50 protein-coding genes and 1 pseudogene (2 of these 51 running past the window's edge) are annotated in these 57,671 nt (G+C 59.7%); 23 read left to right on the forward strand and 28 right to left on the reverse strand.

The features are described from left to right. Window positions 1–85, forward strand: partial view of a GH3 auxin-responsive promoter family protein gene (locus NMA52_RS05425; protein ID WP_254826633.1) — the final stretch only. Its footprint begins 1,394 nt before the window's first position; the window shows 85 of its 1,479 coding nt (coding positions 1,395–1,479); its start codon lies beyond the left edge, outside the window; it ends in the stop codon at window positions 83–85. 44 nt (window positions 86–129) lie between these two features. Beyond that, a complete protein-coding gene (locus NMA52_RS05430) occupies window positions 130–2,376 on the forward strand; it encodes a glycoside hydrolase family 3 N-terminal domain-containing protein (RefSeq protein ID WP_254826634.1) in 2,247 nt (748 codons plus the stop codon). 9 nt (window positions 2,377–2,385) lie between these two features. Here NMA52_RS05430 and NMA52_RS05435 read toward each other — a convergent pair whose 3' ends face one another. Further along, window positions 2,386–3,951: an amidohydrolase family protein gene (locus tag NMA52_RS05435; protein ID WP_254826635.1), complete on the reverse strand. Its 1,566-nt coding sequence runs from the start codon at window positions 3,949–3,951 to the stop codon at window positions 2,386–2,388. A 69-nt stretch (window positions 3,952–4,020) separates the two neighbouring features. Here NMA52_RS05435 and NMA52_RS05440 point away from each other — a divergent pair, with 69 nt between their 5' ends. From NMA52_RS05440 to truB, 3 genes are read left to right on the forward strand one after another with little or no spacing between them, the layout of a single operon-like run. Then, window positions 4,021–4,356 (forward strand): DUF3098 domain-containing protein, encoded by a 336-nt coding sequence (locus tag NMA52_RS05440; protein WP_254826636.1) that lies wholly within the window; start codon window positions 4,021–4,023, stop codon window positions 4,354–4,356. A gap of 3 nt (window positions 4,357–4,359) precedes the next feature. Then, complete coding sequence (locus NMA52_RS05445; protein ID WP_254826637.1) at window positions 4,360–5,154, forward strand: undecaprenyl-diphosphate phosphatase; 795 nt, start codon at window positions 4,360–4,362, stop codon at window positions 5,152–5,154. A gap of 3 nt (window positions 5,155–5,157) precedes the next feature. Further along, complete coding sequence (gene truB / locus NMA52_RS05450) at window positions 5,158–5,868, forward strand: tRNA pseudouridine(55) synthase TruB (RefSeq protein ID WP_254826638.1); 711 nt, start codon at window positions 5,158–5,160, stop codon at window positions 5,866–5,868. An 11-nt stretch (window positions 5,869–5,879) separates the two neighbouring features. On the opposite strand, the gene glpK is transcribed toward truB, so the two are convergent. From glpK to NMA52_RS05465, 3 genes are all read right to left on the reverse strand, one after another. After that, a complete protein-coding gene (glpK, locus tag NMA52_RS05455) occupies window positions 5,880–7,367 on the reverse strand; it encodes a glycerol kinase GlpK (RefSeq protein ID WP_254826639.1) in 1,488 nt (495 codons plus the stop codon). Between the two features lie 54 nt (window positions 7,368–7,421). Next, a complete protein-coding gene (locus tag NMA52_RS05460; RefSeq protein WP_254826640.1) occupies window positions 7,422–8,636 on the reverse strand; it encodes a glycosyltransferase family 4 protein in 1,215 nt (404 codons plus the stop codon). Window positions 8,637–8,738: 102 nt separating this feature from the next. Beyond that, window positions 8,739–10,589 (reverse strand): M1 family metallopeptidase, encoded by a 1,851-nt coding sequence (locus NMA52_RS05465; RefSeq protein WP_254826641.1) that lies wholly within the window; start codon window positions 10,587–10,589, stop codon window positions 8,739–8,741. Between the two features lie 976 nt (window positions 10,590–11,565). On the opposite strand from NMA52_RS05465, the gene NMA52_RS05470 reads away from it, so the two are divergent. Genes NMA52_RS05470 through NMA52_RS05480 form a run of 3 tightly spaced genes read left to right on the forward strand, consistent with a single transcriptional unit; the run spans window position 11,566 to window position 15,106 of the window. After that, a complete protein-coding gene (locus tag NMA52_RS05470) occupies window positions 11,566–12,135 on the forward strand; it encodes a DUF6580 family putative transport protein (protein WP_254826642.1) in 570 nt (189 codons plus the stop codon). Window positions 12,136–12,173: 38 nt separating this feature from the next. Next, window positions 12,174–12,914, forward strand: coding sequence for a DUF481 domain-containing protein (locus tag NMA52_RS05475; RefSeq protein ID WP_254826643.1), 741 nt, complete (start codon window positions 12,174–12,176; stop codon window positions 12,912–12,914). 20 nt (window positions 12,915–12,934) lie between these two features. Next, window positions 12,935–15,106 carry a prolyl oligopeptidase family protein gene (locus NMA52_RS05480; protein ID WP_254826644.1) on the forward strand — a complete coding sequence of 724 codons (2,172 nt, stop codon included), beginning with the start codon at window positions 12,935–12,937 and terminating at the stop codon, window positions 15,104–15,106. A gap of 21 nt (window positions 15,107–15,127) precedes the next feature. Here NMA52_RS05480 and arsS read toward each other — a convergent pair whose 3' ends face one another. The 8 genes and pseudogenes from arsS to NMA52_RS05515 form a co-directional block, all read right to left on the reverse strand. Beyond that, a complete protein-coding gene (gene arsS, locus NMA52_RS05485) occupies window positions 15,128–16,198 on the reverse strand; it encodes an arsenosugar biosynthesis radical SAM (seleno)protein ArsS (RefSeq protein WP_254826645.1) in 1,071 nt (356 codons plus the stop codon). A gap of 32 nt (window positions 16,199–16,230) precedes the next feature. Then, the gene (locus NMA52_RS19090) at window positions 16,231–16,566 is read right to left on the reverse strand and encodes an arsenosugar biosynthesis-associated peroxidase-like protein (RefSeq protein WP_371930944.1); all 336 of its coding nucleotides are present in this window, start codon (window positions 16,564–16,566) and stop codon (window positions 16,231–16,233) included. A 288-nt stretch (window positions 16,567–16,854) separates the two neighbouring features. After that, a pseudogene (locus NMA52_RS19095) lies at window positions 16,855–17,472 on the reverse strand (metallophosphoesterase); the annotation flags it as partial. Between the two features lie 81 nt (window positions 17,473–17,553). Further along, on the reverse strand, window positions 17,554–18,987 hold the full coding sequence (locus NMA52_RS05495) for a sodium:solute symporter (RefSeq protein WP_256534169.1): 1,434 nt from the start codon (window positions 18,985–18,987) through the stop codon (window positions 17,554–17,556). Further along, window positions 18,987–20,414: a SusD/RagB family nutrient-binding outer membrane lipoprotein gene (locus tag NMA52_RS05500; protein ID WP_254826648.1), complete on the reverse strand. Its 1,428-nt coding sequence runs from the start codon at window positions 20,412–20,414 to the stop codon at window positions 18,987–18,989. Before NMA52_RS05500 ends, NMA52_RS05495 begins: the two co-directional genes overlap by 1 nt. A 24-nt stretch (window positions 20,415–20,438) precedes the next feature. Continuing rightward, a complete protein-coding gene (locus tag NMA52_RS05505) occupies window positions 20,439–23,669 on the reverse strand; it encodes a SusC/RagA family TonB-linked outer membrane protein (protein WP_254826649.1) in 3,231 nt (1,076 codons plus the stop codon). A gap of 41 nt (window positions 23,670–23,710) precedes the next feature. Next, entirely contained in the window at window positions 23,711–24,376 is a 666-nt protein-coding gene (locus NMA52_RS05510) for a DUF2064 domain-containing protein (RefSeq protein WP_254826650.1), read from the reverse strand. A gap of 74 nt (window positions 24,377–24,450) precedes the next feature. Continuing rightward, window positions 24,451–25,938 carry a xylulokinase gene (locus NMA52_RS05515; RefSeq protein WP_254826651.1) on the reverse strand — a complete coding sequence of 496 codons (1,488 nt, stop codon included), beginning with the start codon at window positions 25,936–25,938 and terminating at the stop codon, window positions 24,451–24,453. A 108-nt stretch (window positions 25,939–26,046) separates the two neighbouring features. Here NMA52_RS05515 and NMA52_RS05520 point away from each other — a divergent pair, with 108 nt between their 5' ends. Further along, a complete protein-coding gene (locus NMA52_RS05520) occupies window positions 26,047–26,958 on the forward strand; it encodes an NmrA family NAD(P)-binding protein (RefSeq protein WP_254826652.1) in 912 nt (303 codons plus the stop codon). Between the two features lie 13 nt (window positions 26,959–26,971). Here the strand turns inward: NMA52_RS05520 and NMA52_RS05525 are convergent, their stop codons facing one another. Next, entirely contained in the window at window positions 26,972–27,292 is a 321-nt protein-coding gene (locus tag NMA52_RS05525) for a transcriptional regulator (RefSeq protein ID WP_254826653.1), read from the reverse strand. Next, on the reverse strand, window positions 27,289–27,936 hold the full coding sequence (locus NMA52_RS05530; protein WP_254826654.1) for a hypothetical protein: 648 nt from the start codon (window positions 27,934–27,936) through the stop codon (window positions 27,289–27,291). The genes NMA52_RS05525 and NMA52_RS05530 overlap by 4 nt, the downstream gene beginning before the upstream one ends. Before the next feature lie 78 nt (window positions 27,937–28,014). On the opposite strand from NMA52_RS05530, the gene NMA52_RS05535 reads away from it, so the two are divergent. Genes NMA52_RS05535 through NMA52_RS05545 form a run of 3 tightly spaced genes read left to right on the forward strand, consistent with a single transcriptional unit; the run spans window position 28,015 to window position 32,066 of the window. Then, a complete protein-coding gene (locus NMA52_RS05535) occupies window positions 28,015–29,286 on the forward strand; it encodes an AAA family ATPase (protein WP_254826655.1) in 1,272 nt (423 codons plus the stop codon). Further along, on the forward strand, window positions 29,273–30,502 hold the full coding sequence (locus NMA52_RS05540; RefSeq protein WP_254826656.1) for a VWA-like domain-containing protein: 1,230 nt from the start codon (window positions 29,273–29,275) through the stop codon (window positions 30,500–30,502). The genes NMA52_RS05535 and NMA52_RS05540 overlap by 14 nt, the downstream gene beginning before the upstream one ends. Window positions 30,503–30,530: 28 nt before the next feature. Continuing rightward, a complete protein-coding gene (locus NMA52_RS05545) occupies window positions 30,531–32,066 on the forward strand; it encodes a hypothetical protein (RefSeq protein ID WP_254826657.1) in 1,536 nt (511 codons plus the stop codon). Here the strand turns inward: NMA52_RS05545 and smc are convergent. Both smc and NMA52_RS05555 read right to left on the reverse strand, forming a co-directional pair. Beyond that, window positions 32,063–35,614, reverse strand: a complete 3,552-nt coding sequence (smc, locus tag NMA52_RS05550; RefSeq protein WP_254826658.1) for a chromosome segregation protein SMC — start codon at window positions 35,612–35,614, stop codon at window positions 32,063–32,065. The genes NMA52_RS05545 and smc overlap by 4 nt on opposite strands. A 61-nt stretch (window positions 35,615–35,675) precedes the next feature. Beyond that, window positions 35,676–36,530, reverse strand: a complete 855-nt coding sequence (locus NMA52_RS05555; RefSeq protein WP_254826659.1) for a LysM peptidoglycan-binding domain-containing protein — start codon at window positions 36,528–36,530, stop codon at window positions 35,676–35,678. Window positions 36,531–36,812: 282 nt separating this feature from the next. Here NMA52_RS05555 and NMA52_RS05560 point away from each other — a divergent pair, with 282 nt between their 5' ends. The 4 genes from NMA52_RS05560 (at window position 36,813) to NMA52_RS05575 (ending at window position 42,678) form a co-directional block, all read left to right on the forward strand. Continuing rightward, a complete protein-coding gene (locus NMA52_RS05560) occupies window positions 36,813–39,374 on the forward strand; it encodes an ATP-dependent Clp protease ATP-binding subunit (RefSeq protein WP_254826660.1) in 2,562 nt (853 codons plus the stop codon). A gap of 166 nt (window positions 39,375–39,540) precedes the next feature. After that, on the forward strand, window positions 39,541–40,179 hold the full coding sequence (gene infC, locus NMA52_RS05565) for a translation initiation factor IF-3 (protein ID WP_256534139.1): 639 nt from the start codon (window positions 39,541–39,543) through the stop codon (window positions 40,177–40,179). A gap of 75 nt (window positions 40,180–40,254) precedes the next feature. Continuing rightward, window positions 40,255–40,881 carry a ribosome biogenesis GTP-binding protein YihA/YsxC gene (gene yihA / locus NMA52_RS05570; RefSeq protein ID WP_256534140.1) on the forward strand — a complete coding sequence of 209 codons (627 nt, stop codon included), beginning with the start codon at window positions 40,255–40,257 and terminating at the stop codon, window positions 40,879–40,881. Between the two features lie 39 nt (window positions 40,882–40,920). Beyond that, window positions 40,921–42,678: a 1-acyl-sn-glycerol-3-phosphate acyltransferase gene (locus tag NMA52_RS05575; protein ID WP_254826662.1), complete on the forward strand. Its 1,758-nt coding sequence runs from the start codon at window positions 40,921–40,923 to the stop codon at window positions 42,676–42,678. Window positions 42,679–42,681: 3 nt separating this feature from the next. On the opposite strand, the gene NMA52_RS05580 is transcribed toward NMA52_RS05575, so the two are convergent. Continuing rightward, window positions 42,682–43,338, reverse strand: coding sequence for a deoxynucleoside kinase (locus NMA52_RS05580; RefSeq protein ID WP_254826663.1), 657 nt, complete (start codon window positions 43,336–43,338; stop codon window positions 42,682–42,684). 14 nt (window positions 43,339–43,352) lie between these two features. Here NMA52_RS05580 and folK point away from each other — a divergent pair, with 14 nt between their 5' ends. Further along, window positions 43,353–43,805, forward strand: a complete 453-nt coding sequence (folK, locus tag NMA52_RS05585) for a 2-amino-4-hydroxy-6-hydroxymethyldihydropteridine diphosphokinase (RefSeq protein WP_254826664.1) — start codon at window positions 43,353–43,355, stop codon at window positions 43,803–43,805. Here the strand turns inward: folK and NMA52_RS05590 are convergent. Further along, entirely contained in the window at window positions 43,789–44,550 is a 762-nt protein-coding gene (locus NMA52_RS05590; RefSeq protein WP_254826665.1) for a DUF6503 family protein, read from the reverse strand. The genes folK and NMA52_RS05590 overlap by 17 nt on opposite strands. On the opposite strand from NMA52_RS05590, the gene NMA52_RS05595 reads away from it, so the two are divergent. Together NMA52_RS05595 and NMA52_RS05600 are read left to right on the forward strand one after the other, a co-directional pair. Then, complete coding sequence (locus NMA52_RS05595; protein WP_254826666.1) at window positions 44,549–45,046, forward strand: nuclear transport factor 2 family protein; 498 nt, start codon at window positions 44,549–44,551, stop codon at window positions 45,044–45,046. The two genes, NMA52_RS05590 and NMA52_RS05595, sit on opposite strands and share 2 nt — an antisense overlap. Beyond that, window positions 45,043–45,528: a GNAT family N-acetyltransferase gene (locus tag NMA52_RS05600; RefSeq protein WP_254826667.1), complete on the forward strand. Its 486-nt coding sequence runs from the start codon at window positions 45,043–45,045 to the stop codon at window positions 45,526–45,528. The genes NMA52_RS05595 and NMA52_RS05600 overlap by 4 nt, the downstream gene beginning before the upstream one ends. Here NMA52_RS05600 and NMA52_RS05605 read toward each other — a convergent pair. Continuing rightward, the gene (locus NMA52_RS05605; RefSeq protein WP_254826668.1) at window positions 45,517–47,862 is read right to left on the reverse strand and encodes a PKD domain-containing protein; all 2,346 of its coding nucleotides are present in this window, start codon (window positions 47,860–47,862) and stop codon (window positions 45,517–45,519) included. The two genes, NMA52_RS05600 and NMA52_RS05605, sit on opposite strands and share 12 nt — an antisense overlap. Before the next feature lie 254 nt (window positions 47,863–48,116). Between NMA52_RS05605 and NMA52_RS05610 the strand changes: the two genes are divergently transcribed. Genes NMA52_RS05610 through NMA52_RS05625 form a run of 4 tightly spaced genes read left to right on the forward strand, consistent with a single transcriptional unit; the run spans window position 48,117 to window position 51,448 of the window. Then, window positions 48,117–48,686, forward strand: a complete 570-nt coding sequence (locus NMA52_RS05610) for a Sua5/YciO/YrdC/YwlC family protein (RefSeq protein ID WP_254826669.1) — start codon at window positions 48,117–48,119, stop codon at window positions 48,684–48,686. A gap of 42 nt (window positions 48,687–48,728) precedes the next feature. Next, a complete protein-coding gene (gene prfA, locus NMA52_RS05615) occupies window positions 48,729–49,793 on the forward strand; it encodes a peptide chain release factor 1 (protein WP_254826670.1) in 1,065 nt (354 codons plus the stop codon). Then, the gene (locus NMA52_RS05620; protein ID WP_254826671.1) at window positions 49,790–50,311 is read left to right on the forward strand and encodes a histidine phosphatase family protein; all 522 of its coding nucleotides are present in this window, start codon (window positions 49,790–49,792) and stop codon (window positions 50,309–50,311) included. The genes prfA and NMA52_RS05620 overlap by 4 nt, the downstream gene beginning before the upstream one ends. A gap of 3 nt (window positions 50,312–50,314) precedes the next feature. After that, the gene (locus tag NMA52_RS05625; protein ID WP_254826672.1) at window positions 50,315–51,448 is read left to right on the forward strand and encodes a DUF819 family protein; all 1,134 of its coding nucleotides are present in this window, start codon (window positions 50,315–50,317) and stop codon (window positions 51,446–51,448) included. Here NMA52_RS05625 and NMA52_RS05630 read toward each other — a convergent pair. From NMA52_RS05630 to NMA52_RS05670, 9 genes are all read right to left on the reverse strand, one after another. Further along, window positions 51,377–52,618: an AI-2E family transporter gene (locus tag NMA52_RS05630; protein ID WP_254826673.1), complete on the reverse strand. Its 1,242-nt coding sequence runs from the start codon at window positions 52,616–52,618 to the stop codon at window positions 51,377–51,379. The genes NMA52_RS05625 and NMA52_RS05630 overlap by 72 nt on opposite strands. Window position 52,619: 1 nt before the next feature. Further along, window positions 52,620–53,129, reverse strand: a complete 510-nt coding sequence (locus tag NMA52_RS05635) for a hypothetical protein (protein WP_254826674.1) — start codon at window positions 53,127–53,129, stop codon at window positions 52,620–52,622. A 36-nt stretch (window positions 53,130–53,165) separates the two neighbouring features. Next, window positions 53,166–53,870: a hypothetical protein gene (locus tag NMA52_RS05640; RefSeq protein WP_254826675.1), complete on the reverse strand. Its 705-nt coding sequence runs from the start codon at window positions 53,868–53,870 to the stop codon at window positions 53,166–53,168. A 34-nt stretch (window positions 53,871–53,904) separates the two neighbouring features. Continuing rightward, on the reverse strand, window positions 53,905–54,423 hold the full coding sequence (locus NMA52_RS05645) for a hypothetical protein (RefSeq protein ID WP_254826676.1): 519 nt from the start codon (window positions 54,421–54,423) through the stop codon (window positions 53,905–53,907). A 4-nt stretch (window positions 54,424–54,427) separates the two neighbouring features. Next, window positions 54,428–54,637: a DUF2945 domain-containing protein gene (locus NMA52_RS05650; protein ID WP_254826677.1), complete on the reverse strand. Its 210-nt coding sequence runs from the start codon at window positions 54,635–54,637 to the stop codon at window positions 54,428–54,430. An 86-nt stretch (window positions 54,638–54,723) separates the two neighbouring features. Further along, entirely contained in the window at window positions 54,724–55,188 is a 465-nt protein-coding gene (locus tag NMA52_RS05655) for a hypothetical protein (protein WP_254826678.1), read from the reverse strand. A gap of 95 nt (window positions 55,189–55,283) precedes the next feature. Further along, the gene (locus NMA52_RS05660; protein WP_254826679.1) at window positions 55,284–56,237 is read right to left on the reverse strand and encodes a mechanosensitive ion channel family protein; all 954 of its coding nucleotides are present in this window, start codon (window positions 56,235–56,237) and stop codon (window positions 55,284–55,286) included. Between the two features lie 44 nt (window positions 56,238–56,281). Continuing rightward, on the reverse strand, window positions 56,282–57,247 hold the full coding sequence (locus NMA52_RS05665) for a bifunctional heptose 7-phosphate kinase/heptose 1-phosphate adenyltransferase (protein WP_254826680.1): 966 nt from the start codon (window positions 57,245–57,247) through the stop codon (window positions 56,282–56,284). A gap of 17 nt (window positions 57,248–57,264) precedes the next feature. Beyond that, window positions 57,265–57,671, reverse strand: the 3' portion of a protein-coding gene (locus tag NMA52_RS05670) for a nucleoside-diphosphate kinase (RefSeq protein ID WP_254826681.1). It continues 16 nt past the right edge of the window; only the last 407 of its 423 coding nucleotides appear in the window; its start codon lies beyond the right edge, outside the window; it ends in the stop codon at window positions 57,265–57,267.

Raw genomic sequence — 57,671 nt, forward strand, 5'->3', positions numbered from 1 at the left:
GTACATGAAAAGACAGGGAAAGCTCGGCGGCCAGAATAAGGTACCCCGCCTCTCCAACGACCGCCAACTGGTCGACCAACTCTGATCCGGGCGTAACTTATTAGCTTAGCGCAGAACTACCTGCACCGTATGCGCCACCTGTATTGTTTGCTCTTTGCCCTTTTCGCCTGCTCCTGCGTCCGCGCCCAATCGCCTACCTTTTCCTTTCTCACCGCAGAACAGAATGAGTTCGTCGCCGCGGAATTGCGCCGCCTCACCCTCAAACAGAAGGCCGGTCAAATGACCCAGGTGGCCGTGGACCTGGTCTTCGAAGGCCAGACCTACGTGCTCACCGTGCCACCCGTTTTCAGCGATGAAAGGCTGAACCACGTCATCGGGGAACGGGAGATCGGTTCCATCCTTAACGTTCCGAGCCGCTCGATCCCCACCCCCGCCGAGTACCGGGAGTACATCGGCAAGATCCAGGAGAAGGCCATGCAGACCACCGGTGTCCCCGTACTGTACGGCCAGGACGCCATCCACGGCGCCAATTACGTACGCGGCAGCACGCTGTACGCCCAACCCCTCGGCGTAGCGGCCAGTTTCAACACCGAGCTTGCCACCGAGCTGGCCAGCCTGACCGCCTACGAACTCAAGGCCGCCAGCATTCCCTGGAACTTCAGTCCGGCGATGGACGCTGGTCGCCACCCGGCCTGGCCACGCACCTGGGAATGCTTCGGGGAGGATACTTACGTCAACCAGCAGTTCGGATTAGCGGCCCTGCGGGGGTACCAGGGCGACGGCGTGAACGGGAAGAACAATGTCGTAGCCTGTCTGAAACACTTTACCGGTTACGGAGCTACGGCCAGCGGGCACGATCGTACGCCGGCCTACCTTCCCGAGCGGCAGTTGCGGGAGTACTACCTGCCGCAGTTTCAGGCGGCGATCGACTCCGGCGCGCTGACCGTCATGATCAACTCCGGTGAGATCAACGGAATCCCCGTGCATACGAGCAAACGCCTGCTTACCGATATCCTGCGCGACGAAATGGGCTTCGAGGGGCTGCTGGTTTCCGACTGGCAGGACGTCCGCTACCTCTACGAGCGACACCACGTAGCCAACGATCTGAAGGAAGCGGTACGCATGGCCATCGATGCCGGTATGGATATGAGCATGACGGCCGTCACGACCGACTTTCCCGATGTCGTCGTGGAGCTGGTACAGGAAGGCCAGCTGACGGAGGGCCGCATCGATACGTCCGTGGCCCGGGTGCTCGCGGTAAAGGTGGCCCTCGGACTGTACGAACAACACCTCTGGGAGCCGGAGGAGTTTCCCGAATTCGGCGGACAGCGCTTCGCCCGCAAGGCTCAGCAGTCGGCCGAAGAAGCCATCGTGCTGCTGAAGAACGACGGTCTGCCCCTGCCCATCGATCCCGAGCAGCGGATACTCGTTGTCGGGCCTACGGCCGATAACATGCGCAGCCTCAACGGCGGCTGGACCTACAGCTGGCAGGGACAGGAGGCCGATCGCTACCTGCAGGACCATAACACTATCCGGGAAGCGATCCAGAAACAGTTTCCCGGTCGCGTGACCTACGCCCCGGGGGCTACGATGGATTCCCTGCAGGACGTAGCCACCGCGCTGTCCCTGGCCCGGGAATCCGACATCATCGTCTTATGCCTCGGCGAATCGTCCTACACCGAAGACCCCGGCAACATTAACAGCCTCGTGCTGCCGAGCGTGCAGCGGAGACTGTTTGACGAGCTGCACGCCGTAGGTAAGCCCATCGTGCTGGTCATGGCCGCCGGGCGCCCCCGCCTGATGACGAGCATGGCCAATCGTTCCCGGGCCGTCCTGTTTGCTCCCTATCCGGGTCCCTACGGCGGCGACGCCATCGCCTCCGTGCTGGCCGGTCGGGTGAATCCGAGCGGCCGTCTCCCCCTCACCTATCCGCGCCACCCCAACGCGCTGGTTAGCTACGACCACAAAGCCACCGAAGCGCGCAACGGAGGGTACAACCCCCTGTTCGAGTTTGGCTACGGACTGAGTTACACCGATTTCGTGTATTCCGATCTGCGCCTGAGCAGTCGCGTTATGAATCCGCAGGACACGCTCGAAGTGTCGTTGCGCGTAACCAACGAGGGCCAACGGGCCGGCAAACACTCCATCCTGCTCTACACTTCGGATTTGGTGGCCAGCGTGACGCCCAGCGTACAGCGCTTGCGTAAATTCACGAAGGTGCACCTGGAGCCCGGAGAGAACGAGGTCATCACCTTCCGGCTCACGCCCGCCGATATCGCCTTCATCGGTCGCGACGACCGGCCCACCACCGAGCCGGGAACCTTCCGCATCTCGATCGGGAACCTGACCGAGGAATTCGACTTCGAAGCGCGGTAGTGTAGCTGCTTATTCCTTGGCCGCGCGTACCATCTCTTTCACGGCTTCGCGCAACTTGACCGCGTCGTACACGATGCCATCCTTGATGGTATAGCGCACTCCCTCGGTTGTGGTCACCTCGTTATTCTCCGTGAGCCGGGTGGCTCCGGTGCCGTAGAGTACTTTGAGATCCGCTAGCGGATTTTCCGCCACCAGCACGATATCGGCAAGTTTGCCGGGTTCGATGGTGCCGATCTCGTCGTCCGCTCCGAGCGCTTCCGCACCGTTCAGCGTGGCGGAGCGAATCACCTCGAGGGGATGAAAACCGGCCTCCCGCAGGAGTTCGAGTTCCCGAATGAAGCCGAATCCGTAGAGTTGGTAGATGTAGCCGGAGTCGGATCCCGCCGTTACCCGGCCACCGCGGTTCTTGTACTCGTTCACGAAGGTCATCCAGAGCTGGTAGTTTCGTTTCCAGTCAACCTCCTGTTCCGTCCCCCACTTATGCCAGTAGCTTCCGTGACTAATGCGGCTGGGGGCGTAAAATTTCATCAGGCTGGGCAGGGTATACTCCTGGTGCCAGTCGGCGTTACGGGCCCGCATGACGTCCCGGTTGGCGTCGTAGATGTTGAAAGTGGGATTGAGGGTGAAATCCAGGGACAGCAGTTCGTTCATCACGGCGTTCCAGTGGTCGCTGTAGGGTTCGGCGGCCTGTTCCCAGAGCTTGCCCGCCTCCCCGAAGCGGTGCTCCTCGTTCTGGTAGTTGTAGTCGACCGGATAGTCCTGCACGCTGCGGTCGGCGAAGAGGGCCTCGGGCAGCCCGTACCAGTGTTCCATGGTGGTGAGGCCGGCGCGGGCGGAATGCAGGACGTTCCAGCGCCCGACGTTCAGCTGCGCGTGGTGGCAGGCGCTGCGCAAGCCGATTTCTTTATTGGTTTCCAGGGCGGCGCGCATCAGATCCGGGCGGGCGCCGAATAGTTTGATGCCGTCACTGCCCTTGTCCTTATTCTCGCGCACCCAGGCGACGACCTCCTCCGTAGTCGTGAAGGGTTCTTCCCGCCCCTGCCCGAAGCCGGTATAGGCGAAGATGCGGGGGGCGGCAATTTCGTTGGCCGCCGAACGTCGCTTGTGCTCCAGTGTCCAGTCGAGACCGTTGAAACTACCGGGTTCGCGAATAGTAGTAATGCCGTGGCCGAGCCACAGCTTATACACGTAATCGGGTGTCGTACCCTGGGCCATCCCGCCGGTATGTCCGTGCATGTCGACGAATCCGGGCAGGGCGTACATACCGTGAGCGTCGAGTTCCCGTCCTCCGGCCTTAAGTTGGGGCCGTCCGGCGGGGTCGATGTCCACGCCGGGAAAGCCCACCGTGGCGGCCGAAACGATGCGATTGCCTTCGATCACGATGTCCACGGGACCGATGGGCGGGGCGCCGTTACCGTTAATGAGGGTGACTCCCCGGATGATGAGTTGCGAGTAGGGCCCGGCCCCAAAATCTTCCCCGCGGGCCTCGGCGTGTGCCATTTGGGCGGGAACGCGGGAGCCCGCCAGTACGAGGAGAAGCAATAGCAAGCGCGTAGACGCAGTTATGGTATTCATGTCGTGAAGGTAATGGGTGACCACGCTATTTCCCTTACCTTCGCCCCGCGTAGTAAGAACGTCAACAATATGAGTAAGCGTAACAAGCAGAAGAACCGTCCCGGTACCGTGGCCGAGCCCACCGCCGAAGCGGTCCGGAACGTAGCCGCGCCCAGGGTCAAAGACCCGCGGCTCACGCCGGAGCGTGCCGGACGGCCCCTCGTATTTGGCGCGGAAACGTACAAGTGGCTTGCCGGAGGCTTCGTGCTCATCGTGGTCGGCTTCTTGCTTATGGTCGGCGGCCGCGACCCCGATCCTACGGTCTTTGACGCGGAGTCCATTTACAGTTTCCGCCGCATCACCCTGGCACCGATCATTATCCTGGCGGGACTGGGCGTGACGACCTACGCGATCTTCAAAAAATAGCCCGTGAGCGACTTGTTGCGTGCGTTGATCCTGGGCATCGTCCAGGGCCTGACCGAGTTTCTTCCCGTTAGCAGTAGCGGTCATCTGGAATTGACCAAGTGGTTGTTCGACGACCATAGCCTGGCCTCCGAAAGCATGCTCATGACGGTGACGCTGCACGCCGCGACCGCCCTGGCTACCATCGTGGTTTTCCGTCGGGACGTCGGCGAAATTTTGCGGGATCTGTTCCGCTTCGAGTGGAACACGGGCACTAAGTTCTCCCTGCTTATTCTGGTGAGTATGGTGCCGGCCGCCTTCGTCGGATTGCTTTTTGACGAGCTCCTCACTACCCTCTTCGACCGGCAGATCGTCCTGGTGGCTTTCATGCTCGTCGTGACGGGTCTGCTGCTCTTTCTGGCCGACCGTGCCCGCCGCACCGAGAAGAGCGTGGACTGGATGGACGCGGCCCTGATCGGCGTTGCCCAGGCTATCGCTATCCTGCCCGGCATCAGTCGCTCGGGAGCGACGATTTCCACGAGCGTACTGCTGGGCATCGACCGGGAACGCTCGGCCCGCTTCTCCTTCCTGATGGTCGTGCCCCTCATCCTCGGCAAGATCGCCAAGGATATCATTGACGGGGCATTTACGGAGACCTCCTCCGCCCTGGAGCTCTCGGTAGGCTTTCTCGCCGCATTTTTCACGGGCATGGCGGCCTGCGTCTGGATGATCAAATTGGTAAAAAAGGCGGAACTTAAGTACTTCGCTTACTACTGCTTTGCCGTGGCACTGATCGTGCTGGTGGTAAAGATGATTTTTTAACTTATGCTTACTCCTTCCACAACCCCGCCCTTTTCCTTCCGTGAGGGGGCCATGTTCCTGATCGACAAGCCGCAGGACTGGACCAGCTTCGATGTCGTGAATAAGCTTCGCTGGAAGATCCGCAAGCACCTGGGCGTAAAGAAGTTCAAGGTCGGCCACGCCGGCACCCTCGATCCCATGGCCACCGGTCTGCTGAACCTATGCGTCGGACAGTGGACCAAGGAGCTTAAACAACTGGAAGGCCTCGACAAGTCCTACACAGGAACCATTAAGCTAGGGGCCACCACCCCCTCCTACGACGCGGAAACCGAAGAGGATGGAAGCTTCCCAACCGATCATCTCACGCTGGAGGCGCTGCGGCGCGCGGCCGAGCGGTTTACCGGCGATATCGAGCAGATCCCGCCGATGTACTCGGCCGTGAAGGTCGACGGACAGCCCCTCTATAAACGCGCCCGGCGGGGGGAGCACATCGAGGTACAGGCGCGCCCGGTGACGGTCCACCGCTTCGCCCTGGATAACTTCACGGGCACGTCGGTCGACTTTGAGATTTCCTGCAGCAAGGGGACGTACATCCGTACGCTGGCCAACGATCTGGCCGAGGCGGCCGGCAGCGGCGGATACCTGACGGCCCTACGCCGCACCTCCGTGGGCCCCTACCACGTGCGGGACGCTTGGCAACTCGATGCCCTGCTGGAAACGATCGAAAAGCTGTAGCCACCCCCGGCTTACTCCGCTTCTTCCCAATTTTTGGTACGCTCGATGGCCTTTTGCCACCCGCCGTAGCGCCGCTGACGGTCTTCCTCGCTCATTTCCGGCCGGAACGACTGGTCGAGTTGCCAGGTGGCGTTCAGGTCTTCCCGTTTCCAGAACCCGACGGCCAGGCCGGCCAGCATCGCGGCCCCGAGAGCGGTGGTCTCCACGATCTTCGGACGCTCAACGTCGACCCCGAGGATATCCGCCTGGAACTGCATGAGGAAGTTGTTGGCGCTCGCTCCACCGTCGACGCGTAGGGTTTTAAGTTCACTTTTGGCGTCCTTCTGCATCGCTTCCAGTACGTCCTTTACCTGGTAGGCCAGGCTCTGGAGGGTCGCCCGCACGATATGTGCCTTGGAGGTACCGCGGGTCAGGCCGAACATCGCCCCGCGGGCGTACATGTCCCAGTAGGGCGCGCCGAGTCCGGCAAATGCCGGGACCACGTAGACTCCCCCGGTGTCCTTAACCTTGCGGGCGTAGTATTCGCTGTCGGGGGCTTCGTCGATCAGCTTTAGGCCGTCGCGCAGCCACTGAATGGCGGCGCCGGCGATGAAAACGCTTCCCTCCAGGGCGTATTCGGTGCGTCCGTCGATTTCCCAGGCAATGGTGGTCAGCAAACCGTGCTGGCTGGGGACCGCTTCAGTTCCCGTATTGAGCAGCATAAAGCATCCGGTTCCGTAGGTGTTCTTCGCCTGCCCGGGCTCGAAACAAGCCTGCCCGAACAGAGCGGCGTGCTGATCGCCCGCCATTCCGGCGATGGGTATATCCTTTCCGAAGAGCGTCGTCTTTCCGTATACCTCGCTGCTCGATTTAACTTCCGGAAGCAGGGCACGGGGTACATCCAACTCACGGAGAAGCTGCTCGTCCCAGTCCCGCTTACGAATATCAAACAACATGGTGCGTCCGGCATTTGTCACGTCCGTCACGTGAACCTTGCCGCCGGTGAGCTTATAGACGAGCCAGCTGTCCATAGTGCCGAAGCACAGTTCGCCGGCTTCGGCGCGTTGCCGTGCATTGGGGACGTTGTCCAGCAGCCACTTGATCTTAGTCCCGCTGAAGTAGGCATCGATAACCAGGCCGGTCGTCTGTTTGACGTGGGCTTCCAGACCGCGTTCCTTCAGCGCATCGCAGATCCCGGCGGTACGTCGGTCCTGCCACACGATCGCATGGTGGATCGGCTCGCCCGTCGCGCGGTCCCAAATAAGGGTGGTTTCCCGTTGATTGGTGATGCCGATCGCGGCCACGTCTGCCGCGTTCACTCCGGTGCGCTCGAGGAGCTCGCGTACTACCCCCACCTGAGCGGTCCAGATTTCGGAGGCGTCGTGCTCGACCCAAGCGGGATTCGGATAGTACTGGGTAAATTCTTTCTGGGCGGTATCGACGATACTCCCGCTACGGTCGAAGAGAATGGCACGGGAGGAAGTGGTGCCCTGGTCCAGGGCAAGGATATACTGCGGCATGATCTGTTGAGTGTGCCACAATATAGTTACGGCTACGACAACGGACCGCGATGGCTATACGCGCACCGCTTCCGCGAGGGATTCGTAGGTTTCCAGCAGTTGCTCGGCGAGTATGCGCCGGTCGTAGTACCGGTAAAATGCCGCCTGGGCGTTTCGTCCGATGGCCTCGAGTTTACGTCCCCGGCGCAGACACTCCTCGATCGTCTGCGCGAACTGGGCGGGGGTATCGGCGATGAAGAGTTCCCGCCGGTTGCGTGCCTTTATGCCTTCGAGCCCCATCGTCGTCGTCACCACCACCCGGCCCAACGACATGGCTTCGAGGATCTTGGCGCGCATCCCCCCCCCGCTCAGCAGGGGTACGATACTGATGGTATGCGCGGCCACGAAATCACAACTGTTGGGGACTTCTCCGTGAATGACCACGTTGGGCATGCGCAGTTGCCGGATACTGTGGGGCATGTTGCGGCCGGCGACGTGAAACTTCACCTCCGGGCAGCGGCGGTGAATTTCGGGCCACACGTCGTTGAGGAACCACTGCAGACCTTCGAGGTTGGGCATCCAGTCGAGTGAGCCGATGAAGTGGAGGTCCGGCGGTGCGGCGTAGCTATCGTAGGTCGGCGGTCCGCAGCGGGTTTCCAGTCCGATCGGTAATACGAGAGAGCGTCCCCTATAGCCCAGCCGCTCGAAGTGTTTCTTGTCGCGGCCCGTAATGGGCAGAAGCAGGTCGTACTGATTGAGCTGACTACGCTCGTAGTCCCGTAGCTGCTTGGTGAGGTGACGGAGATACCAGCGTTTGGGGGCGAACGAGATATTGTCGCAGCAGCGTTCCCAGATTTCGTGCTCGACGTTGTGGGACCGCATCACCACCTGGGCCGAAGAGTAGCGGCGAATGGTACTCAGATAGGGTGCCAGATAGAGCGTCTCCAGTTGCACGATGTCGAAATCCACCTCCTGCAGCCACTCCGCCAGTACATCGTGGTAGTCCTGCTGGTGGAAGCGGCTGATGTGGTAAGAGGTCCCCCGCACGAGATTGGCGACCGCGTCGACCGGGCTTACCTGATTGTCGACTGCTACTGTCCGGACCTCGTAGTAGTGATCCATTTCCGGCGGTAGCTCCGGGCCTTCGTAGAAATGCTTGGAGGTGTTCATGGCCAGCAGACTGACCTGACAACCGAGTTCGCTGAGACTTTTCGTCAATCCGTGAATGGCCAGACTTTCACCGTCCTTGAGGGGGAAGGGAAATTTTTTAGTCAGAACAAGTAGTTTCATCGGTAGCTGGCTCTAGGGTGTGGTACACTTCCAGGACGGGGTGGAAGGGGAAAACGTGGTATGACTACCGGCCGAATCCCGAAAAATGTCGGCCATATGCCCTTAGTCTTCCCAGCGGTTATTGTCCAGGTCATCCTCGTACATTCTACCCCGGGCGTTGATTTCGACGGATTGAATGGTCTGCTTGTCCATTTCCAGCGTGAAGGAGTAGTTCGGATTTGTCCATCCCCAGTCGGCCAGCACGGTCCAGTCGGCCGCGTAGTCGGGGCGGGGCTTCTCTCCCCGGAGGATTTGGGGGGCGATGTAATAGTATTTTTCCGATCCATCCTTCAGGGTCACCGTTACTTCCAGGGGCATGGGCATGCGACCGACACGTTTCAGATCGATCCGGGTAGTGCCGCTGCTGTCCACGTCTTCCACATCAGCTACGGCATAATCGGGGTAGTCGGTTCCGTTGACCCAGTACTCGCGGTACCAGTCTAGTTCGAGTCCGGAGCACTTTTCGGCAATGCGCACGAAGTCGTTGGGGTTAGGGTGCTTAAAGCGCCAGTCGTGGTAGTACCGTTGGAGGGTACAGGTGAAAGCATCCTCCCCGATGATGTAGCGGAGTTGCTCCAGGAATACCGAACCGTTTACGTAGCTAGCTACGCTGTAGGCGGAATTGGTAGCGAAATGGTCGGCGTGGACCGTAAGCGGTTCCTGCAGACCGGTCTGGCGGAAGCCGCGCAGACTAGCGAAGGTCCGCGCGTGGGGGTTGTCGGCAACCTCTCCCTCCAGCAGACCCTCGCGGCGCAGATGGTTCATGACCTCGCTGCTGGCCCAACTCGTAAAGCCCTCGTCCATCCAGGCGTAAAGCGCTTCATTGGTGCCCATCAGCATCTGGTACCAGGTATGCATCAGTTCGTGAACGCTTACGCCGACGAGACTCGATAAATTACGCTGGCCGGTAATGAGGGTAGCCATGGGGTACTCCATACCGCCGTCCCCTCCCTGAATGAAGCTGTATTGCTCGTAGGGGTAGGCGCCGTAATGCTGATTGATGTAATCGAAGGCCGCGTCCATAATAGCGGGCAGCTTTTCCCAGTTCTCGGTAGTCTCGGCCCCCGGCTGGTAGAAGAAGTTCAGAGTAGTGCCGTTCGTGCGTTCCAGCGTGCGGTGGGTATAGTCCGGATCGGCCGCCCACACGAAGTCGTGCACGTTCGGGGCCAGAAAACGGTAACTAAGGATGTCCGGACGCGAAGCGGGCTCGGGAGCGTAGCCGTAACCGATGATTTCGGGATTCTGTAGGTAACCCGTGGCCGCTACCACGTAGTCACGCGGAATATTGATCGTCACGTCGAAGTCTCCCCAGATGCCGTAAAATTCGCGACCGATGTAGGGGTTGGCGTGCCAGCCCTGGTAGTCGTACTCGGCCATCTTCGGGTACCACTGGGCCATGCTGTAGTCGATGCCCTCGGCGTTGTCACGACCGCTGCGGCGGATTTGCAGAGGCACCTGCGCGTCCCAGGTCATGCTGAAGACCGTACTGTCACCCGGAAGCAGGGGTTCGTCGAGGCGAACCTCCAGGATCGTACCGACCTCCTCGAACGCAAGGTCGCGGCCGTCTCGCTGTAGTGTATTTACGTGGATGTAGCCAATTTCCTCCGGCGTGAGCTTGCTGATTCGGTCGGCCACCCGATCATCGGCGTCGGGCAGGTTCAGGTTGCGGAGGTCCATCTGGCTTCCCGGCTGGAATGCATTGAAGTACAGATGGTAAAATACCTTGTCCAGGGTGTCCGGCGACTGATTGAAGTAAGTCAACTCCTGAGTACCGGCGTACTGGTGGTTGCGGACGTCAAAGTCAATTTCCATCCGGTAGGCCGCCCGCTGCTGCCAGCGATCGGGTTGGGCAAAAAGGAGGGCGGGAACGCAGGAGCAAGCAAGGAACAATAAGCGAAGGGCGGGAACGGGCATTAAGACGGGGGGTTGGTTTCTGAGGCGGGGGGTTATCTAAGACATGCAAACGCGTAATCGCGGAAAAGTGCAGTCCGCCCCCCCGAATTTTGACGCAATGGTAACGTTTTGTAGCGACGGCTTCAGCCGTTATGCTGCTCTCGCGTCACCTCAATCTTAGAACTGCCTTACCGTGTAGCGACGGCTTCAGCCGTTATGCTGCTCCTGCGTTACGTCAATTTTGGTACTGCCCTACCGTGTAGCGACGGCTTCAGCCGTTATGCTGCTCCTGCGTTACGTCAATTTTGGTACTGCCCTACCGTGTAGCGACGGCTTCAGCCGTTGTGCTGCTCTTGTGTCATATGAATTTATAGTACCGCCCCACCGTGTAGCGACGGCTTCAGCCGTAATGCTGCTCGTTAACCATGCAAAACTCGACACTTCCAGCTCCGCTGTATACCCAGACCCGACTGCCGTGAAGCGACGGCTCCGGCCGTCAGGGGGCTCGTACGTCATATTAATTTTAATACCGCCCTTACCGTATCACGACGGCCTCCGCCGTCCCGCAGCTGAATCGTTTAATGTACAGCTTAACGGATAGGGCCGTCGCAATCGGTACAGCTCGACGGCTCAAGCCGTCGCTACAGGTTCTGGCCTTTCTATCGGTACAGCGCGACGGCTCAAGCCGTCGCTACACGGCTTAGGCTGTTGCTACCGGTACAGCTCGACGGCTCAAGCCGTCGATACATGGTTCAGGTCGTTGCTATCGGTACAGCGCGACGGCTCAAGCCGTCGCTACAGGTTCAGGTCGTTGCTACCGGTACAACTTGACGGCTCAAGCCGTCGCTACTGTTCAGGTCGTTGGTATCGGTATAGCGCGACGGCTCAAGCCGTCGCTACACGGCTCAAGCCGTCGCTACACGGTTCAAGCCGTCGCTACAGGTTCAGGTCGTCGGTACACGGGCTTGCGTTATCTTTGCCCCCACAATTGTTGAATATGTCCGCACCCCTTGCTCGTCACCTTCCACTACTTCTGTTGCTGATTCTGCTGGCGGCGGCCAGCCGGCTACTTCCCCACTGGCCGAATTTCGGTCCCATCGGGGCCATGGCGCTCTTCGGTGCCGCGGCCTTCCCGCGTAAGTGGATGGCGGCGCTGGTGCCCTTCGCAGCGCTTTACCTCAGCGATCTGGCGCTTAACAACGTACTGTACAGTCAGTACTACGAGGGATTTTACTGGGGCTTCAACGCCTGGGTATACCTGGGTTTCGGCCTCACGATCCTCCTGGGTTTCGGACTGTTGCGTAATACGACCTTCCGCTGGTTACGCCTGGGCGGAGCGACCGTCGGCGCCACCCTCGTATTTTTCGTGCTGACCAATTTCGGCAGTTGGCTCGGGTCGCCCCTCTACCCCCAGACCTGGTCGGGCCTAGTAGCGGCCTTCGTGGCCGGCCTGCCCTTCCTGTTAAACAGTTTCGCCGGAAACGTGCTGTTCGCCGGCCTGCTGTTCGGGGGCGCGCGGTATTTCGCGAAAACCCCCACGGAGGCTACCGTTCGGGAACGGGTATAGGATCAGGGATGAGGTACCACCGGTTATTCTTACTGGCATTGCTCCTTACGGGACTGGCCTGCTCCCGCGTTTCCGCCCAAATCGTCAACATCGAGGATAAACGGAAGGGCTTCGATTCCGTAGGCTGGTACGGACAGATCGATCTCGGCGGCAACCTCACCCGCAATAAGGCGAAGGTCATCAGCCTGAACGGCAGCGTACGCGTGGACCGCAAGGGTCGCCAGCATGCCCTGCTCGCCCTGGCCGATTACCGACTGGTGCAGGTGAGTGGAGACAACGCCCTGAACGCCGGCTTCGCCCACTTGCGGTATGCGTATTACCTCAGTGACCGGTGGCGGTGGGAGGCCTTCACCCAGGTGCAGTACAACGAGCAACTCCGACTGGGCCTGCGCACGCTGGTCGGGACCGGACCACGCCTCAAGTTGTTTGCCTTCGGCGACAACCGCGTGTACGTCGGAGTGCTCTACATGTACGAGTACGACGAAGTGGCGGAGGGCACCATCACCTACCGGGACCACCGGTTGAGCAGCTACCTAAGCTTTTCCCTGTTTCCGCTGCCCAACGTCACTCTGTCGAATACGACTTACTACCAACCCGTGATCCCCGACTTCCGGCAACCGCGGCTGTCCAGCATAACGGCCGTGACCCTCAAACTAACGGATCGCCTCGCTTTTAATACCCGGTACAGCATCACCCACGATGCACTGATCAGCCAGGGACTCGACGACGTACCCGCTACCTCCTACGACTGGACCAACGGATTACGCTACAGTTTCTAGGCAGGGCGTAACTTACTGCCATGCTAAAGCTATTTTTTCCCGGGCTGCTCTGCATGCTGCTTACGGCATCCTGCACCGAAACCAAGCCAACGATGAGTTCCGCCGCCTACCCCCAGATCCCCGTCACCTACCCCACGACCGACAAGGACAGTACCGAAGACGAGTACCACGGCCAAATAGTCCGTGACGACTACCGCTGGCTGGAGGACGACAATAGTGTAAAGACCAAGGACTGGGTCACGCGGCAGAACGAGGTGACGTTTGGTTACCTGGAGCAAATCCCCTTCCGTCAGGACATCGAGGAGCGCCTGACCGAGCTGGTCAACTACCCCCGCCTGTCCTCCCCCTATAAAGTCGGTGAGTACTACTTCTACGGGCGCAATGACGGACTGCAGAACCAGTCCGTGATCTACTACAAGAAGGGCCTGGACGGAGAAGAGCGGGTCTTCATCGACCCCAACGCGCTCAATGCCGAGGGAACCACCAGCATCAACTTGCTGGGGGCGGACAAACAGAACCGCTACATGGCGTACAGCCGCAGCGACGCCGGGAGTGACTGGCAGACGATCTACATCCGCGACATCGCGACGAACGAGGACCTAGAGGATGAGCTCCAGTGGGTCAAATTCAGCGGAGCCGGTTGGTACGGCGACGGCTTTTTCTACAGCCGCTACCCCGCCCCGGCCGAGGGAGAAGAGCGTAAGGGGAATAACCTGATGCACTCGGTGTACTACCACAGTCTCGGACAGCCACAGTCCCGGGACCGGGTAGTCTTCGAGGACGCCGATCATCCGGACTACTACCACTACGGCGGAACCACCGAGGAGGAAGATTATCTCATCATGTACGCCGCCCCGGGAACGGATGGTTTTGCCACCTATTACCTGCCGTTAGGCGGGGGCGAGTTGCCGCCGGTCATCGAACCCGTAGCGCTCTTCGCCGACACGAAGAATAAGAGTCAGGTCGTGCACACCGATGGCACCGACTTCTGGGTGCTTACGGACATTGGGGCCCCGAACTACCGCCTCGTGAAGATCAACATCAACAAGCCCCAGCGCACCAGTTGGGTAGAGATCATTCCCGAAAGTGAGGATCTGTTGCAGAGCGTTACCACGGGGGGCGGATACCTTTTCGCCAACTACCTGGAGAAGGCTACGGACCGATTCTACCGCCTGAGCTACGACGGTGAGCACAAGACCGCCGTGCAGCTGCCGGGGGTGGGGTCAGCCGGCGGATTCAGCGGCAAGGAAGAGGACAAGCAATTGTTCTACGTGTATACCAGCTTCACCTACCCTCCGACCATCTTTGAATACGACGTGGAGACCAACGAGAGTAAGCCGTTTTTCGAGCCGGAGTTGAAGTTCGATCCTAAGGAATACGAAGAGAAGCAGGTGAGTTACATCAGTAAGGACGGGACCGAGGTGACGATGTTTCTGGTACACAAAAAGGGACTCGAGCTGGACGGTGACAACCCGACTTACCTCTACGGGTACGGTGGTTTCAACATCAGTCTGTCGCCGAGCTTCAGCGTGATGCGTATGCCCCTATTGGAGAACGGGGGTGTATTTGCCATGGCCAACCTCCGCGGGGGCGGCGAGTACGGCGAATCGTGGCACCAAGCCGGCATGCTCGAAAATAAGCAGAACGTATTCGACGACTTCATCAGCGCCGCCGAGTACCTCATCGAACAGGGCTACACTCGCAAGGAGAAACTGGCCATCGCCGGAGGTTCCAACGGCGGTCTGCTGGTGGGCGCCGCGATGACCCAGCGTCCCGATCTGTTTGCCGTAGCCTTTCCGGCCGTCGGAGTGATGGACATGCTGCGCTACCACAAGTTTACCGTCGGTAAGGGGTGGATTCCGGAGTACGGGAGCAGTGAGGATTCCAGTATGTTCCCGGTTCTGCACGCCTACAGTCCGCTCCACAACTTGCGTCCGGGCACCGCCTACCCGGCCACGATGATCACCACCGCCGACCACGACGACCGCGTGGTTCCCGCCCACAGCTTCAAGTACGCCGCCCGGTTGCAGGAAACCCAGGCGGGTGAGCGTCCCGTGCTGATCCGCATCGAAACCAATGCCGGGCACGGGGCGGGCAAACCGATCTCTAAGATGATCGAGGAGGAAGCCGATCGGTGGAGCTTTTTCTTTTACAATACCCAGGCGCCCGTCAAGTACGCGGTGAAGGGATAAGTCGCCGACATTTGCAGGCGACTAAGCTACCGTGCCCCCGCAGCTGCTCCCCGCCCCCGCGGTGCAACCGTAGCAGTGTTGGTTCAGGACGATGTTGCGGTTGCGCAGAGCCTCGAGGTCGAAATCCCGCAGGTGCTGTCCCTTACTGGCGACTTTGAGGTCAAGCATCTGATTGAAGTCGCAGTCGTAGAGGTAGCCGTCCCAGCTGACGGAAATGGTATTGCGGCACATCAGCCCGTCCACCGTAGCCGGATTGTAGGCGTCGACTAGTTTCTGCATGTATTCCCCGTAGTTTCCGCTTTCGAGCAGATAGTCCAGGAAGCGACTGACCGGTAGATTGGTGATCGCGTAAAGCTCGTTGAAAACGATGCCGTACTTGCGATCCAGCTGCCGCTTAAATTCCGCCTGCAGCGTCTCCTGTTTCCCGGGCAGGTAGGCACCGGAAGGATTGAAAACCAGATCCAGTTTGAGTCCGGTTCCGGGCTGTCCGTAGCCAACGTCGTTGAGGAGTTGCAGCGCCTTGATGGAATCCTCGAAGACCCCATCTCCCCGCTGCCCGTCGGTCCGCCCCTTGCTGAAGTAGGGCAGGCTGGAAACGACCTGTACCCGGTGCTTAGCCAAAAATTCGGGGAGATCCCGGTACTTGGGGTTTGCCATGATGATCGTGAGGTTGCAGCGGTCGATCACCCGTTTACCGAGGGCGGTACACTGCTCCACGAACCAGCGGAAGTGGGGGTTCATTTCGGGGGCCCCGCCGGTGATGTCGACCACCTTGATCGAAGGACTGGCGGCGAGTACCGCGACGCAGAGTTCCAGGTCGGCCCGGTTCATATTTTCTTCCTTGCGGTCGGGGCCGGCATCTACGTGACAGTGGGCGCACGTTTGATTGCACAACTTCCCGATGTTGAGCTGGAAAATTTCGATCTCCGTAGGTTTGAAGGGGCGGTGCCCCTGGTCCGCCAGACGGTCGGCGAAGCGGGGGAAGCGGGCGTCCTCTACGTCCTTTCCGTTCAACACGTTCAACTGTACGTATCCGCTAGTCAGGTCGGAACCCTTGCGTTTTAAACTCTGGGTCTTTTGTTTGACTCCCATTGATCATAAATTTTTTACGGTCCCCCGTAGATTTACATAGTCACCTTTTCCACCTGCCGCTGCATCTGTCGGGCATAGATGAGCGTGGTACCCGCCTTTACGGCCGCGGCCACGTGAACGGCTTCCATCATTTGTTCTTCGTCGGCACCGGCCTGCAGGCTGTTAGTGGTGTAGGCATCTATGCAGTAAGAACACTGTATGGCGTGACTCACCGCCAGGGCGATCAGCGCTTTCTCGCGCTCCGTCAGGGCTGTATCGCCTTCGGTGACGCCGCTGTACCAGGCGAAAAATTTTTCTCCCATATCCTCCTGCCAGTCGGCAATCTTACCGAAGGTGCGCAGGTCTTTGGGGTCGCTATAGGGGTTCATGGTTTTAAGCTTTTGGTTCGGAGGGGATGGGTTTTGTGTGGCGGCCGTAGCTCCTGCGTCGATCAGTTTTTCGGGAATCAGAGCCTGTCCTTCACCGGACGCCTCCGCGGCGGGCATGATCTCGGTATTATCCCAGATACCGGTCTTGAGGGTGGTCGCGTAGCTCATTGGCAGGCGCGTACGCTGTTGCAGCATCTTTTCCCGGGCACTAAGGTGATCGTACTCCAGGGCGCGGAATTCATAGGTCAGTTCTCCGTCGACGTCATCGAGCAGCAGAAACCAGGTTCGCGGGGTACCGTCGTTGGCCGGCATTCCGACCGCCCCGGCGTTCAACCAGCACTTCCCGTCACGGGCATCCGCAAAAGGAAGTCCACTGTGTCCACCGATGATCACGTCGGCCCCAGTTACGGAGAAGTTCCGTGCCTTGGTTTGCCAGGGGGTAGACTTCCAGATAAACTCCGACTCATGGTCGACCGATCCGTGCAGAATGCAAACTTTACGATCGGCATACCGGAAGCTTAGCCCGAGGGGCAGCGTGTGCATAAATTCCGTACTCTCCTGACTAACCTCCTCACGGGCGTACGCATACCAGAGGCGGGCGAACAGATCGCACCGGCTACCATCGTTAAAATTGCACCCGCAGTCGTCGATACCGTCGCGCAAGTTGATCTCAACGTTGCCCGCGATTGCATGACACCCCCAGGAGGCCAGGAACTGCAAACTGGCTTCCGGGTCGGCGCAGTAGCCGGGCGTATCACCGGTGCAGATGACGTTCCCGGCAGGGATACCGCGCCGATCCGCCTCGCGGCGCACCGCCCGGAGCGCTTCCAGATTGGAGTATACCCCCCCGAACACGAGCAGGGGCCCGGAGAGACGATCGATCGACTTGAAATGGTCAGGTGACATGGCGCTTAGATACGTGTGGGAGTACGGGACGGTTGCGGCCCTACTACGACTGACGGCGGAAGAGGGGATGAAGTGTCGGCATTATGCATAGGTGGCTTTTCGTTGGGGCAATGTGGATTTGACGGATCGCCTCCGGAAGTCAGTCCCACCGAAGTAACGGGGGAGCAAGTACAGGACGAAACAGATGACTACACTAATGACCGTGACGCTGAGAAGATCCGCGTACGTTCCGCCGCCCATCACCCAGCGGGCTGGCCAGGCATCCAGCGCGTACGCGGTACCGGCCACGAGTCCTCCGCCTACCGAAGCGTAAAAGCTGAGGCGGGGGGCGGGGAGCCACCATAGACAGAATACCGGAGCCAGACCGACGACCATGGCCCCGGAAACCGTCGTAGCGGATAGAATAGCGGGATCGAGGAACACCGGCAGCGTACCCAGCAGGGTGATGGCCACCATGGCCCAGCGCCCCTTACGTGGCGTCGGCTCGGGTCCACCGATTTTGATGTCGACAATCGCCAATTTGGAGAAACTGGAAAACGTGCTGTCGAGCGTGCTGGCTGCCGAGGTGATCATGATAAAGTTCATGACCAGTAATACCGGACCACCCAGCAGTTTTCCAACCTCCACGGCGGCCTGCCCCTCCACGCCGAGCAGACGTCCGTACACGCCCACCAGACTGAAGGCGACAATACAAACGGCACCAAGCGGTACGGCCCACAAAAATGCCCGGAGGGTCGATCGCGGACTGGCCAGAAATCCTCGGTCGGTAAGTACGGGATCGTGGAAGGGATAACTGAGACTCTGCAGAAGCGCCACCAGCAAGAGATTATGTGCACCGGCAGAAGTGTTGCCGCCCCCGTTTGCCGGGGTGGCGGTTTCTAGCAGCGGCGTGATCCGGTAATCCAGGGCGGGCAGTATCGCTCCGAGGATGACGGCGAGCAGGACGCCGAACAGCACGAGCTGCACGATGTCCGTCAGGATCGAGGAGGACATGCCCCCGCGCAGGCTATACGCCAGCGTCAGGCTCGTGAACACCAGAATCGAGATGTAGTACGACCCACTGCCCACGGCTCCGAAATAACTGCCGATGACCATGGTATTGGACCACACTTCGTTGAACAGTCGAAAGCAGATGAGTAGGGAGAAGGTCATCACCGCCCCCCGGCCGAACCGACTTTTCAGGAATTCGTGAATACTAGTGAAACCACCCCGCGTCCGCATATAATAAATGACCACCCCGGCTACGGCAAAGCTGAGGTAATAGCCCGCGTAGGCCACGCCGCCCAGGATGCCGAACGACAGCCCGAGATTGGCCGCATTGGTGATCGACTTCGCGAACAGCCACGAAATCACGAGGCTGCTCATGAGGGCGAGCGTACCCGGGCGGCGCTCCCGGCGCGCACCCCGAAAGAAGGCCGCCGGGGAACGCGCCAGTGGTGAAATGGCGTACAGCAGGACACTGGATCCCACGACCAGTATCCACTGCCAGACGGTATAGTTCGTCAGCCATTCCATTAGTTGACGTCCCACCAGACGGGTACATTTACCGAGTTCCCGTCGGTAGCTTCGGCGGCCACCCGGTAGTTATCGAAATTCAGCGCCTGCTCGTCGGCGGGGTACGGAAAACGAATGGGATACACGCCCCCGTTCAGACTGGCGACCGCGGGAAGTAAGCCGGGGTGCCCGGTCCGCCGCCACTCGATCCAACCTTCATAGCCGTTTCCGATTCCGGCGATCCACTTCTGGGTGATGATCCGTTGCAGACCCTCCGTCGGGGACCACGCGGCCGGACCCGAGTCGAGATAATCGGCGGGCATCTCGGTATGCCAATAATCGAAAGCCTGCCGTACTCCGCGCCGGTAAATGTCCTCCGCGTCGGCATCGATGTATCCCTTCAGGGCGGCTTCGGCGAGCAGAAGTTGAGTTTCCCAGGCCGTGAGGTAGTTGAAATCCAGGTCGCCGGTGCGTTCCCGCCATACGGTACCCGGTCGCGCGTAATTATCCGGCACGATCGGGGTAGCGGCATCGATGCCGTTCTCGATTCCCACGAAGGCTCCGCCGGCCGCGGCGGGCCGGTACAGGGTGGCTACCCTCGGGTCACTCAGGGTACTGAAAATGCCTTCGGCCGTCCGGGACATCAGAAAGACGTTGAAAATACCCACGCGAGCCGTCGCGAAGGCGAAGCTGTTCGGAGGACCGGAGGCAAAATCAAAGGTTGCATTCTGCTCGTTGTCTTGCATGTACGAACCTTGAGCGTAAATGTCCTGCAGCTCCTCCCCCACCGGTACCCGACCGGATATCCGCACCAGGGCCTTAATGCGTAAGCTGTTGGCGAAGCGCTTCCACCCGGCCAGATCTCCGGAAAAAAGGATATCTCCCTGTAGGGGCAACACGCCCGTATAGTCATCCATGACTTGCACGGCGGTGCGCAGATTGTCGAGAATGCCCCCCTCCACCAGATAGATGTCCTCCTGCCGGTCGTACGATGGAGTGACGATTCCGTCGGTGCGGCCCCGTACCGCCTCGAAGTAGGGAACGTCACCGAAAATGTCCGTGAGGTTCATGGCCAGGTAGGCCTTCAGCACGAGGGCGGGGCCTTCGTACACCGCCGCCGCCGGATTTTGTCGACTCTGCTCGAGGATCGTCTCGTTATCGCGCAGCGCCGTGTATAACACATCCCAGGGATTACCCCCTTCCTGGGGACTGCTCAGGGCATGACGATCCAGTAGATTGAAGTCAATCATGGCGAAGTGCTGACTCAGCAGGTTTCCCGCTACAAAGCCCTCGTAGCTCATCTGATCGCCGTAGCCGTAGAGGACTTGCCGGAGCAGCAGTTCGTTCTGCACGCTGGCGGGAGCATTCTCGTTGGTGTTGATGGCCGAGAAGTCTTCGGTGCAGGAGGATAGCAGCAGCGGGAAGAGAAAAATCGGAAGCAGTTTCATCGGTTGTGGAGCTTGGGCGGGTAATCAGAAGGTCAGTCCCAGGTTGAGGCCGAAGCTGCGGGCGCTGGGGTACGTCATGTCCTCGACGCCGAACACGATGCCCTGCCCCTGAATGGCGAATTGCTCGGGGTCGAAGTGGGGAATGGCGGACCAGGCGTACAGATTGCGGCCAGTCAGACTCACCGATGCACCTTGCAGTCCCCGGAGAAACGTGCCGGCCAGTTGCGAACGGTCGAGGCGGTAGGAAAGGCTGACCTCCCTCAGTTTGAGGTAACTGGCGCTGTACACATTGTTTTCCTCATGGTTGCGGTCGTAGTAACTGCGGTAGTACCGTTCGGCGGAGATCGGCGTGGTATTCGGTACGTACACCGGTTCCTGGGAGGTGCCGGTATTCTGCACCCCGGGGATGACAATACCGGACTCAGGCCGGTAGGCGGTTTCTTCCAGTTGACCGGCTACCCCGGCCAGACTCAGGGTGCGACTAACGAGCTCTCCTCCCTTCCGCCAGTCGAACAGCACGGCCAGTTCCAGATTCCCCAGGCGTAGGTTGTTCTGGGCTCCGAGCACGAAATCGGGGTTCGCGTTACCGATCTTGCGGAGGGTGTTGTTAGCGACCAGTGCACCCTCGGCGTCCAGCACGAACTGGCCGTCGGCGTTCTTCCGGTATCCCGTACCCCAGATGTCGCCAATATTTCCACCGGGTTCCACGATGAAGTAGACCGTCTGATTGACGGAATTGTACACCCGACTGTACGACAGCGTAAACCGATCGGTCCCGGGCGGTAGCTCGTCCACGACGGCCCGGCTCGTGCTGAAATTGAATCGGCTGGTCCAGCGGAAGTTATCGGTACTGACCGGCACGACCGATAGAATGGCTTCCACGCCCCGGGCGCTTACTTTCCCCCCATTCACGATCTGCTGTCGGTATCCCGATGACTGGGCGATGGGCAGGCTGAGGATTTGGTTTTCCGTACGCTGAGTGAAGTAGGTGAAGTCGAGTCCGAGGCGGTAATCCAGTAACCGAACGTCTCCGCCGACTTCCGTTGCGGTAGTTTGCTCGGGCATGAGTCCCGGCTGGGCCAGTACGGCCTGCTCACTGAAGGTCGGTTCCCCGGCGAAGGGGCGCTGGGCCACGAAAATCGAACTGGTGCGGTAGGGATCGGTATCGTTACCGACCTGGGCCACGTTAGCCCGCAACTGCAAATAATCGATTGCGGTCGGCAGAGACAACGCTTTACTGACCACGACACTCAGACTGGCCGAGGGATAGAAAAAATGCGTCCGGTCGGCGCTCGTAGGAGTGGCCAGTGCACTGGACCAATCGTTGCGACCCGTAACATCCACGAAGACGAAGTCCCGGTATCCCAGGCGCGCCAGACCGTAGATGCTGTTGATGCGCTTGCGGGCGGACTGGTCGCGAATAACGACCGGACTGGCCGCGTTGCTCAGCCGGAATATACCCGGCTGGGCCAGCGTAAAGGCGTTACTCTGGATGTTCCCGGCCCGCTGATCGAGACGGTTGGCACCCGCCAGCAGGTTGAGGTGGAAGTCGCCCATTTGGGTGTTGTACTCCAGCAGCACGTCGGTATTCACTTCCCGGTACATGACGTCGTTTTCGGCGTACCCTCCGCGGGGAAAGCGGTTGGTGCTGAAGTTGCGCCGGAATTGCCGGACTTCGGTACTGTAATCCATGCCGGAACGCAGGGTCACCGACAGGTTATCGAGCAAATCATACCGGGTGGATACGAAGCCAAATAGGCGGTCGCGCGCAAAGCTGTTCCGATTCTCCAGCAGCGTGAAGTAGGGATTATCGAAGAAGGTATAGTTGTAGCTGAACTGCCGCACCCCTTCGAGTCCGGGTTGCCAGTAATCGCGCAGCACCTCGGTATCGGTCTGCCGCCCCAGCCAGGCCGTAAGGTCGTAATTGATGTTCTCCGAGCCATAGCCGCCGGCGGGGCGGTTGCTCGAGCCGGAGTTGGTATAAGTCAGCGCCGCATCGACCCGGAGCCGGTCGGCCGGACGGAAGCCGAAGCGGCCCGCCAGTGTTTTGCGCTTCAGGTCGACGCCCGGAATGTAGCTTTCGCTCCGTAAGTCGGTCGCGGACAGCCGGAAGTCCCCGAAATCCCCGCCCCCGCTGATGGCAAGGTTGTTGATGGCCGTAGTTCCGGTTCCGTAAAAGTCGCGGACGTTATCCGGCCGGCTGACGAAGGGGGTTGCCGGAATGGGAAGCCCACCGTGCACGGCTACGTCTCCACCCCTGACGACCGTACCGTCGGCGAGGGTCACCGGACTGTCGAACTGAGGAACGTTAACACCGGCGTCCAACCGCGGCCCGTAGCTGTAGGTGATGTTGTCGGAGATGCCCCCACCCAGACCGTCGACGAAGGCGAAAGCTCCCCCCTGCCCCTGCCCGTACAGGTTCTGGTAACGGGGCAGCTGGAAGGGGCGCTCGACCGTAAGACTGCTGTTAAAGCTGATGCCCAGGCCGGGCTGACGACCGCCTCGCTTGGTGGTAATGACGATGACGCCGTTGGCGGCCCGGGCGCCGTAGAGGGCCGCGGCGGAGGCTCCCTTAAGAACGCTTACCGAGGCTACGTCGGCCGGGTTTACGTCCATCGCGCCGTTGCCAAAATCGACTCCCTGAAAGCCGGCGGCGGCCTCGTCGGTTTGGTTGATAATGGTCTGGTTATTAATGGGAACACCGTCCACGACGAAGAGTGGATTATTGTTGGTGAAACTGGTCTCGCCGCGAATGACGATCTGACTGCTGGATCCTACCCCGGTGGGGCCGGCCGTCACCCGCAGGCCGGCGATCTGTCCGCTGAGGTTGTCCAGGAAGTTTACCGCCTGCACGTCCGTAAGGGCCTCGGTCTCCAGTTGTTGCACCGAGTAGCCGAGCTCGCTGTTCTTGCGCTGAACGCCGAGCGCCGTAACCACCACCTCGGATAGTTGGAGGCCCGGAGAAAGCTCCACGGTCAGGTTCGTAGCTCCCGCGTCCGCGCCTACAGCTACAGTTTTATCCACGTAGCCCAAGTAGCTGAACACCAGTTCTCCAGAAACTTCTTCTAGGGAAATGGTAAAGGCACCGGATGCATCGGTAAGGGTTCCGTTGCTCGGGTGACGTTTTTCGTATACAGTCGCTCCGATCAGGGGCTCACCGTCCCCGAAAACGGAGCCCGAGACAATGGTCTGACCCGTCAGAACGAACGTAAGGAGCAAGCCAACCAGCGTGGCCCACACACGTAAGCATAACATAAACAAGAGGTTAGGGAAAGGGACTGAGGTGCCGCGAAAAACTAGGCCGCCGTCGGTGGTGCCCTCCCCACTACGGGCAGTCGGGTACGATCCGTCCGCCCCGGGGCCGGGTCTCCGAACACGCCTACGTAGTCGATCAGCAAAAATGCCAGTTCGGGTAGCAGGGAGCGAAGACGGACCCACTGGTCGTGCAGGTCGCGCAGGCCGTTGACATCACGGAGTTCCCGCAGGTGACATACACCCGGGAAGAGCTTCACGAGCTCATCCCGCAGGTTTCGGGATTGCCAGGGCAGGCCGGCAAAGCGATCCGGATCGAACTGCCGTCGGTGCAGGCCGATCAGCCACGCCCCGCCCCGCCGGTCGGCACCGAGGACACCGTCCCCCCGGGAGAGTAAACCGGCCGCCCGACGCAGATCGTCGGCCCGAAGCGTCGGACAGTCGTTGCCGACAATGATGAGTTGATCGATACCCCGGGCGAAAACTTCCGCGGCGGCATTCGCGAGCCGCTCGCCGAAAGACCTACCCCGCTGCCGGGATTCGTCGTAGCGGTGGACCGGCAGACCGACGTGCCTCAGCGTCCGGTCGGTGCGCTCGATGAGATGCCGCGCCACCCGAACCCCCTGCTCGCGGACGATCCCGAAAGATTTATGCCGCGCCTCCGCGGCGGCGGAGCGGCTGAACAGCAGGATGGCGGTGGTAGTGGGCACAGCGTAAAGGTCCGTGTTAAGTAGACGGCGGGGAAATACATTCACCACTTACGCCTTAAGCCGACACATTGGATTTATGCCAGCGCCTTCGTGAGTGCGGATTCCCAGCGCCGGTAGGCCGCACGGAGTGATTCGGTGTCCCCAACTTGCGGGATTACCGAATGTTCGATTTCCTGACGCCCGACGGCGGACGCCAGATCGGGAGCCAGCCCGGCCGCCACGCCGCTCGCCAGCGCGGCCCCGACCGCTCCGGTGGTGTCGTGCACTTCGATGGTGGCTCCGGTAAGCGTGGAAATCGTTGACGCGAATACCCGGCTCTGAAACATATTATCGTTGCCGACCCGGATCGTGCTCAGTTCCACTCCGAGATCGCGCATGATCCGCATACCGTACACGAAGGCAAAGGCAACCCCTTCGATCCCCGCGCGCACCAGGTGGGCCCGACCGTGGCGGTTGAAGTCCAGTCCGAGCAGTTGCGCGCCGACGTCGCGGTTGCCCAGCATGCGTTCGGGACCGTTACCGAAGGGCAGGAAGTGGAGTCCGTCGCTACCGATGGGTACCGCTTCGGCCATGCGTTCCATGGCGCCGTAATCCGTCCCCTCCGCGCAGACTTGCTGACGGATCCACCGGTGGGCGATGCCCGTTCCGTTGATACAGAGCAGGATTCCGATCCGGGGGTCCGCAGCGCTGTGGTTGACGTGGGCAAAGCTATTGACCCGTTGCCCGGGATCGTACGCCAGGCGGTCGGTTACCCCGTACACCACCCCGCTGGTTCCGGCGGTAGCGGCTACTTCGCCGGGTTGGATGACGTTGAGGCTCATGGCGTTGTTGGGCTGGTCGCCCGCCCGGTAGCCGATGATGGTTCCCGCGGCAAGACCCGTTTCGGCGGCGGCCCTCTCACTCACTTGGCCCTGTACGCCGAGGGCGGGAACGCGGGAGCAGAGTTTATGGGCATCCAGTTCCAGAGCATCCAGCACCATCTTTGCCGGTTGGTCATCCGAAAAATCCCAGAGTACCCCTTCGCTCAATCCCGTGACGGTGGTAGTGGGTTCGCCCCCCAAACGCAGGGCAATGTAGTCGCCCGGCAGCATGGCGTGGGCGGTGCGCCGGTAATGCTCGGGCTCGTGGTCGGCTACCCACTTTAGTTTAGCGGCGGTAAAGTTGCCCGGACTGTTGAGGCAGTGGCTCAGACACCGCTCGGGACCGATCCGTTTGAAGGCACCTTCGCCCGTGGCCACGGCTCGGCCGTCGCACCAGATCATGGCGGGGCGCACTACCCGGTGCTCCTGATCGACCAGCACCAGACCGTGCATCTGGTAGCCTATCCCCACCGCACGGATATCCGTCGGGGACACGCCCGATTCCTCGATAAGTCGACGGGTGGTGTCGACGACGTAGCGGTACCACTGGTCGGGGTCCTGCTCCGCCCAGCCGGCCTGGGGGACGTCCATGCCCATCTCTTCGGTGGGTGCCTGCACGCGGCCCAGCACCCGGCCGGTGGCGGCCTCCACGAGCGCGGCCTTTACGGATGATGATCCAATATCGTAGCCGATGGTATACATAGCGGGGCGAGGTTACTTTTGCGCAGCCAATGTACGGTGCTCCGAACATCCGGCGTGTCCCGGGCTAGCGAACGTCGTACGCCGCCCGCCGTTCAGGAGTAAACCGGTATGGGAGATACATCCGCAACCATCGTTCTGGCCGGAGCTACCGGCGACCTGGGCAGCCGCATCGGGCGGGAGGTCCTACAACTCGGCGGTCAGCTGCGGGTGCTGGTGCGTTCCGGTACGGCGGAGCGCCTGACGGCCTGGATAACCGATGAGGTAGACGTGCGGGAGGTGGACTTCACCGATACTCAGGCACTACGGGAGGCCTGTCGGGGGGGAAGCTGTGTCGTTTCCGCGCTGTCCGGACTCGAGCCGGTGGTGGTGGAGATACAGTCCCGACTCCTCGACGCCGCCGTGGGTGCGGGCGTTCCCCGGTTCATCCCGTCCGATTTTTCCATCGACTTCACGAAGCTTCCCCGGGGCACTAACCGGAATCTGGACCTCCGCAAGAACTTCCAGTACCGCCTGGAGGCCGCCCCGATCCGGGCTACTTCGGTACTCAACGGCATGTTCACCCACCTGTTGAACGAGGAAGCTCCGTTCATCGTCCGGCCCATCCGCCGGGTGATCTACTGGGGCAGCGCCGACCAGCCGCTCGACTTCACGACCATCGACGACACGGCGACCTTTACGGCCCGGGCGGCCCTCGATACCGAGGCGCCCCGCTTCCTCCGTATTGCCGGGGAATCATTATCGGCAAGACAACTGCGGGATGCGGCGACCGCGGCGACCGGTGATAACTACCGACTGCTACACGTCGGCGGGGTCGGCCTGCTAAGCACCCTGATCGACGTTACGCGGCTCATCGTTCCCCGGCGCGGCGAGGTGTACCCTCCCTGGCAGGGCATGCAGTACATGCGCAATATGTACAGCGGGCGGGCAAAACTTTCTCCGCTGGACAATGCCCGATATCCCGACATTCGGTGGACGCCCGTGGCCGAAGTGCTGGCCCGGGCGCAAAGCACCGGTGAATAGCGGTGGCTACGCCTCAGTTGTCCATGATTCGCAAGAAATCTTCCAGTTCGGTCAGGTGACGATCGAAGGCCTCGCGCCCCTCCGGCGTGGCACGGTAACTCGTACGGGGCTTGTCGTCCACGAATCGCTTCTCCACCTCAATCTGACCGGCCTTCGTCAGTGCTTTGATGTGTCCCGCCAGGCTTCCGTCGGTCAGCTTCAGGGCATCGCGCAGGGTGACGAAGTCGACCCAGTCGTTAACGGACAGGATGCCCATCAGGCCGAGGCGCATTCGGTGGCCGTACAGTTTGTCGAGCGCCGCAACGCTGGTCTTCAGGGCTTCTACCTTATTCATACGACTTCGTTTTTAGCGTACATCCAGATACCGTAGACAATATGGAATACTCCGAACCCGAGTGCCCAGGTATAGAAACCATATCCGACAAAGAAGAGCGAGATCAGGCCGAGGCCCAGCTCCAGGTAGCCCAGTAAGCGCAACTCCTCACTCACGAAATTGCTTCCGTTGATCAGTGACAATCCGTAGAATACCAGCGTCGTAGGTCCCAGCAGTTCCCCAAGGCCATGATATACCAGTGCCAGGCAGAACACTCCCCCCACCGCCAGTGGGAGAGCGAGATTGAACAGTAATTTATATGTCTTGGGATCCCGGATGGAATAGCCCAGGCGGATTACCCGCCGACGGGTAAAGTAATAGGCCGACCCGAGGGCGCCAAGCAAAACCGCCGCAGCGTTGAGCCCCAAAAATACGATCGGCGAGATGCCCCACGGATGCGGTGCATTCAACCGCACGTCCTCCGCGATGAATACCAGATCGTGCCCGCCGGCCCACTGGTACGCCATCAGAAAACCGACTCCCAGCAGGGCGAAACAGCCTGCCGCGACCCCGGAAAGCCCGCTCAGCCCGATGAAGTACCGCGACCGTTCCATCAGCTGACGGATCTGGCGTAAATCGGATATCGGCGTCTGTACGTTTCGCAAGGACAAAGAGCTTTATTCCGTAAAGTTATTGCGGAAACGGGTAGTCACCAAGCACGGGGTAAAAGGCAACCCGGCTAATTGCCAAACTTTCACCGCTCCTCCGGACTTATTACGCTGCACCCGCGTACCCGCCACCCCCCGAACGAATTTATTCTGGAAACGAAACATCTACCCACCGGCGCCGAAGCCCTGCTGATCGCCCTGGCCACCCCCGCTCCCCAGGGCCTTACCGGAATTCCGGTACTCCTGTGGGGCCGCCCAGGCGTAGGAAAGTCGAGTTTTATCGAGGGGCTCGCCCATGAAGAATTGCGGGTGACTACGCTCATTGCCTCCATTCACGATCCTACGGACTTCAGTGGCTTACCGGTGCTCGAGGGCGGAAAGGTGCGCTATGCGGTGCCCGAATGGGTGAGCGACTTCGCGGAGGTTACGGACGGCATTCTTTTTCTGGACGAACTCAGCACGGCACCGCCTTCCGTGCAGGCAGCCCTCCTGCGGGTGGTCTTCGAGCGTAAAGTGGGCTTCACGCCGCTCCCGGCCGGTGTACGGATCGTGGCCGCCGCCAATCCGCCAGACCTGATGGTCGGAGGCTGGGAACTCTCCCCGCCGCTGCGCAACCGCTTCGTCCACCTGCAGTGGGACATTCCCGAACAGCTGTACCTGCGGTCCCTCACCGAAGGTTGGGAACGGGGCGTGCTGCCCCGGATCGACGCTCAGGAGCACGCCCGTCGCCTGGGGGAGTGGAAGCTGCGCATCAATGGATTCCTCCGGCTGCGCCCGGACTCTTTGCACAGCGATCCGGACGAGAACCGCTTCGGTTTTGCCAGTCCGCGCAGCTGGGATTTTGCCGCCGTGCTCCTTTGTTCGTGCGAGTTACTCGGCTATACCCTGGGCCAGGCCGCCGATCAGCGGGTCGTGCTCGACTTGGTCGCCGGGTGTCTGGGGGAAGCCACGGCCATCCCCCTGGTCGAATACCTCGCCAATCTCCGGCTGCCGGACCCCGAACGGGTGCTGGCGGGTACGGACGCAGTGGACATAAGCTCCCTCGACGATGCGGAACTGTACGTATTCTTCTACGGACTGAACGCCTACCTGCGGCAGGAATTGGACGGCGACCGGCTCCTCCCCTACTCCATGGTATACCTGCAACTGGCGAGCGAGGCCTTCGCGGACGGGCGACGCGACATCATTTTCGTTCCGCTTAAGGAAATGGCCCGGGCCGGTTGGATAACCCGGCTGAGCGCGGCGGCGGGCGGGGCGGGGCCGCAGGTGCAGGGGGAAGTAGTGGAGCAAATCCAGCGGGTATTCAGCGATGATGCCTTCAGCGAGTTCGTCGATGTCCTCGCCTGATCCGGTCACGGTAGCGGAACACGTGCGCTTCGCGCGGGCGTACGCGGCCGAGCAACTTCCCTGGTTCGCACCGGCGCTCTTTCGTTGCCGCATCGTCGTCACGTCGCGCGTAGACGTGGCAGCCATCGATCTTCACTATAATGTCTACTGGAACCCGGAGGTCGTGACGGACATCTGGCATAACGCGGACCGCAGACGAGCACTGAGTGAACTGGCCTTCCTGTGGGTCCACGAGATCAGTCACCGGCTGCGCCGCCACGGTGAGCGGGCGACGGAGCTGGGGATTTCTTCCGGACCGCGATCCCGGCGGTGGAACATCGCGTGCGATTTCGAAATCAACGATTCCGAGTGGGCGGGACTACACATGCCGGCGGCGTACCCGGGCATGCTTCCCCAGGATTTCGGCTACCCCCGCGGACAAATCGCGGAAACCTACTTCGCCGGGCTGGAAGCCTCCCCTACCCTGACTTTTCCCATCGATGAAGGGAGTGGCGTGCACGGCGCTCCTCGTCCCTGGGAGGAGGGCGAGCGGCAGCGTCTGTCACCGATCGACGAGGAGATCATCCGCCGCGAAGTTGCCCGCAGGAGCCGGGAAGCGGCTCAGGGGGACGTACCCGACGCGTGGCGCGACTGGGCCGATCGGGTACTAGGAAGCAGGATCGACTGGCGCAGGAAACTCGGCCACCGGCTCAGCGTTGCCCTGCAACGAGGGATCGGCAGCCGTACGGACTACAGTTACGCGCGGCCCAATCGCCGGCAGTCCGTGTACCACCCCGTGCTGCCCCCCTCCCTGGCCGGCGACCGCACGGCACGGATCGCGATCGTGGTCGACACCTCGGCCTCCATGCAGACGACCGAACTGCAGCGCTCGCTGAACGAAGTAGCGGCGGTGGTACGGCAGTTTCAGCATCCGGTCACCATCATCCCCTGTGACCTGCGCGCCTACGCTCCGGTAAGGGACGTCTCCGAGCGGGAGGCCTACCGGATCGCCTACCTGCCGGGGGGCAGCGGCACCGATATGCGGGCGGGGATAGACGCCGCCGTCGCGCTGAGCCCCCGGCCGGACAGCGTACTCGTACTCACCGATGGGCTCACCGACTACCCGGTCCGGACGTATGACCTACCGGTGATCTTCGGAATTTTCCGGGTCGCGGGTCAGGAATTGGTCCTTCCCCCCAACCCGCCTTACGGACCCGATCGGGTCGTGGTCATCTAAATTTTGCCGTACTTCGTTTTACCGCCAAATGGACTACCTCGCTACTCAACTCACCCTGGCCACCCGGTACGGCGACGCCACCTTTACCCTACGGATCGCCGCGGACGGTAGCGTGGAACTTACGGGGCTTCCCCTGGAGGGATTACCCGAAAGCGTGTACAAACTGACGTACGGCCAGCAGTGGACGGCGGTTCGCCAGCACTTTAGGGCGCTGGGGCGCATACTGCCCGATCGCCTGTCGGCCAACTTAGGGAACGAACGGCCCCCCACCGACTTAGCCGCCGCCGTAACCGCCTTCAACGAAAGGTTCCCCCAACCGCGGGAACTGACGGCTTTTGCCCGTTTCTGGGCCGGTCATCCGAAACAAGCCAGTCTGTTTTCCACCGAATCCGGACGAGTCACCGCCGCGCTGGACGCCTTTCGCCAACGGGGGCAACAGCGCAACGTGAGCCACTTCGGCCCTTTCCTACAGGACTACCTGAAGAAGCTGTTGCCCCTTGCCGACCACCGGACCACCGTGCTGATCTACGCCGCCATCGGCGCGTTGCAAACCGAGGAAGCCCGTAACTTCCTGCTCCAACAACTGGAATCGGAGGGACGTCATCCCTTCAGCACCAAAATCTTGCGTGCCCTTACGTTCGCCCGCGATCCCGATACTTTCCACCGGCTCGCTGCCGTGTACCGATCGGGTAAGTTCGGCGCGGAGGAGGTCTTGCAGCACCTCCAGTTTCTGGGGCGCTTCGGTCGCGAAATCGCGCTCGACCACGTGATGGAATTGCTGGCCGACTACCCCGCCGAAGCGGAAGCGGTAGGTCGCACGCTGGGTGATCTCGGATTGGCCGAAGACGAAATCGCCGACCTGCTCATCGGGGAGTTTAAGCGACAATCGGCCTACCCGGCCCTCGATCCCTTGCTCCGTGCGATCAACCGCAGACAGGTGCCCGGACACGGTATCGGGCTACGCGAAATGAACGAGAAGGTCGATCACCCGCGGTACCTGGACCTTCCACCGGTAAACTGGCCGCAGCAACTCGAGGAAGGCTGGAAGGAACTGGTTGCCGCGACCGAGTTGTCCGAGGCCTACGCCGTAGTGGGTTCTTACATCGAGCGCAGTGAACCCCGCCTGCAGCGCAACGCCCTGCTGCAACTCAAGGTGCTGCGTGCGCGGGACGGAGCGGGAACCGTGCTTCCCCTGCCCATCGAGCGTAGACTGCGGGAACTCGTCAGTTCGCGCTACGATAAGGTGTACGTCGAGGTCCTGAATATTCTCGGCGGAAGCCCATTCGTGCTGGCGGAGCGCAAGAAGATGCTGCTGGCAATACTCAACGTGAGCATTGGCTCTCGGTACCGCTTCGTGGTACTGAACGCGCTGCGTACGGTCGGCGACGCGGACGCTCTGCGGCAATTCAGCAGGGCATACTACGGGCGGGAGATCGCGACGGCACCCCCCCAGTCCGACCGGCTGCAGCAGATGGCGGGTTTGCTTCCCTATTTGGACAAATACCTCGGCGACACCCAGGAACTGCAACAAGCCCTTAGTCAGCGGCGCTCTAACCGAAACTAGACCGCCGAAAAGCTGGTGCTGCCCTCCAGTTCGGTAAACTGTACGGGCAGAACGCCGCTGCCGCCCTGCTCGGTAGTGTATACCCCGTAGATGCTATCCACCGCTTCCATGGTAAGCTTATTGTGGGTCACGATGATGAACTGGCTGTCGCGGGAAAACTTCTTGACGATGCGGTTGAATTTGGAAATATTGGCATCGTCGAGCGGCGCGTCGACTTCGTCGAAGATGCAGAAGGGGGCCGGCTTGAGGAGGTACAGCGCGAACAGCAGTGCGGTGGCGGTCAGTGTTTTCTCTCCCCCCGAGAGCTGACTGATAGTCTGGGGCCGCTTGCCCTTGGGCTTGGCCACGATCTCGATGCTGGATTCCAGGGGGTTTTCCGGGTCTAGTAGAATAAGGTCACAGTTATCGTCCTCGGTAAACAGGCTACGGAATACGTCGATGAAGTACACCCGCACCCGTTCGAAGCTGTCGAGGAATTGTACGGTGGCCTTGTCCTCGATCTCCCGGATCGTCTTCACGAGGGTGTCCTTCGCGCTGATGATGTCGTCACGCTGCCGGGTGATGTTTTCGTGGCGGGCCTTCATCTCATCGTAGGCTTCCACGGCCATGGGGTTGATCTCTCCGTAATTCCCGATCCGGCTGCGGAGGCGGTCCACCTTCACTTCCAGTTCGCCGATCGATCCGGTCCATTCCTCCACTTCCATTTCGCTCAGGGCCGCCAGGCTGAGGTTGAACTCGATCTGCAGCCGCTCCTCCACCGAGTTGATGCGGAACTTGACGTCGGTAAATTTTTCCTTGAGCTGATTCACCTTTACCTGAGCGTCCTGGCGGATCCGGCTCTCCCGCCGGATATCGTCCTCGAAGCCACTGATGGTGGTCCGGGCGGCGAAGTAGGCCTGCTCCGCCGAGCTGAGGGTCGCCTGGTACTCCTTCTTTTCCAGGTACATTCCCTCCAGATTGCGCTCCAGGGTATGCTCCTGATCGTCGAACTGCCGGGCTTCCTTTTCCAGCGCCACGAGCTGTGCCCGATTGGCGGTCTCCTGTCTGGCGATCTCGTCGCGTCGGCTCTGCCGGAAATTCAGATCACGTTCGAGGGTCTGCAGGTGGTTCTGCTGCTGTATGAACAGGATGTTTTCCTGATTGAAGTGGGCACTAGCCGTTGAAAGCTCGTCGCTCAGTCGCCGGTACTCTTCGTCGGTACCCGAGACATTATCGCGCAGCTGTCGGATATTTTCCCGCAACTGGCTCAACTGCTCGTCGATCGCCTGATTTCCCCGGATCAGCTCTTCCACCTGGTGGTTGAGTTTACCGTTCTTTTCTTCCGTGTCGCGGAAGTATCCCTGAAAGCTTTCGACCCGGGCCCGCAGCGCCGCCCGCCGTTGCTGCAATCCGCTTAACTCGCGCTGCCGTTGCTGGATCTCCCGGTCCAGTCGTTGCTGCCGGAGGTCGGCAAGCCGTTTCCGGTCTTCCGTGAGGCGGGTTTCGAGTTGCCGCGCCTGTTGCTCCGCAGCGGCGATGTCCCGCTCCAGCAGTTCGAGATTCTTCTTCCTCCCGATCTTCTTTCCTTCGAACAGGCCCACCGAACCGCCCGAAACGGCGTAGGACCGGCGCACGTAGCGACCGCCGTAGGACAGCACCGTGGTTCCCGCTTCACCGGCGGGGGGAAGTTGGGCTTCCTCACTGACGAAGACGTCATGCAGTAGTCTATCCGTCAGTGCCTGGTATCGCTCGTCTACGGACACCACCTCACGCGCCGGTTTGCACCCCGTCGGAGCGGGGGCGGAGGGGGCGGCGAGCGCGGGGAGCGAATCCAGCAGGAAGAAGTGAGCTTTCCCCTTCTGCTTATCGCTGAGCAGTTGAATGGCGGTGCTGGCCTCGGTGGCCGTATCCACTACGTAGTAGCTGAGAAAGGGCTCCAGGAAGCTCTCAATGGCGACCCGGTAATTCTGATCGACGAGAATGACGTCGGAAAGCAGGGTCGGCTCCCGCGTCCAGGACTTATTTTTACTCAGAAAGCGGATCGATTCGGGGAAGCCCTCGAGACTATCGATCATGCTCTTGGTGAGCTTGTATTCGTTCCGTCGCGCGTCCAGGCCGCGGTTGATCCGGCTGAGTTCGGTCTGTAAATGCTCGACGTTGACCTCAGCCGTCTCCAGCGCTTCCCGGCGATCTGCCTCCCGCTTTTCCAGTTCCTCTACGGCGGCGACCTTGATGCCCTCCTCGGATTCCAGTTGCTTCAGCGCGTCCTCGAGCGATTCCCGTTCGCCGCGGCGGTCCTCCATCTCCCCTACGTTACGGTCAACCTGAAACCGGAAATTTTCCACCTGGTTTCCGTTGATCGCGCGGCGTTTTTCGAGCTCGAAGATCCGGCGCTCTTCCTCCTGTTGTTGCTTCAGGCCCTGATCGAGCCGGGATTTAATGCCGGCGTGCCCCTCCCGGACACCGCTGAGCGCGGCCTCGGCCCGGTCCCGTGAAACCTGGCGGGCGTCCAGTGAAGTGCGGGCTTCCGCGATTTGCCGGACCGTCGCTTCCGTTTGCTCGCGGTAGTCCGCTAACTGGGCCGCGGCCCGCTCCACCTCCTCGGTGAGCTGCTTGGTCTGGCGGGCCACGAAAGTCTTGCGCTGCTGGAGCATCTGCTTCTCGTTCTCCAGGCCCCGCAGTTCGCCGACCAGCGCGTTGAGTTTACGCTGTCGTTCGCCGACGAGTTTTTCCTTGTCCAGGTGACGGCGGCGTTCGGCTTCGAGCTTCCGTTCCAGCTCAGTAATTTTTTCGTCGGTACTCCGGTAGGCGGCCTCGGCGTGGGTGATCTCATTGCGGATGCGATCGTAGTCGATGCGCAATTTCTCGACCCGGAATCCGGTCAGCAGCAGGCTCAGGTCCCGGTAGCGCTGTTTGAGCTCCCGGTACTTACGGGCGCGCTTGGCCTGTTTTTCGAGGGTACTGAGGTTCTTCGATATTTCGTGGAGCACGTCCTCGATGCGATCCAGATCGTCCTCGGTACTCTTGAGCTTGCGGAGGGTTTCCTTCTTACGGTTCTTGTACTTGCTCACGCCCGCGGCCTGCTCGAACATGCGCCGCCGGCTGTTGTCCTTATCGGCCAGAATATCGTCTACCATCCCCAGGGCGATGATGGCGTAGGAATTGGAGCCGATACCGGTATCGAGGAAAAGGTCCCGGATGTCGCGCAGTCGGCACTGAACGCCGTTGAGCCGGTATTCCGAATCGCCGCTGCGGTAGAGCAGTCGGGTGATGGTCACCATATTGTACTCCGTGGGGAGCAGGTCCTTATCGTTCTCGAACGTAAGGCTGACGGAGGCCAGGTTGCCGGCTTTTTTCTTCTTCGTACCGTTGAAGATGATCGAAGACATCTTATCCAGACGCAGTTCGGAGCCTTTCTGCTCCCCCAGTACCCACCGGATGGCGTCCACGATATTACTCTTGCCCGAACCGTTCGGACCGACGATACCGATAACGTCGGCGTCGAAGTTCACCACGGTCTGACTGGCAAAACTCTTAAAACCCTTTATCTCCAGTTGCTTCAGGCGCATGGCGGGCGAAGGTAATTAAATTGCAAAGGCCCGGGAACCGTGCCGATGGCGCGGGGAGGTTTTACAGGTGGCGGGTGCGCACGTAGAATTCCCGGTCGCGCACCCCGAAGGCCTTGACCAGCAGCGGACTCACCACCAGTACCACCCGGCTGTCGTAGACCTGCTCGGGGATGCGGGCAACCACCCGCGCGTAGACCGTTTTGCGACTTCGGGGGTCCTCGATCTCGATCAGGCTCCCGATGGGGGCCGTACGGTGCAGTACCATCCACTTGTTTGGATCGCCCTGATTGGTCCAGCTTGCCTTCCCGTTGGTAGACCGCAGGGTAACCCCCTGGGTACGGGATAGCCACAGGTCGTGCAGCGGACGGTTGCGCAGTAGATACGGATCCTCCACGACGACCTGGCTGTCGGGCTGAATGCCGTCGAGACGCAGGTAGCCGATCTTGAGCACCTGTCCGGGGCTCAGTTGCGTGGGGTCCAGCCCGGGATTGAGCGTACGAAGCAGTTGGTCGTCGGGCTGACCCAGCACGCGACGCGTGAGTCCGTACACCGTTTCTCCGGGAGCCATCCGGTAGCGTACGGGCACGAACCAGGCGATACTATCGGGGCTGAACTTCGGTCGGATAACGTTGCGCGGAATGGCTACCGTGACGCGGGTGCCGGGGGTGTAGCCGGTGCGCAGACCGGGGTTGAGCCGGTAGACGTCCTCCAGCGTAAGTCCGTAAAAGCGAGCCGCTCCGTACAGGGTCTGCTTCGGGGCCAGGTAATGGTCGAAGAGCAGGTGCCCGGAGGCCGGATCGGACTTGACGATGACCGTGTCGGAAGGCAACAGAAAGTAAAGGCTATCGCCCGTGGCGCCGGCGGTTTGTACGACACAGACCACCGCAAGCAGTAAGCAAAGGATAGAATGTTTCACGTTCGGGGGGCGTTGAGACTAATGCAGCGACGAAGGTACGCATCCGACTTGATGATCGCCGACCAACCAAACCGGGCCTACGTTGTTTCGTTTGGGTTAACGCCGGGAGTCGCCGAATAATCGTGTCGTAAATCGGCGAAATGTCAGGTTTTTTTGTCAGCCCCTTCCGGGTGGCACAATTCTTTCACTCAAGCGTTAACTTTAGGGCGGTCCCACCGAATGAAGTTATTAGCAAGGCTCCCGCGGACCCGCCCGCCTTATTTTTACTCCAAAGTTTATCGAATGAACCCTCCACAGCGGGAATTTAACCCCGAAATAAAACAGGCCATGGCCCGCGGAAAGCAGGAAGCCGAGAAAATGGGTCATACCTACGTTGGTCCCGAGCACCTGTTGCTCGGCGTCCTCAGCATGGGCGGCAGCCTCGCCACCCGCGTGCTGCGCAATCTGGCCGTTGACATTGAAGCTCTGACCGACACTCTGCGCGAGAACGTGCAGCGTAACGGCGGTCAGGCCAGCAGCCACACCATTTCCAAGCTTCCCCTGAACGACAAAGCCGATCGGGTACTGAAGGTCACCTTCCTGGAAGCAAAGGCGCTCAAAACTTCCCAGGTAAGCCCCGAACACCTGATCCTCTCTATTCTGCGGAATAAGGAACTGTCGGCCACCAAGATCCTGCGCCAGTTCGAAGTGGAATACGAAATTTATAAAGCAGAACTAGACTACGTGAAAGACGAGAAAGATTTTACCGAAGACGACACCCTGCCCATGAACCAGGCTCCCGGAAGTGGAGACGAAGGTTTCGAGGACGAAGACTCCGGTCGCGGAGGCCAGCGTGGCGGACGCGGTCAGGGAAACACCAAGTCCCGCACCCCCGTACTCGATAACTTCGGACGCGACATTTCCGCCCTCGCCGAAGACGATCGCCTCGATCCCATCATCGGCCGCGAAACGGAGATCGAACGGGTATCCCAGATTCTGAGCCGGCGCAAGAAGAACAACCCCATTCTGATCGGGGAACCCGGGGTGGGTAAGACAGCCATCGTAGAAGGACTCGCCCTGCGAATCCGCGACCGTAAAGTCAGCCGTACCCTCTTCGACAAGCGTATCGTGATGCTCGACCTCGCCGCCCTGGTGGCCGGAACGAAGTACCGCGGTCAGTTCGAGGAGCGTATGAAAGCGATCATGACCGAACTCGAAAAGAGCCGTGACGTGATCCTGTTTATCGACGAGATCCATACCATCGTCGGTGCCGGTGGAGCTACGGGCTCGCTGGACGCAAGTAACATCTTCAAACCCGCCCTCGCCCGCGGCGAGCTCCAATGCATCGGTGCCTCCACCCTGGATGAGTACCGTCAGCACATTGAAAAGGACGGTGCCCTCGATCGGCGCTTCCAGAAGGTACTGGTCAATCCGCCCAGCGCAGAAGAGGCTGTTCACATCCTCAACAACATTAAACCGAAGTACGAGGACTTCCACAACGTCAACTACTCCGACGATGCGATCGAAGCCTGCGTCAAGCTCAGCGACCGGTACATCACCGACCGCTTCCTGCCCGATAAGGCCATCGACGTACTCGATGAGGTCGGAGCCCGCACCCACCTGAAAAACATCACCGTGCCCGAGCACATCGAGCAGGTGGAGGCCAAGATCGAGGAGGTCAAGGAGCAGAAGAATGCCGCGGTGAAGAATCAGCAGTACGAGCGTGCCGCCGACCTCCGCGATCAGGAAAGCAAACTGCAACGGAACCTCGAAGACGCGAAGAAGCAGTGGGAGGAGGAAGCGAAAACCAAGCGCTACCCCGTCAACGAGGAAGACATTGCCGAGGTGGTGAGTATGATGACGGGCATCCCCGTACGCCGCGTAGCCCAGAACGAAAGCAAGAAGCTCGTGGGTATGGAAGGCGATCTGCAGTCCGTGATCATCGGTCAGGATGACGCCATCACGAAGGTGACCAAGGCCATCCAGCGCAACCGCGTCGGACTCAAGGATCCCAGCAAGCCCATCGGTACCTTCATTTTCCTCGGTCCTACCGGAGTCGGTAAGACGGAACTGGCCAAGGCCCTAGCGAAGTATATCTTCGACAGCGAGGAAAGCCTGATCCGGATCGACATGTCGGAGTACATGGAGAAATTCAGCGTCAGCCGTCTCATCGGCGCGCCTCCCGGATACGTCGGTTACGAGGAAGGCGGACAGCTCACCGAAAAGGTGCGGCGCAAACCCTACAGCGTGATTCTGCTCGACGAGATCGAGAAGGCTCACCCCGACGTCTACAACATTCTCCTGCAGGTGCTCGACGACGGGCAGCTCACCGACGGAATGGGACGGAAGGTGGACTTCAAGAACACCATGATCATCATGACCTCCAACATTGGCGTACGCCAGTTAAAGGACTTCGGTCAGGGGGTAGGATTCGCCACCAAGGCCCGCACCGAGAACGCGGAAGAGAACAGCAAGGCCGTGATCAACAACGCTCTGAAGCGCACCTTCTCCCCCGAATTTTTGAACCGGATCGACGACGTGGTTATCTTCAACAGCCTCGGACAGGAGGAGATCTTCAAGATCATCGATATTGCTCTGGCCGATCTGTACAAGCGTCTGAACGGACTTGAATTCAGCCTTACGCTGGACGAAGCCGCGAAGAAGTTTGTCGCCGAGAAAGGTTTCGACCCCCAGTTTGGGGCACGTCCGCTGCACCGGGCTATTCAGAAGTACATCGAGGATCCCCTGGCGGAATACATTCTCAATAATAACCCCGAGGGCGGAGCCGCGCTCCTGGCTAAGCTCAACGAGGCCGGTGACGGCCTGGAGATTGCCCAGCAAGAGGCGGTCACTTCGGAGGAATAGTCGACGATTTACGATGAACGGGCGTTTTGCTCCACGCAAGTGGGGTAAAACGCCCGTTTGCCGTATGCTCGTTGAACTTTATCCAGATCATTCTTTTTAATTTGCAGTATGATGTCCGACTATCCTGGCCGGACCGCTCATTTTTTATCACTTAATCACCATTCTATTGGCAAAGAGAAGAGGCGGCGGCCGTAATCGTTACACACGCAGAGAAGAACCCACCCCCCAATATCGGATCAATGACATGATCCGTGTTCCGGAAGTACGCCTGGTCGGCGATAACCTGGAGCAGATCAGCGAAGAACTCGGCACTAAAGTGGAAAGCGGCGTGTACGACATCCGCCAGCTCAAGGGCTGGGGACGCGACCTTGGTCTGGACCTGGTCGAGATCAGCCCGAACGCCAGCCCGCCGGTAGTCCGCATGACCGACTACAAGAAATTTCTGTACGAGAAGAAACGTAAGGAAAAAGAAATTCGCAGCAAGGCGGTCAAGACCGTCATCAAGGAGGTACGTTTCGGGCCCAATACGGACGACCACGACTTTGATTTCAAGGTCCGGCACGCCCGCGGCTTTCTGGAAGACGGTGCTAAGGTGAAGGCCTACGTCCACTTCCGGGGCCGGTCCATCGTCTTCAAGGACCGTGGAGAACTGCTGCTTCTGCGCTTTATGAAAGAGCTCGAGGATCTGGGTGCCGCCGAGGCGATGCCCAAGATGGAAGGACGGCGCATGAACGTCATCATCAGCCCCAAGAAGGTCCCGAAAAAGTCGAAGTCCAAATCTAACGAAGACCAGGACTCGGAATAATCGGTTCACTCCGACAGATCATTACCACCCGCGCCCGTCCGAGTTATCGGGCGGGCGCTTTAGTACCCCCTACCCTTGGCCCAGATCAAGACTTCCCGCTTCACCTCCTCCCACGCGCGCGTGCACCAGACGCCGCGCGACGGCAAACCCGAATTCGCCTTCATCGGCCGCAGTAACGTGGGTAAAAGCAGCCTGATCAATATGCTGGCCCAACGGAAAGAACTGGCGCATACGAGCGGTAAACCCGGGAAGACGCAACTCATCAATTACTACCTCATCAACGAAAGTTGGTACCTCACCGACCTGCCGGGTTACGGCTACGCCAAACAGAGCAAGAAGACCCGCTCCAAGTGGGAGAACCGGACCGAAACGTACTTCCTGCAGCGACAAACCCTGGTGTGTGCTTTCGTACTCGTCGACAGCAACGTGCCTCCCCAGACCATTGACCTTGAGTTCATTAATTGGCTGGGCGAACACGGCGTTCCCTTCGTGATCGCTTTTACCAAAACGGACCGGAAGCAGTCGCGCGACGGGGGAAGCGTAGCGGACTTTAAAAAGGCTCTGGAGGAAAGCTGGGAAGAGCTTCCTCCCATCTTCCTCACGAGTGCCACCAAGGAAACGGGGCGTGATGATATTCTCGAGTTCATCGAGTCCACGCTTACCGGCTTGCACTGGCCTTTTTATGGCGAAACCAAGTCGTAACTTTACCCCCTTCCACCCCCGCGGTTAAACTTCAACCCGATGCCTGCTACCCTTACCGAAACTACCCTTCCCCCAGCCCGGTTCGAGCGGGAAGGTAAGCGGTACGCGCACACGGCTCCCGACATCGAGCAGTGGGATATATACCAAATCAGCGAGGACCGGGAGGCTTTCATCAAGGCCCTCGAAGCCTCGAGCGCCCAGCGCATCATTCAGGAAGCCGGCGATACCCTGCCCGACGTACTCAGCAAAACCATCTTCAGCGAACAGGAACGCACGAAGAACGAACCCTGGAAGGTCGACCCGCCGAAGGAGAGAAGCTACTGGAAGCACCTGGCGAAGTTGTTGGCTACCCAGAGCCTCGATCAGGACGAGCCCACCAGCGCCGACGAAGCCGCCCGCAACATTCTGCAGCGCATCGTACACCGCTACGCCGAGGAGATCGTCGGTACGTTCAAGATCCCCACCTTCCACTTCGCCCGCCGCTTTCTCACGTTCTTCTTCGGTCGCCTCCTCAACGCGGCCAGTGGGCGGACCTTTAAGAGTTTATTTTCAAAAAAGATCCTGCTGGAGGAAAAGCTGCTGGTGCGCGGATACGTAGAGCAGGTACGTACGCTGAGCAAACAGGGCACCCTGGTTATGGTGCCTACCCATTTCAGCAATCTGGACAGTATCCTCATCGGCTACGCCCTCGACCAGGTCGCCGGCCTTCCCGCCATGAGTTACGGGGCGGGGCTGAACTTGTACAATACCGGCTACACGGCCTACTTCATGAACCGCCTGGGAGCTTACCGCGTCGATCGCCGGAAACGAAACCCCGTGTACATGACCACCCTGAAGATGATGAGCAAACTGCTCATTCAGCGCGGGGTGCCCTCCCTGTTTTTTCCCGGCGGAACCCGTTCCCGCTCCGGCGCGCTCGAGACCAAGCTGAAAATGGGTCTGCTCGGTACCGCCGTCGAGGCCCAGCGGGCGCGGTATCAGCAGGGCCGGAACGATAAGATCTTTATTGTTCCGGTGATCCTGAGTTACCCCTTCGTGCTCGAAGCCCAGTTTCTGATCGAGCAACACCTGCGCCGTGAGGGCCAGGATCGCTACATCAAGGCTAAGGATAGCTTCCACTCCATCCGGAGCATCATGAAGTTCATCTGGGGGGTATTTAGCAAGGGAAACCAGATCACCATTACGCTGGGCCAGCCCCTCGACGTTCTCGGCAACCGGGTAGCCGTGGACGGCAAGAGCTACGGCCTGAACGGTCGTCACGTCAGTACCCGTGAGTATTTCCGCGACCAGTACGGTCAGATCAACAAAGACCTACAGCGCGAGAGCGAATACACCCGTTTGCTGGCTAACCAGATCGTCAAACAGTACCATTACGATGGCATCGTGCTTCCGGGACACCTCGTCAGCTACGCGGCTTTCATTATGCTGGAACGTACGTTCATTAAGGACGACCTCTACGCCATCCTGCGGCTACCCGCCGAAGACTTCTACTTCCGCCGGGATGCCCTGGTGAAGGTGGTCGGCCAGTTGCGCGACAGGCTACTCCGGCTGGAGGCCGACGGCAAGGCGAAGGTCTGCGAAGAACTGCGGGGATCGGCCGAACAGATAATCGTGGACGGCATCGGTAACATCGGGAACTATCACATCGATAAGCCGCTGAAGTATGACGCCACCGGGCGCATCGTCAGCGACAATTTTTCGATGCTCTACTACTACCACAATCGCCTGTCCACCTACCGCCTCCGCGACCGCCTGTCCTGGCCGAAGGAAATGATCGGCGACGAGCGAAAGGAGTAAGGATCAGAGGACGGGGGTTCCTGACCCCAAACGGATGGTGTGCATGCCGGGGGTGTAAGTCTGCGTGATCCGCTCCACAATTTCCTGGTATAGGGCTTCGTCGGTGCTGAAGTCCGCGCCTCCCAGATCGAGCACGACCACCGGAACGTCCCGCAGCGTGCGGAAATAATTAAAGTAAGCAGACTGTACGGACGTCAGATATTCCTCCTTAATGTCTTGCTCGAAACTCCGCCCCCGCCGGGCGATGTTCGCGCGCAGGTCGGCAACCGGGCGGTGCAGGTAGACGATCAGGTCGGGCGGGGGAAAGTTGACGTCGAGCGCCCGGAAGAGTCGGGCGAAGAGGCGGAACTCCTCCTCCGTAAGGCTGTTGCGGGCGAAGAGCAGCGTTTTGACGAACAGATAATCGGAAATTGCCCCCTGGGTGAAAAGTTCGCTACGGGTCAGCTCCGTCTGTAACTGCTTATGCCGCTCGGCCATGAAGAACAGTTCGACGGGGAAGGCATAACGCTCCGAGTCACGGTAAAACAGCGACAGAAAGGGGTTATCGTCGAACTCTTCCAGGATCAGTCGTCGGTTAAAGCGTTCGGCGAGCATGGTGGCCAGGGTCGTCTTGCCGGCACCAATATTGCCTTCGATAACGGTAAAGGGTGGTAAGGACATAGCTACATTTGGGAATGGCAAAACTAACCCTCTCCACGGGATCCAACGTCGGCGACCGCGAATTCTACCTCGCGCGCGCCGGTTCGTTACTGGAAGAGCGACTGGGTACCATCGTTTACCGGAGTGAGGTGATCGAAACGGCGGCCTGGGGCTACACCGAGCAATCCCCCTTTCTCAACCAGGTGTTGGTGCTCGAAGCCGAGGTGGAAACGTCGGGACCGGCGATCGGCCCCGACCTCCACCGTTTACTCGACATCACCCAGGCCATCGAGGAAGAACTGGGGCGGCAACGAACCCTGAAGTGGGGCCCCCGCACCGTCGACATCGATCTGATCTTCGTGGATGATCTCCGCTACGAAGACGAAAGGATCAGCCTGCCGCACCCGTGGTGGCGCCACCGGCCGTTCGTCACCCAACTGCTCCCCCCCGACCTTATGCGGGAACAGGGCGTTATTGGTGAAAAGTAACCGCCGTGTTTTCGATGACCGACAAGCGGGGAAGTTTGCCCTCCCGAAACCGGCGTCCGACCGTAGCGATATCCCGGTCCTCGCCGTCGACACCGTAATTGACGTAATCCTGGACCAACACCCCGTCGATCCGGCGTTTGTTGACCGCTTCCCGGAACCGCAATCCCCCCTCGTTAACTTCGAAGGTGTAGGCCAGGAAATCGAGCTCCCCGGTTTCCCGGTTAAAGAAGTACCGGTACACATCGTCGAAGTCGGTCCCACCACCCTCGGCGTCGAAGGTGACTTCCACCTGGTCGTATACCGCGTCGCGGATGTGGAGGGTATCGAGCAGACGGGTATTCACGGAAGGGTCCCGCAGCCCGTATGGGAGCATGAAGAAGTACCGGACCGAATTGACCGAACGGGCGTAGGCCGCGCTGTCCTTGGCCGACAGGACCGCGGCCGTATCGTTGATGGTCCGGCGTAACCCGTCGTTGTCGAGCTGGTCGTGGATCCGGTTCCCCGTACTATCTACAAACTGACGGGTGTACCGGAAGCTGCCCCCGTCGGTGGTGATTCGGTAGTCCCGCTCCCGAAAGGTAAAACTGACGTCCGTAGTGCCGAAGTCCTCCAACCCATGCGCCCGGACCGCCCGTTCGATCACCGCGTCGGCATCAGCTGCGGGAGTGGATTCGTCGGCGGGGCCGCAGGAGCCGGCTAATACGAAAAACAGCAGTGTAGTCAATAAGTAACGGAAAATTCTCATGAAGTTTGTTTTACAATTACGGGTCGGAGGCGTTGACCAGGGCATGAGATACATGCTCTATGGTTTGCTCTCAGGATTTTTGCTGGGCTCCTGCGCCCCCGCCCAACCGGAGTCCGGGGATGTATCCGCAAAGGAAAAGATTTTGCGGGAGGAAAAGTTATTTCACGAAGCCTACGAAAGCCTGGATGCCGCCGTGCTGGACCGCTTACTCACCGCAGAATACACGCTTTCCCACCGGGGGCGGGACGGTTACAAGACCCGCAGGCAATTTCTGGACGAACTCGGACAGTTACGGACGATCTTCCCCGCCTTGCGCATCACTACCGATAGCATTCGGTACGAAGCCGTCGACGACGGTGGGCGCACGCGGGGATTGCGGACCTTCACCTGGCGTCAGGATGGGACTTCCGGCACGTACCGGGAGCGGTATACAAATTACTGGCAGTGGGATGCGGGCCGTTGGCGACTTACGTCCACCGAATTGTCCACCGAATGAGGATACGATTGCTACTCCCCGAACCGGAAGAACTGCGGACGTTGATCCGGGGGGCGGACGACTTTCGGGGGCGATCGCTTGTACCCGGTGCCCTGCCGCCACGGGTTATTCTCGATCAGTACCGCTACTTTCCTACCGGGACCGCACGGGCGTACCGGTGGACGGTGCCCTACCTGATCGAAGCCATCCCCGATAACCTGATCGTGGGTACTATCGGAGGAAAGGGACTGCTCGATGGGGAGGATGAAGTGGAACTGGGCTACAACGTTGCCCCGGAATACCGCCGGCGGGGGATCATGACGGCCGCGATTGCCGCGGTGACCCGCCTGGCCCGTCGGGATGAGCTGAAGTTGATCGCTCACCTGGAACCCGACAATCGTCCCTCGCGGATCGTACTGGAGCGTAACGGCTTCGTGCACGAGTCTACCGTGAGTCTCCCGGCGAGTTTCGCGCTGGAACGCTGGCGGTGGTCACCGGATTAAGACCATGCTCCCCTTGAAGGCCTCGGGATTGCCTTCGGCGTTGGTAAACACCACGTCCCACAGGTAGCCGCCGGCCGGACTGTTGGAGCCGCGGTAGGTACCGTCCCAGGCCTCCTCGAAGGTAGTCGTGGAGTAGATCATCTCACCCCAGCGATTCCAGATGCGCAGTTGGTAATCGCTCGCGCCCTCCCAGATACCGACCGGTCGCCAGGAGTCGTTAAGGCCATCTCCGTTGGGGGTGAAGGCATTGGGGGCGGAAAAACTGTTCTTCAGGTAGAGTCGGATGTCCTTGGATAGCGTATCGCGGCAGCCGCTCGGATGGGTAACGACCTGGGTGACCCGCAGCGTCGACGTATCGCGGAGGCGGTACAGAATATCGGGGCCGGGCGCGGAGAAGATCGCGTTGCCGGCGCGGTCGGCAATGTCGTAGCGCTGGGAGGTAGCTCCGGTACTGCGGTCCAGAATATTGACGTCCGGGAAGATATTGCTCGGCTGTTCGGGAGAAAAGACGAAGTCGGCCTGGGGAGAACCCCGCACGTCAACCAACTCCCGAAAGGTGGTGTCGACGAAGCACCCCCGGGGACTGGTAATGGCGAGATAAACGTCGTAAGTCCCGACCTCCTGGTAGGTGTGTAGCGGGTCGCGTTCGTCTGAGGTCAGGCCGTCACCGAACCGCCATTCGAACTCGTAGGTGTCGTCGATGGGAATGGATCGGTTGACGAAGCGGTTTTCGTAGGGGGCGCACCCGAATGCGTCCGGAGGGTCCAGAATGATCGTTCGCGGGGCGGGGAAGTAGTCTACGGGTGCCGAGATTTCATCCTGGCAGCCGTTCTCGTCGGTGACCAGCAGACTGGCGGTAAAACTTCCCGGCGCCCGGTACTGGTGGCGGGGTTCGATCGACCGGGCGGCCGGGGAATCGTCTCCGAAGTCCCATTCGTGGCTGGTGATGCGCTGACCGCCCACCGCCAGCGATTCGTTCGTGAACGCGATCGGTAGCGGATCGCACACCACCGTCGTGGAAGAGAACTTAGCCTCCACGGCCGGGTAAACCCCGAGTAGAAAGCGTGCGGTGTCCTTGCAATTATCGGCGAAGGTGTTACGATTGAGCAGCATCACCCCCTCGTACACGCCGATCTCCTGGATGTTGGTGGCAAAGTCCCGGCTCGTCGCGGTGATGAGTTGTCCCCCCGGTCCGATCATCTCCCAGTCGTAGCTGCTGATCGATTGTTGCAGCGTGCTTTCGTTAATGATCGTATTCGGTCCCGGACCGCACTGCCGGATAAAAAACCGGCCCTGTTCGTCGATTTCGGTTTCGAGCAGGTCGGCGTTGACCGTATTGCCGCAGCGGGCGACGTTCAGTTGGAACTCACGTTTCGTTTCGCTGATCATGACGGGGTTGGGTCCCCGGCTCCATTCCTCCACGCAGACGCCCAGCACGTGGGTGCCCGGGTAGATGGGTAGGCCGGACAGTTGCCCGGTAGCGGGATCGAGCTCGAGCGTGCTGCCCACGCCCAGCTGATCGTCAACCGAGTACCGGGGCCCGACCCAGGGTACGGCTTCGTAGGGATAGGGGCTTTCCTCCAGGGGCACGATGTCGTCGAAGTAGGTCGCGGTCACGAAGCCGGTATTGGGGCCACCGTCCGTGCCGCCCCCTAGGCGTGGGTCGCAGAAGCGGTACACGAGACTGTCACCATCCTGATCGGTGGCGCCGAGGTCGATCTGGAAGGGCTCGTCGATGCAGATGGCGATCGGGGGGTCGATGTTGAACTCCGGGCTGGAGCTGAGCCAGCGCTGAGCCTCCGGCGTAATGCGGATGAAGTAGGTCGCGCCGATTTGTCGGGGGTTCAGCAGGTTGCGGATACTCTCGTTCCGACAGCAGCGCTGGTAGACGAAGGTGTAGGTCTCCTCCGAGATGGGTAATTCCTGAATGAAGGTGTAGATACCGATCTCCTGACAAATGGGTTCCGTGATCACCAGGCAGGGATTGCCGAGATTGATGGGCACCGTCTCGAAGCGGTCCAGCGTGATGGCCCGTTGCCGGATGTAGTAGTTATCGCCGTTGTAAATACTGATGTGCCCGTCGGCGCTCGGAACCTCCCGCGTGGCCCGGGGGTCGTTGCCGTCGAACCAGGCTCCGGCACCAATGCAATCGCGGTACATGTTTATCGTGATGCGGTAGCGAAGGATGCCGGTGGAGGGGTCGTCGTTCTTGTATCCCAACAACTCGTACTGGAACTCTCCGCCAACGATGTGATCGGCGAATAAGCTCGTAGGCAATAGGGCCGCCAGGATAAGCACGGACAGCCACCATCGGTGACAAGCGGAATGATTCAAGGACTAAATTTTAGAATGCGAACAATCTACGGGACAAAATACAGTTTCCTTAGCTGTACGGATGTCCGGACGATTGCTTCCCGTGTCGCTTGGCCGCCCGTAGCTAATTAAGTATCCGTTCTTACGGATTACCGACCGTTTTCGTCCCCGCAAAGGACCTGCATTTCACTCACCTACACACCCCGTTCTTTCCCGTCTTTTGGCGGGAAGGGCAGTAGATCGTATAAATGATTAGTACCGATACAAATTCTAACATGCTTCACCGTCTGCCACATAGGGGCGTTGGTGCGCTTTCAACCATAAAGGGCGGGGGCCTGGTGCTGCTTCCCACCGCGAATCTCTGGCAGGTCGTTACGGATGCCCGGCAACTGAAGTCGGTCAACCGCCTGGTCGGCGTGTGTCCACCCAGCCGACTCAACTGCCCGGAACTGATCTTCGCCGACCGCGAGATGCTGCTGAGCTGGTTTCCCCGGCTCCACCCGAAGATCGACACCCTACTTAGTTTCCACGGTCGGGTGCTCACTGTCAAGGTTCCGGCTACGGTATCCGTTCCCGAGATCATGGTGGACCGGCGTGAAGAAGTGGCCGTGCGGCTTGCGCTCGACAGTTTTTGCTACCGCCTCACCGAAGACCTGGAAGCCCCCCTCGCGGCCTGCCTGGCGATGAACGACGTGCAGGCGGGCCTGCCCACCCGCTTCGGCAAGATTCGCTCCGACGTACTGCGGCAGGCCGATTTCACGGTGCAGCGGCGACAGCGCGATCAGCTCGACACCCGGGCGGCCGTGGCCATCCGACTGCAGGACGACGAGATCGAGTTTTTGTAGCGATCCGCCGTATCTTGGCCCGCCCCAGCCAAGTGCGCCCCTATGATCGACCAGCTCGAAGCCATTTATCACCGCTTTAAAAACCTCGAGGAACAACTTTCCGACCCCGAGATCATCACCGATCCCGAGCGCTTTACCCGCGTCAACAAGGAATACGGAAAGCTGCGGCCGGTAGCCGATACCTACCTCCGCTACAAGGACCTGACGGACAATCTCGCCTCGGCCGAGTCCATGCGCAAGGACCCCGATCCCGAAATGCGGGAAATGGCGCAGCTGGAATACGAAGATCTTCGGGAGCAGAAAGAATCGCTCGACGAGCAGGTAAAGATCATGCTCATTCCCAAGGATCCCGAAGACGAACGGGACATCATCATGGAGATCCGGGGCGGTACGGGCGGAGACGAGGCAGCCATTTTCGCCGGCGACCTCTTCGATATGTACAAGCGCTACACGGAAACCCAGGGGTGGAAGATCGAGGTCATCGACGAGAACGAAGGCACCGCCGGTGGCTACTCCAAGATCGTGTTTGAGGTGCACGGCGACGACGTGTACAGCAGCCTGAAGTTCGAATCCGGCGTCCACCGCGTTCAGCGCGTACCCAAGACCGAAAGCCAGGGCCGCGTGCACACCTCCGCCGCAACGGTAGCCGTGCTGGCAAAAGTGGAGGAGGAAGACGTCAACATCAATAAGGCCGACCTGAAGATCGACACCTTCCGGGCTTCGGGTGCCGGCGGGCAGCACGTAAACAAGACGGAATCCGCCATCCGCATCACCCACCTGCCTACGGGCATCGTTTCGGAAAGCCAGGACGGACGCAGTCAACACAAGAACAAGGAGATCGCCATGGCGCAGTTGTACCGCCGCATTAAGGATGCCCAGGACTCCGCGGCCGCTTCGGAACTCGCCAGCGCGCGTAAGTCGCTGGTGGGCAGCGGCGACCGGAGTGAAAAGATCCGCACGTATAATTATCCCCAGAACCGCGTAACCGATCACCGCATCAACCTGACGCTGCACAGCCTCGACAAGATCGTGGCCGGCCACCTCGAACCCATCATCGAGGGGCTTCAGGTAGCCGAGAACGCGGAGAAAATGAAAGAAGGCATATGAACCCCTTCCTCCCCTTCCTGCTCACCCTCCTGCTGACCCTCTCCTGCGACCCCGTCGCCCGGGAGGCCCGCAAAGCCGCCGCCGAAAGTGAGGTTACCACCTTTATTCTCGTGCGCCACGCCGAAAAAGACTTCGGCGACGATCCCGTCCTTACGGCGGAAGGGACCGCCCGCGCCGAGCGTTTACGGGATATGTTGAAGGAAACCACCGTGCACGAGGTATACACGACGGATACGCGGCGTACCCGCCTGACCGCTCAGCCGACCGCCGAAGCCCACCAGCTCGAAGCCAAGGTCTACCGGATCGACTCCCTCGAGGGGCTCGCCTCCCGCCTACGCAACGTGCACGCCGGTCAGACGGTACTCATCGTGGGCCACAGCAACACGACGCCCGAACTGGCCAACTACCTGGCGGGATCCCGGGAACTCGACCGCTTCAGCGAACTCGACTACGGTAATCTGTTGGTGGTTACCGTGCCCCCCACCGGCAACCCCCGGGTGCTGAAACTCCGCTACTAAATTTTGGTTCCCGGCGACTGGCTGAGCCTTATTCTGGCCGTAGGCTTCCCGGTGCTGGCCGTACACGCCGCGGACCGGGGATGGCTACCCGCCTGGTGCAGTAGTATCGTAGCCTGCTACGGCATCGGAATCATCGTCAGTAACCTTCGCCTCTGGCCGGTCGATTCATCGCTGATGGAGACCGTGGCCGGTGGCGGGATGCTGGTGGGGCTTCCCCTGCTGCTTTTTTCGGTGCGCATCGCCGAAAGCCTACGCCACGCGCGCCGGATGCTGTTGTCCTTCGCACTCTGCTGCGTTTCCGGCCTGTTCTTCACCTCCGTAGCCTGCCTGCTCTTCAGCGACGCCCTGGCGGACAGCTGGAAAGTGGCCGGCATGCTTACCGGACTCTACACTGGCGGCACCCCAAACGTGCAGGCCATCGGACTGGCTTTACGCGCGCCCGCGGAGTATCTCGTCCTCATCCAGGCGGCCGACGTGTTGCTGGGGGGAGCCTACCTACTTGGTCTCGTTACGGTACTGCCCGCCCTCTACGGTCGCTTCTACCCTATCCTTCCGGCAAATGTCAGCGGCGGGGACGCGGGTGCCGCGGAGCACCGACGGAGCAACGGTTTTTGGCACACCACCCGACAACTATTCGCGGGACTGACGGTACTCGGAGCGGGTCTGCTGCTGTGCCGGCTCATCAGCGGAGTTTGGCTTGATCCCACCATCATCATTCTTGCGATCACTACGTTGAGCCTGGTTGTTGCGGCCAGTCCCGCCCGCCGCTTCATCGGAAACAGCTACCCCCTAGGTGAATATTTCGTCCTCATCTTTTGCGTGGCGCTGGGACTGATGGCCGATTTTCGGGCTCTGGCCGCCCACGGGCGGGAGTTGTTGTACTTCTCGGCGATTGCCCTAGTGGGTACGACCGTACTCCACCTCATCCTGTGCCGCCTGTTCCGGCTGGATCGCGACACCGTCATTCTGAGCTACGTGGCCGCGCTGTACGGACCGGTATTCGTGGTGCAGGTAGCCGCCGCCCTGCGGAACCGGGAGTTACTGGCGGCGGGGATTGGTGTTTCCCTAGTTGGATTCGGAATCGGCAACTATCTCGGGATCGGCGTTGCTTACCTTCTCTTTTACCTTACTGCTTAGCCGCTTGCGGGGAGTAAGGGACAGAGTGGAACGACCGCTGAAGATGTTGGAGATACGGTACCGCGTATCGTTAAAGATGGTCAAAAACTTACCGGACTCGTCGTAGAGGTCGTCGCTCATCAACAGCGCCACCGGCCGGAGAGGCTCAATGTGGGTGAAGAGAATACGGATCATCGCCAGAAGGGGTATGGCCAGGATGATCCCCGCGATTCCCCAGAAAAAACTGCCCAGGATGACGGCGATGATGGCCGCCAACGCATTGATCTTCACGCTTCCCCCGAGCACCTTCGGAGTGATCAGGTTACCCTCCACGAACTGTACGGTCACGTAGAGTACCACGACCAGGAGCGGCGCCAGCAGACTTTCCGTTGTAGCGATGGCAAACAAAAACGGAAGCAGTCCACCGATGACGGTACCGATGTACGGAATGATGCCCAGTACGGCAGCCAAAAAGCCCCATACCAGGTAGTAGTCGATCCCGATGGCAAACAGGCCGATGCTGTTCAGAATACCCAGAATCAACATTACCAACCCCATGCCGCCGAGGTAATTTTTCGCGACCTGCTGGACTTCGTTAAGGGTTTGCAGACCCTCCTTCTGAATATCGTTGCTGAGCTGTCCGAGCACGAAGTGTTTCATGGCCGTGCGGTACAGCAGAAAGAAGAAGGTATAGATCATGACCAGGGAAAAGTTGGCCAGAAGCACGCCACTGGTAGATAGTCCGGTAGAGACGATGCCCAACGGCTCACTGGATACGCTGGTAATGGCCTCGTCGATGTAGGTTTCCACCTCCTCTCCCGTCAGACCGAACCGTCCGCCGCCGTATTCCGCCCACTCATATAGGGTTTCCTGCAGACCGGCGTAGATGTCATCCGCTTCGGTGAGAATGGCCTGCACCTGGTTGAAGAAGAAGAAAATTACGCCGATCACGATCACGCTCGCCGTAAATAGGGTCAGAATTACGGAAAGGATACGGCTCGAAAAGAGATCCTCGAACCGGCGACAAACGGGTTGAAGCATCAGGGCGAAGAAAATGCCGTAGGTGATCGGAATAAAAAATGATCTGCCCGCGTACAGTGCGTAAAGCACTATAGTCAGGCAGATCAAGAAATGAGCCAGTCGCTGAAAACTGATGCTGGAGGTTTCCCTGCGGCTGGGTGGTTTTTTCATATTAATCCTCGGGTGATCCTCCCCGCTTGTAGTACTGCATGAAGGCAAAGCCGATGATCATCACGAAGACCAGCGTTTCCATGGCGACGAAGAAGCTATTCATCATCGCATCGGCGAAGGTTTCGTTATCATTCAGGAATTGCTCGAATCCCAGGTCAGGACTGAAGGCCGAAAGGGTTATGTTCAGAATGGCGATCGTAGCCGTGGCCCACATACCGATACGGAAGAGTAAGCCGATCTCCGCTTTAAATACTCCATTGCTATTGTAGATTGCCTCGGCGTACTGCTTGGTGGAGTACCAGATCACGGGGATGATCAGCAGGTGCTTAGCGAAACGGACACTCATCGGTAAGTCGAGGTATACCAAGTTGACGACCAGCAGGTATACCGATACTGCCAGTCCGAGAATGATCCCGTACTTACGCCCCTCGCGATCTACGTTGAAATTGAACGCGGGAGGCGCATCGAGATGGGGAGGATTTTCGTGGGTCGTGGAACTCGTCTGAGCCATATATGGGGTAAGTTGATTAATGTTAAATTAAGAGTTTTATCCTACAAATTTGCGCCGTGAACGCTGCAATTCGTCGAGTTCGCGCTCCAGTTCGCGTACCCGGCGAGACTTCTCCTCGGCGGTCTGAAGTTCGTCACCGACCTCATCACGGGTATCTTCGATCTTGCGTTGCAGCTTTTCAATTTTATCCTCGTACTTCGCGATCTTTTCGCGGGCTTTCTCGGCGTCCTTCGAGGCCGAAGAAGAATCATCGCGTACGTCTTCCAGGAGTTCCCGGGTTTCGTTGATGCGTTCGTCGAAGTAGGTGGTGTAAAAGTACGTTCTAAATTCTTCGAGCACCCCCCGGGCCGCCGAATAAGTGGCGGCGTGGTTCTGTTGAGTGACCACGTCCGACTCACTGAAGGTGATGGCCAGATTGACTCTGCTCCTATCCTCGCCCCCTTCCACGCTGGTGTAGAGGTCAAACGACTTATCGCTGAGGGCGGGTAGATTCACCTGCTCGGCCAGATAAGCGATGTCGTTTCCGTCCTTATCCGCCCGGTCGATGTCTACGTCGTAGCGATCCTCCCAGAAATCTTGCCAGGGATCGTACACGGCCTCGACGGGGGCTTCCAGGGTCAGGGACAACGACGGCAACTGTCGCTTATCGTATTCCACGGTAGCATCGCGGAGTTGCGCCGTCTGTTGGGCGGCAACCGGGAATGCTCCACAGAGAAGCAGCAGGGGAATAAAATATTTCATGGCTTGTAGGATTGGAATCTTGCGACTCGGTCGGTTAAGGTTTGTCGTAGTGTTCGTTGCGGTCCTGGGGAACGGTCTTATACCGATCGGCCCGATTGACCCAGACGAGAATCTCCTGATGTTGAGTGTGCAGGATCTCTTCCGCAAAGTCGTGGACGTTATCGTTGGCCAGGGCGTGTTCGTAAGCCTCGCTGATGCTCTCTTCGTTCTGGTGAGCGAGGGCCGCCATTTCCACGACGTTCTTGGCCTGAATAGCACGATTGAGGGCGGCCTCATTGCGCTTAAGTTCCGTTTCTCCGCTCCGTGATGGGGTATGTACCCCGCCGGAGATATCCTCCAGAATACCGTTGAGTTTGCCGAGCATTTCCTCGTGGTAGGCGGCAAGCGACTCAAAAAAATCCGCCGCCGTATCGTTCGTCGATCTGATCGCGGTTGCCATCTCCCGGTAGTAGCTGGCCGACTGTCGGTGACTCATCGCGATCTCGCTGATGGTGGTGTCGGTGCCCTCGGGGCGAATCTCGTAGGGCGTTTTCATATCTTCATTATTGTCCATGACGTTAAGCTTTTTCTACTTCGGATTCAGACTTGAGTACGTGGTCGCCGTCATCCTGTTTGATGTACAGCGCCTTATTCCCTGACTCTCCGTTACGGGTTACTTCATTTCCCTTAATGGTTTTGGTCACCTTTTCGGAGTACGTCTCCTCGACGGTCCCCGTGGCTTCACCGTTGCCCCACTTCCACTTAACTTTCGTTCCCTTGCGTATCATATGCTGGTTTTCGGTCGAATAAAAAACCCGGTGGAGTGGGTTCTATACCATCTCCACCGGGTTGAGTTCAGGCGGTTAAGCGTGGATTACTCCAGGTCGCCTTCGGGATCCATCGAACGCTCGATGTCCTTCAGCAGACGGTCCGACTCGTTCTTGAAGTCGCTCCATCCCTTTTTCACGTCACCCTTGAAGTCTTTCCAACCGTTCTCCATGTTGTTACCAACGCGGTCCATACGATCGTCCAGATCATCACGGTAGGCCTTGAGTTCGTTGTACTCCTCTTCCATCTCGGCGCGGGCCTCGTCGGAAGCGTTCTCCATCTCGGCCTCCATCTCATTGATGCGGTTGTCGAGGTTGGTGCGGGCGTTGCGGAATTCGCGGTCGAGTTCGTTGCTTTCTTCACGCACTTCGGCACCCATGTTGGCTACCGCGTTTTCGGTTTCCATTTCCATTTCGTCGGCGGCGTTGTCAGCGGGCGAATTTTCGGCGCAGCTGTAGAACATGCCGGAAAGGCTGAGAAGAAGTGCTAAGGTTAGAATGCGGAATTTCATAGTTAAATTACTTTGGTTAAGAGTGTGTCAGAGAGCGAGTTAGCTGGTTTTTGCTGAGTTAGTATTCTCATGCTCTCTGTCCATAAAACAGCCATTTAGCGGGGTTGTTCGTTTCCGGGGTTTTCGTCGTCCCCGTTGCTTTCCATCTGCAGTTTCATTTCGGACAACTTCTCTCCTCCCTTGATCCCAAAATCGAGGGTACGGATGGGGAACGGAATCATGATGTCGTTGTCGTCGTACGCCCGCTTGATGGCCATGATGGCATCGCTCTGGGCGGCGAGATAATCAGCCTGTCCGCTCTTCCCCTGGGCCAGCCAGAAGCGCAGGGTATAGTTGATGGAGCTGTCCCCGAATTCGTTGAAGAAGAGCTGGACCTCCTTCGTAGTATCGTAGGCCACCCGCTCCTGAATAGCGGCGATGGTCAGCGCTTTCACCTTGTCGAGATCGTCGCCGTAGCTGACGCCACAACTCAGATCGACTCGCCGCATTCCGAGTTTGTTGTAGTTCTTGATCGGCTCCTGGGCCACGATTTTGTTCGGGATCATTACGTCCTGCCCCTGGAGCGTTATCAGGGTGGTATGCCGCAGCGTGACTTCCTTTACTTTGCCGAAATAACCGTGCACTTCGATGAGGTCGCCCTCACGAAACAGCGTGCGTACCGATAGGAGAATGCCGCTGAAGAGGTTGAGAATAGGATCTTGAAAGGCCAGACCAAGCGCGAGACCCACTACCCCGGCACCCGCCAGGATGTTCTGCACGATGCCGGTCAGGTTCAGCACCGAAAGAGTCAGGAACAGGAAGGCCAGTACCAGCAGTATCGTCAGAAAGGAACTCAGCAGTCCGGCCACCGTAGAGTCGTGGACCAGGCGACGGCTCAGCCGGTTGAAGTACTTTTTGGCGAAACGGGTGACCAGGTAGCCGACGAAGACGACAATGACGGCCAGCAACATGTTGGGGAGGTTGCGCAGCAGGAGCGCCCACCAGCGCTGTAATTCATCAAATAAAGGTTGGAAATCGAGCTCTAGCCCGAACAGTTCGAATAGGTACATAAGGTAAGTTGATCTCCGCTATAACTCCGAACCCCAACCGGTGTTCAAGCCGATTCGGACCACTCCCGCCGCAATTCAGCCAGATCTACGGCCACTACGCCCGGCCGGGCAATAACCTGAGCGCCGGCCAGATTCGCCAGGCGTGCCGCCGCGGTCAGGGACATACCCGCAGCGATCCCCGATGCCGCCACGCTGATCACCGTATCGCCGGCGCCGCTCACGTCGGCAATCCGGCGCGCGTGGGTCGGATGAATTTGGGAATGGCTCCCGTCGTGGGTGTAGATCCCGTGTTCGGACAGGGTGATCATCACCTGCCGGCAGTTCAGGCGTTCGAATACGAGGGCGGCAGCCCGGTCAAGATCGGCCAGCGTGGGCCGGATGGGAAAGTCCACCTGCTGCTGCATTTCCCGAAGGTTCGGTTTGAACAACTGCACCCCCCGGTAGGCCCAGAAGTTACGGTGCTTGGGGTCGACGGCGGTCGGGATATTGCGGTCAGCGGCCATGGCGATCAGCCGCTCGATGGCGTTTACGGTCAGCACGCCTTTGTTGTAGTCCTGTAGCAGCACCAGGTCGCAGCCCTCACCGTCGATTTGCCGCCGTACGGCTTCGATCAGCCGATCCACAGAGGCGGAGAGCAAATCGTTGGTGTGCTCGCGGTCGATGCGGAGGAGTTGTTGATCCTGGGAAATGATCCGGGTTTTCACGGTAGACAAGCGTCCGCTTTCGGGGATCAAAAGATCATCCGGAATGCCGTGATCATTTAGCAGGGTGCCAAAGAGTTTAGCATTTTCGTCATCCCCTACGGCTCCCGCGAGTCCCGCCCGCACGCCTAAAGCACGCAAGTTAACGGCCACGTTACCGGCGCCGCCCAGGCGGTTCTCCACCCGCTCCATGCTGATGACGGGCACCGGGGCTTCCGGGCTGATCCGGTCTACGCGCCCCGACAGATAGCGGTCGATCATAATGTCGCCGACTACCAGGACGCGTAAACGGGAAAAGTCAGGAAGCATAGGGTGGAAGGATGGCGTTACGCGAAGATTTCGGTACCGGCAAAGTGGAAGCTGCTTTCGATGCTGGCGTTGTCGTCGCTGTCGCTTCCGTGCACGGCGTTCTCTCCGATGCTGGTGGCGTACTTGGCGCGGATCGTACCGGCGGCGGCCTCCTCGGGGTTGGTGGCGCCGATGAGCTTCCGGAAGTCCTCCACGGCATTCTCCTTCTCCAGCACCGCAGCGACGATGGGACCGCTGCTCATAAAGCTTACGAGATCATTGTAGAACGGGCGGCCCTGGTGGACGGCGTAGAACTCTCCGGCCTTTTCGGCACTCAGCTTAGTGTACTTGAGGGCGACGATCCGGAATCCGGCTTCGTTGATCTGCTGGAGGATCGCTCCGATGTGACCGTTCTTGACGGCATCGGGCTTGATCATGGTGAAGG

This window comes from Lewinella sp. JB7, from assembly GCF_024297185.1.
In the GTDB taxonomy this organism is placed as follows: Bacteria; Bacteroidota; Bacteroidia; order Chitinophagales; family Saprospiraceae; genus Neolewinella.

What these genes read in the sequence shown, in the direction of transcription:
- NMA52_RS05430 (WP_254826634.1), top strand. Translation starts at nt 130, where the DNA reads ATGCGCCACCTGTATTGTTTGCTCTTTGCCCTTTTCGCCTGCTCCTGC.
- NMA52_RS05435 (WP_254826635.1), bottom strand. Translation starts at nt 3,951, where the DNA reads ATGAATACCATAACTGCGTCTACGCGCTTGCTATTGCTTCTCCTCGTA.
- NMA52_RS05440 (WP_254826636.1), top strand. Translation starts at nt 4,021, where the DNA reads ATGAGTAAGCGTAACAAGCAGAAGAACCGTCCCGGTACCGTGGCCGAG.
- truB (WP_254826638.1), top strand. Translation starts at nt 5,158, where the DNA reads ATGCTTACTCCTTCCACAACCCCGCCCTTTTCCTTCCGTGAGGGGGCC.
- glpK (WP_254826639.1), bottom strand. Translation starts at nt 7,367, where the DNA reads ATGCCGCAGTATATCCTTGCCCTGGACCAGGGCACCACTTCCTCCCGT.
- NMA52_RS05460 (WP_254826640.1), bottom strand. Translation starts at nt 8,636, where the DNA reads ATGAAACTACTTGTTCTGACTAAAAAATTTCCCTTCCCCCTCAAGGAC.
- NMA52_RS05465 (WP_254826641.1), bottom strand. Translation starts at nt 10,589, where the DNA reads ATGCCCGTTCCCGCCCTTCGCTTATTGTTCCTTGCTTGCTCCTGCGTT.
- NMA52_RS05470 (WP_254826642.1), top strand. Translation starts at nt 11,566, where the DNA reads ATGTCCGCACCCCTTGCTCGTCACCTTCCACTACTTCTGTTGCTGATT.
- NMA52_RS05480 (WP_254826644.1), top strand. Translation starts at nt 12,935, where the DNA reads ATGCTAAAGCTATTTTTTCCCGGGCTGCTCTGCATGCTGCTTACGGCA.
- arsS (WP_254826645.1), bottom strand. Translation starts at nt 16,198, where the DNA reads ATGGGAGTCAAACAAAAGACCCAGAGTTTAAAACGCAAGGGTTCCGAC.
- NMA52_RS19090 (WP_371930944.1), bottom strand. Translation starts at nt 16,566, where the DNA reads ATGAACCCCTATAGCGACCCCAAAGACCTGCGCACCTTCGGTAAGATT.
- NMA52_RS05495 (WP_256534169.1), bottom strand. Translation starts at nt 18,987, where the DNA reads ATGGAATGGCTGACGAACTATACCGTCTGGCAGTGGATACTGGTCGTG.
- NMA52_RS05500 (WP_254826648.1), bottom strand. Translation starts at nt 20,414, where the DNA reads ATGAAACTGCTTCCGATTTTTCTCTTCCCGCTGCTGCTATCCTCCTGC.
- NMA52_RS05505 (WP_254826649.1), bottom strand. Translation starts at nt 23,669, where the DNA reads ATGTTATGCTTACGTGTGTGGGCCACGCTGGTTGGCTTGCTCCTTACG.
- NMA52_RS05515 (WP_254826651.1), bottom strand. Translation starts at nt 25,938, where the DNA reads ATGTATACCATCGGCTACGATATTGGATCATCATCCGTAAAGGCCGCG.
- NMA52_RS05520 (WP_254826652.1), top strand. Translation starts at nt 26,047, where the DNA reads ATGGGAGATACATCCGCAACCATCGTTCTGGCCGGAGCTACCGGCGAC.
- NMA52_RS05525 (WP_254826653.1), bottom strand. Translation starts at nt 27,292, where the DNA reads ATGAATAAGGTAGAAGCCCTGAAGACCAGCGTTGCGGCGCTCGACAAA.
- NMA52_RS05540 (WP_254826656.1), top strand. Translation starts at nt 29,273, where the DNA reads ATGTCCTCGCCTGATCCGGTCACGGTAGCGGAACACGTGCGCTTCGCG.
- NMA52_RS05545 (WP_254826657.1), top strand. Translation starts at nt 30,531, where the DNA reads ATGGACTACCTCGCTACTCAACTCACCCTGGCCACCCGGTACGGCGAC.
- smc (WP_254826658.1), bottom strand. Translation starts at nt 35,614, where the DNA reads ATGCGCCTGAAGCAACTGGAGATAAAGGGTTTTAAGAGTTTTGCCAGT.
- NMA52_RS05560 (WP_254826660.1), top strand. Translation starts at nt 36,813, where the DNA reads ATGAACCCTCCACAGCGGGAATTTAACCCCGAAATAAAACAGGCCATG.
- NMA52_RS05575 (WP_254826662.1), top strand. Translation starts at nt 40,921, where the DNA reads ATGCCTGCTACCCTTACCGAAACTACCCTTCCCCCAGCCCGGTTCGAG.
- NMA52_RS05580 (WP_254826663.1), bottom strand. Translation starts at nt 43,338, where the DNA reads ATGTCCTTACCACCCTTTACCGTTATCGAAGGCAATATTGGTGCCGGC.
- folK (WP_254826664.1), top strand. Translation starts at nt 43,353, where the DNA reads ATGGCAAAACTAACCCTCTCCACGGGATCCAACGTCGGCGACCGCGAA.
- NMA52_RS05595 (WP_254826666.1), top strand. Translation starts at nt 44,549, where the DNA reads ATGAAGTTTGTTTTACAATTACGGGTCGGAGGCGTTGACCAGGGCATG.
- NMA52_RS05590 (WP_254826665.1), bottom strand. Translation starts at nt 44,550, where the DNA reads ATGAGAATTTTCCGTTACTTATTGACTACACTGCTGTTTTTCGTATTA.
- NMA52_RS05600 (WP_254826667.1), top strand. Translation starts at nt 45,043, where the DNA reads ATGAGGATACGATTGCTACTCCCCGAACCGGAAGAACTGCGGACGTTG.
- NMA52_RS05610 (WP_254826669.1), top strand. Translation starts at nt 48,117, where the DNA reads ATGCTTCACCGTCTGCCACATAGGGGCGTTGGTGCGCTTTCAACCATA.
- prfA (WP_254826670.1), top strand. Translation starts at nt 48,729, where the DNA reads ATGATCGACCAGCTCGAAGCCATTTATCACCGCTTTAAAAACCTCGAG.
- NMA52_RS05620 (WP_254826671.1), top strand. Translation starts at nt 49,790, where the DNA reads ATGAACCCCTTCCTCCCCTTCCTGCTCACCCTCCTGCTGACCCTCTCC.
- NMA52_RS05630 (WP_254826673.1), bottom strand. Translation starts at nt 52,618, where the DNA reads ATGAAAAAACCACCCAGCCGCAGGGAAACCTCCAGCATCAGTTTTCAG.
- NMA52_RS05635 (WP_254826674.1), bottom strand. Translation starts at nt 53,129, where the DNA reads ATGGCTCAGACGAGTTCCACGACCCACGAAAATCCTCCCCATCTCGAT.
- NMA52_RS05640 (WP_254826675.1), bottom strand. Translation starts at nt 53,870, where the DNA reads ATGAAATATTTTATTCCCCTGCTGCTTCTCTGTGGAGCATTCCCGGTT.
- NMA52_RS05645 (WP_254826676.1), bottom strand. Translation starts at nt 54,423, where the DNA reads ATGGACAATAATGAAGATATGAAAACGCCCTACGAGATTCGCCCCGAG.
- NMA52_RS05650 (WP_254826677.1), bottom strand. Translation starts at nt 54,637, where the DNA reads ATGATACGCAAGGGAACGAAAGTTAAGTGGAAGTGGGGCAACGGTGAA.
- NMA52_RS05655 (WP_254826678.1), bottom strand. Translation starts at nt 55,188, where the DNA reads ATGAAATTCCGCATTCTAACCTTAGCACTTCTTCTCAGCCTTTCCGGC.
- NMA52_RS05660 (WP_254826679.1), bottom strand. Translation starts at nt 56,237, where the DNA reads ATGTACCTATTCGAACTGTTCGGGCTAGAGCTCGATTTCCAACCTTTA.
- NMA52_RS05665 (WP_254826680.1), bottom strand. Translation starts at nt 57,247, where the DNA reads ATGCTTCCTGACTTTTCCCGTTTACGCGTCCTGGTAGTCGGCGACATT.